Genomic DNA, 40697 nt, shown 5'->3' with positions numbered 1-40697 from the left:
ACACCTCGAAGCGTGAAGAACGGCCGCCCTGCTGTCCCGGGAACAAACCAAGATCAGCAGGTCAGGTGAACGGCGGAGGTTAAACGCCAAGCTAAAGACAAGCGGATGTTCTGCCAAGCGGAAGTTCTGGATGGACGGCTACCCGCTCGGTGAGATGCTCGTCGACCTCCTGGACCGGATGGCGGAGGCGGAGGCGGAGGCGGAGGCGGAGGCGGGCATTCTGCTGAAGAACGAGGTTGCGTAGCCGATGCGTACGCCCGCTCGGCACGCCCGATCGTGCCCGGAGCCGGTTGCCGTGGCCCATCCGCCGGCCGTCGGTGCCCACCCAGTGCCCACCCTGTCTCGCCATGACCGTCGCTGTCGTGGATCGGCTGTCCGGCCGTACGACCAGACGCCGCAGCACCGTGCCGGCTCCCGTCCTCAGCGGCTCACTACGGGACGCGCGGCGAGCAGGTCAGTTGTCGGCTTCGTCCTCCGGACCGGGCGCGTCGCCGATGGCGACGCGCAGGTCATGCATGCCTTGCAGGATGTCGATGAGGGCTTCTTCCGCTCCGCTCAGAGCACGTCGGGTGCCCTCCGCATCGCCTCCGTCGGCGTGCACCTGGGCGCTGAGCGCGTACACCGCCGTCATGACGGCGGCGAAGGCGGCCTCCCGGCCGGGTGGCAGTTCTTCCGCCTCGGGTTCGGAGACCTGCAGCGCTGTGCGTTGCAGCCGGTTCGTCAGGACGTTGACCGCGAGGCCGGGATCCTCTCCTACTTGTTCCCCCCAGCCGAGCAACGTCTCCAGGACATCTTCGATCTCCTCTTCCTCGGTGGTCAGACGGGTTGCGGCGGTGATCTCGAGCTCCACTTTCGCCAACAGACTGCCCAGCAGGTGCAGACGGTCCTCTTCCTGTGGCCCCTCGGGCCGCTTCTCCGGATCTGCCGCCGGCTCAGCCGCCAGTGCGGCCAGCGCTGCGTAGATCTGCTCAGCATTCACAGGGCGCTCACTACTGGTACTCACGCCTTCAGCTTCACCCAGCGAAGCCGTCCCACCCGCCCAGACACCCTCGAGTCCCAGCCGACTTCCACCACCCAGACCAGCGCGTGGTCGAGCAGCCCGGAGACGGCCGGACACTGTGGCCCTGATTCGGTTCGGCTCTCTGCTTCACCGCAGATGATGCCGGCGTGACCGCGGTGGTGCCGCTCCCACGCTCGGGCATCGTGCACGGCACCGCCTTCCAGGCCGCAAAGGCTCTGGCCGAAGCTTTCTGAAACCCCCGGTCATCGGCATGGGCCAGGGGGTGCGCGGAGCCGTTGCGGAGGCCGCTACCCAGCGGCCACAACCTGGCCGGCCGTGACCTGAGGTGGGTTGGGGAGCAGCGACGCGAGGTTGTCCCGTACGAAGTCGGCCGCCCTGGTCACCGACTCTTCGGCCCCGGCGCGGTCTTCGAAGACGCTGGTAGAAATCATCACTCCACCCCCGGCGTCAACCCAGTAGTAGGCCACGAATCCGGGGAGCTGTCGAAGGAGAGGGACGAATCCCTCGTTCACTCGGCGTCCTGCCTCGGCAGGGTCCGTCACCCCTTCGTACCGCCGAACCACTGCGTACACGGCTGATCTCCTCAGGCATCACAAGGTCACCCCATACGAAACGACATACCCCCCGCCGTGTCCCTCGCTCGCGGGACGCCAGAAAGGCACTCGGACAGGTGCATTGGTGTCTCAGGAAGCGCATGTGACGTGGCCGGGGCTGAGGAAGGCAGGCATTCGAGAAGGACGTCAATCTCCTCTTCGGCTGACGCCGGCCGGGTTGATCAACGCTCGTCCTTCGGCGCGTGACGGGGAAGAGCTCCTGATCGATGCTGCGTTCGGAGAGGCGTACGGCGACGACCTCTTCGAGCATGGCTGGTCGTGGTCCACGCGGCCGGGTGAGAGCTGGTACGGCTGGACCAGCAGGAGGAGGTCGACGTCGCCGCTTGATCGCCGACCTACTTGCGCACAGACTGTCCCCCCATGGGATCAGTAGGCATGGCCGTCGAGGCGCAGGTCGGGAAGCGGCGATGAGCGCCGGCCTGCCCTTCTTCCGCTATCACCCAGACCCTCTTGCGAGCGGGTCCATCCGTGCCGCCGCCGAGACGTGTGCCTGCTGCGCGCGCAGCACGGGCTGGATCTACACGGCGACGTTCTACACCGCCCACGAGGTCAACGGACGTTTCTGCCCATGGTGCATCGCGGACGGGAGCGCGGCTGAACGCTTCGCGGGTGAATTCACCGACTCCTACGGGCTTGACGGTGTCAGCGAGGAAGTCCTGCATGAGGTCACCCGCCGCACCCCTGGCTTCCACGCGTGGCAGGATCCGCACTGGCTCGTCCACTGCCAGGACGCGGCCGCCTTCGTGGGTGAAGTCGGGTACACCGGGCTGGCGGCGCATCCCGAAGCCCTCGACCAGCTGCGGGCCGACATGCGCATCGAAGGCTGGCACGACGAAAACCAGCTTGAGCGCTTCCTGACCCACCTGGGCGACGGGGCAACCGCCATGCTGTTCCGTTGCACCGTCTGCGGGGCGCACCTCGCCTATGCCGACGCATCCTGAGGGGCGCCTGTCCTGGCGAGTCACGGTGAGCAGATGCGAGTGCCGGCGATGCCGGTGAAGGCCATGAAGTGGCCGGCCTTGCGTTCGTAGCGCCGGCGCGGGCGCAGGAATCCCGCGATCCAGGCCGTGGTGCGTTCGATGGTCCAGGATGGCCCTGTGGTGTCGCCCAGGTGCTGGCTGGCCCTCGGCCGCTCCGCGGACCCGCTGGTGAGCCGTTGCTCCCGATGATCAGAACGATCCTTCATCCACTGCACCTTCTACCGCCCGGCAGAAGCAGTGGGCGCAGGCCTTCTGTTGCGGTCGGCAGGGCGGTCAGTGAGAGGGATCGCGCCCCTGCTCCTGACCGCCCTGGGGATGGGTGGGTCGACTTCTTCCATATGCGGTTGTGCGTTGACGGGCAGGAACTACCGTCGGCTGCCCGTCAGTTGCAGAAGTTGAGGATGGGGAGGAGACCGTTGCCGCACTGGTTTTCTTCCCCGCCACCGCCGCCGCCGTGGCCGTAGGCTGGCGCGGCCTTGGTGGCGACGTGCGTGGCGGGCGTCGCGGCCACGGCGGATGTGGCAGTTGCCACGCCCGCCGCACAAGCGATGCCCATGGCGGCACTCACCGCGAATACTCGCGGAATCCAGGAAACGGTCTTCTTGGGGTGAGGTGTAGTGTTCATGCACTCACCATGCACACCCCCGCAACCAGTTGCTCGCCGAGCGCATCCGAGCGGGTGAGCCACCCCTAAGGGCGGATCAGAAGTGGTTTCGGGGGATGTGCCGGCCTCGGCTGACCACATCCCGCCGAACAACGTAGGGAGCATTTTAGGCATCGAGGTGACGGCGAACGACGCCCACCCCGAACGCAGCCTGGCCATGCAGCCATTGCGTCAGTCCGTCCTGCCTACGTCGTACACTTCGATCCCGTCCCGGCACGAGGCGAGCTGGTCGAGATCAGGGGTCGACGGGCCACACCCCGTGCCGGCTGCCGGCGCTGACCGTGCCTGCCGCCGAGCCATGGCCGTGGCACTCGTCGTCGTCACCCCGTGGCGGCCGTCCGTCTCCCATCAAGGAGGGGCCTCAGACCACCGGACAGACACACGACGGCCTGTCGTCGCGTCGGTCACGGTTCTCGACCCGAGGACCTCGTGCAGGGTCCCTCGGGCCGGTCCGATGCGGGCGACAGCCGAGCAGACGACGTCCGGTCCCGTCCGGGTGTCGACCCGCACGGTGAGGAGGACAGCCTCGGGGGTCTCGGACATCCGTAGGCGAGGAGAGCTGTCGCACCCGCCCGACTCCGTCATGACGGTGAGGATGCGACCGTCACCACTCACTGTGACAGGCTGAGTGATCGCCTCGTTCCTCGTGACGGTCTTCGAACCCGCTGCTTCTGATGCCGAACAACCCGTCAGGACGACCAGGGTCGCGACGGCCACCGGCACAATACGACGATCAAGCGCGTGCGTCTTCACAGTAGAACGACGCCGGCAGGAGCGGATTCGTTCGCCAACAACGCGGCCGCGCGAGGACTTGTCCCGGGAGGCACCGACCGCCAAGTCCACGGCGCCGACATTGCGGTGATCGTGACCAATGGCCGAGTGGCGGCGCCGGCCGCGGCCTTCGCCGAGCAACAACGCCTCGACGTGGTCGACCGTCACACGCTCGGAGAGTGGGCGTCCGGCTCGCGCCCCTCAGGGGAACTGTTCCTGGGCCGTCCCTCCACCTCCGCGGTGCCGGTCCCCCTCCGGCTCTGACTGGCTGGTGCTGTGACCGGCGGGGTTTGCTGGGCCGGGTGGGTCAGTCCCGCACTGGGAAGCTTCGGTCGGCCCGCGTAGGGCGGGGCCTGGGTGGCTCGGCCGGCGTTGTCGTACCCGCGGTGTAGCGTCCGGGCCGGCGGCAGGTTCATGCTCTGCGGTTGACGGAGGAGCTGGGATGGCGGGTAGGACAGGCGAGGCCGTGGTGAGGGTGTCCCGGCGCATCGGTGCCCCGGCGGAGGACGTCTTCCGGATCCTGGCCGATCCCGGGCGGCACCCGCACCTCGACGGCTCGGGAATGCTGCGCGGTGTGGTCTCCGGCGGCGCGGTATCGGGCGTCGGGGACGTCTTCGTGATGCGGATGTACTACGAGCGCTACGGCGACTACGAGATGAACAACCACATTGTTGAGTACGAGCCGGACCGCCGCATCGGCTGGGAGCCGAGGCCCGGTCGCGGGCACCCGGACGTCACCGCGAACGGGGCCGCGTGGGGCCACCGCTGGATCTTCGACCTGACCCCGCAGGGAGCCGGGGCGACGGTCGTGACCGAGATCTTCGACGGTTCGCGCATGCCGGAGGACAAACGCGCGGAAGTGGACAGCGGGCGCGCCTGGTGGCAGACGCAGATGGTGAGCACTCTGGAACGCCTCACCGAACTGTGCGCGGCCGCGTGAACGCCGAACTCGACGTCCTCAAGCGCGCCCTGGACCGCCAGCGCGAGCACGTCGTCGGGGCCCTCGAAGGGCTCTCGCAGGAGGATCTGCGGCGGTCGGTACTGCCCAGCGGCTGGAGCTGCCTGGCATTGGTGCGCCACCTCACCCTGGATGTCGAACGCTTCTGGTTCCCGGGGGTGATCGCGGGGGAGCCGGATGTGGCCGGACAGCTCACCGCGGGCGCGAACGCGCACTGGTACGTACCCGCTGGGATGAGCGCCGAGGAGGTCTTCGCCGACTACCGTGCGGCCATCACGCGCGCGGACGCCGTGCTGGCCGCCGCCGCGCCCGCCACCTGGACGCGGTGCGTGAACTGATCGACGGCACCACCTGGCTCGGCGGCAACCCCTACGCCGGCTAGGCGGTGCCTCTTCGATTCCGTCACCCTGACGCGTGGCGCATGCGGCACCGGGCGCTCTGCGGGTCGCCTTGGCGCACGGATGCGTGCATACTGACGCCTCATCGGTGCAACAAAATGTTTAAGGAGGGGCAGTTGACAGCCTGTTTCAGGATAGTCACCGAGGTGGGAGAGGCCCATCTTGCCCAGGCGGAGGCCTTGGAGCGTGCCTTCCAGGAGGCGATCGCGCCAGCCACTGTCAACTACGACTTCGGTCATATTCGCGATGCCGCTGCGGTGCTTCCCGACAGCGACATCGTCAAGATGGTCCGTGGCTGGGGGCTCCAGGAGGAGGCGCCGATTCTGGTGATGGCGCTCTCCCTCAAGGAGGCGGTCCGCCAGGCGCTCCCGCCCGAGGCGGCTCAGGCGTCGTTCTGGGACACCGTTGAGCGCCACCTCGTGGAGGCCTTCACCGGTCTCGCGGCGCAGGAGGGTGCACCGGGACTGGTCTACTACGAGGAGGGACCGGACCGCACGAGCTATTACCGCGATCTGTTCTTCGCCCTCCAGGACGAGGAAGCCGGCGAGTACCTGTACGCAGTCGCCTTCTGCGCCGACGTCACCGTCGGCTTCGGCAAGTCCCGTGTGGGAGCACTGGGCCTCACCGACACCGCACCGTTCGCGGTTCGGCTCGACGCGATCGTCGTGCGCCAGAAGCTCACGAACGTGGTCTGATCCTCCGGGAATCGCCCGCCGCCTTTCCGGGGCCGCTCTGCGTATGTGATGCGGCCGGTCTCCCACAGGTCCCCACGACCAGTCACGGCCCGCCGTCCCGGGCCGGGGAATCACGCCCTGATATGCGGTGCATCGGCGGTGATGCTCGAGGCTCGAAGTCCGAGCCAGAATCGCCATGACATCACGCGCCGACTCAGCCACGGACCCTCCCCGTCGGCAAGGTGGCCAGGTCTGGTCCGCGTTCAGTGCGACGCGGGCGCGACATTCGGAGCGTAGGAGTGCGGGTTCGCCTGGGCCGTACGTGGCTCGGGTACGGCGCCGAAGCGGCGGGTCCGGCAGCCGTAGGCGGTGATCGCCTGCCACAGGTCCCGCCGGTCGACATCGGGCCACAGCTGGTTGGCTCGGAGTAAGCGGTGTGCCAGGGCCGGAAGTTGGAGACGCGTCGTTCACCGCCGGTGCGCCACGGCAGGGCGACGTCGGGGAGCGGGTGATGGGGCAGGAAGCGGGCGAAGTCCCGTTCGGTCGGGCGGGCGGGATCCAGCTCGCCGGCGAGCGCGGCGTGGGCGAGGGAGGCGCCCGCGCGGGCGAGTTCGCCGCGTCCGCCGTAGTTCAGGCAGCCGTTGACGGTCAGATCTCGACGGCGCCGTAGACGACCTCGAACAGTGCCTCGCCGCCGGCCGCGTGGCCCTCGCCGCGGTCGAGGCCGCGCCGGGTGGCCAGCGTCCGTTGCCGTCCATGATGACGGCCACGTGCCGGGGCAGGTCGACACACCAGCGGGTGGCGCAGCAAGCGCGGCAACGACTGGGCCGCGACCAGACACACTAGGACCAGCAGCGCATGGCGGAACGGCAGCCAGACGGGCCGACCGGGGTGCCGGAAACTCCGCAGCCGCAACTGCCGCACGGCGAGCACCTCGACGACACAGGCACACAGCGTCGCCGCGAGCACCTCCGCCCGAACGGACCGCCCCTCCCTGTGCCACATCCAGATCACCGCCACGCACCCCCGGACCGGTCAGACCGAGCTGGCTCACCGGCCCGAGCGCGGGCGCCATGACCGTGGTGAGCAGCACCGGCCCGGCCCATACGGTAACGGAAGGGCACGGCCGTACGGGACGTCGTACGTGGCCCGGTCGAGGGGAACGCGGCCCGTGGTCGATCGGCGTACGACACCGTCTACTTGATCTGCTGTGCCGCCCACTCGGCCCACTCCCGCCGCATGGCGTTGAAGCGCAGGCCGTACTCGAGGGCGATCCGCCCGTAGACCGACAGGTCGTCGTCCCCCCAGTCGATGGATTCGCAGAGCTGCCGCAGTCGCTCGTAGCCCTGCTCGGACATCTCCGTCAGCTCGGTCAGGTAGGCGCGTGCCTGCTCGGGGCGGAGCACGCCGAGGAAGAAGACGCGCAGCAGGATGTCGCTGCGGGTGTTGCCCTGGGGCCTGGTCTCGGTGAGCCAGTGGCGCAGCTCGGCCAGGCCCTCGTCGGTGAGGGCGTACTCCTTGCGGCCGCGCGGGCCCTCGGCGGCCACCGTGATCATCCCGGAGCCCGCCAGTTTGGTCAGCTCGGTGTAGATCTGGCTCTGGGTCGCGGGCCAGACGTTGGCCAGTGAGGTCTCGAACCGCTTCAGCAGGTCATAGCCGCTGGCGGGACGCTCCGACAGTAGGCCGAGCAAAGCGTGTTTCAGGCTCATGGCCCCCACCCTACCTTCCAATATTGACATGTCACGAGCTGACCTTCTAGTTTTGACATGTCGAAACAGGGGGCTGAGCGAGTTCGGCGACCGGCTCGGACCGTCGGACCCGGAAAACGGGGGAATCCCATGTCGTACCTGCGTACGTTCCTGCCCTGGATCGTCTTCGCCGTCATCCCTTCGGGAGCGTGGCAGTGGGCTGCTCTGACCGCTCTGGCGGTGTCCGTCGCGATCATCGCGCAGGAGAAGCGGTCCGGTGCCGGTTTCGACGCGCTGATCATCGAATCGGGCTCGGCGGCCTTCTTCGCCGTCCTCGCGGCCATCGCCTTCGCCGCCCCGCACTCCGGTGTGCACACCTACTCCGCTGCCCTGTCCTCCGGGACCCTCGCCGTCATCGCCGGCGTCTCGCTGGCCGTCGGACGCCCGTTCACGCTGGGCATCGCCAAGCGCACCACTCCGCGCGAGGTGTGGGGACTGAAGCCGTTCATCCGGGTCAACGTGGTCATCACGGCCGTCTGGACCGCCGCCTTCGCCGTGACCGCCGTAGTCCTCGCCCTGGTGGCGCACGCCGGACACGCCCACTCGGCCGCCGCCATGATCGTCCAGATCGCCGGATTCGTCGTCCCGCTGGTCTTCACCGTTCGCTACGTCGCCCACGTCCAGGCCAAGGTCCAGCAGGCGGGGCAGGCCGCCCGCTGAACGCCACCCGAAGCGCCTTTCGGGCAACTGGCAATGGGATGCAGTGTCCACTCCTGGACCGGCGCCGGCGACGTCAGGGCCTCCCGTACGGCGCACGCGTCGGGCGTGATGGTGAAGGTGGACGGTGTCTCAGGGGGCTCGTCCATCACCTGCGGGCGTCCAGGCCGTGCAGGCAGGCCGGGCGTTGGGGCGGAGACGGGGCCGGCGGAGTGCGGCTCAGTCGTCGATGTGCAGGACGATCTTTCCGCGCTGGTGTTCGCGCTCGAGGGCCTCGTACGCCGCCCGCCCCTCGATGAGGGGCAGCACGCGATCCACCGTCGGGGTGAGGCGGCCTTCCTGGATGAGCTGGGTGATCGACTCCAGCCCGGCCCCGTCGGGCTCCACGATGAAGAAGACACCGTGGGCGTTGTGCCGCTCGCGTCCACGGGGTCGACCTCGTCCTCGAAGCGCTGATGGACGTGGTCGATGGCCGTGTCGGCTCCCAGCGATCGTACGAATTCGAGGTCGTTGCGGCCCACGGTGGCTGTGACGTCGGCGCCGAGGGCGGTGGCGATCTGGACGACGAAGGACCCCACCCCGCCGGCGCCACCGTGCACGAGCACGCGCTGACCGGGGCGCACATGGGCGTGGTCGACGAGGGCTTGCCAGGCGGTCAGCGCTGCCAGCGGCACGGCCGCGGCCTGGTCGTGGTCAGGGGGGAGGCGGGTTCGGCTGCTGCCGCATCGGCCGGCAGGGCCACGTATTCGGCCGCGGCGCCGTCGCGGGTGAAGGGGACCAGTCCGTACACCTCGTCACCTTCCTGCCATCCGGTGGCTCCGTCGCCGAGGGCGGCCACCACGCCGGAGAACTCGTGCGAGGGGATGGCGGGGGTGCGGTCGTGGCCCGAGCCGTCAAAGCTGTCGGTCCAGGTGGCGTCCCAGTCGAGTTCTCCGGCGGTCACCGAGGCGGCCCGCACGGCAACCAGGATGTCGCCGGGGCCGGGCTGTGGGCGTGGGGCCTTTTCGTAGGTGAGTTGCTCCGGGCCGCCGCGGTGGTGTGCCCGGATTGCGTTCATCTCGCTCATGATCGTTCCCTTGCGTGCAGGGGATGATGCCCGAGCCGCACCGGCTCTCAGGGGCCGAGGACGGGCTTGGAACTCCTGACAGCATGGGCCACCCTCGGACCCGCGTGCGGGCGAGGCAAGGCGAGCGCGAAGGGAGATCACCACTCTGCACGAGTGCTCTCATGGGCGAGTCGGCTTCACCGGAGCGTGAGCTGTGGGATGCGTTCCCCGAGGGGCGTCGCGTGGACCGGCGCTCTGGTGTGCCTGCGCCGTCGCGCGGATCAATCGGGCCTTCTGGACCGAGGACTGCTGGGGTGCCGGGCATCGACCGTCGACTTCGACTTCACCCGCCACATGGCGCTGACCTGCTGGGCACGCCGTCCTTAGGTGCCTGGCGCAGCGCACGGCCTGGTACTGGTCGGACCACACCCCGTCACCTGGCGATGGTGTCGTGGGCCTGGGCCGCAGGCGGTGTTCGTCCCGCAGGCCCAGGGTTCACAGCCGTCGACCAGCAGGGACCGGGACGTGCGGCCGTGGCGCATGTCCACGACCACGCGGACAGGAGGACCGGGTCGTCGCGCCGGGCCGCACCTTCCGGCGGCCCCTGGGTCTGATCACCATCCCCGGGAGAAGGTGAACCTCGGCCTGGTCCGGCGCGACTGGTCGTTCGTCACCGCTTGTCGCGCGCGGCGATCCGTTTGGTGACCTCGGTCTTGACCGTCTCGTGCAACTCGTCCGAGGTGAAGCCGAGGTTGCGCAGGATCTGTGCGGCCGTGCTCTCCTTGACGCGGATCAGGCCCAGCAGCATGTGTTCCGTGCCGACCCAGTCGTGGCCGAGGTTGGCCGACGCGCGGAGTGCCTGCTGGATGGCCTCCTTGCTCTCCGACCGGAACGCGATGTGCCCCCGCAGCGCCTTCTTCCCGGCCGGCGGCATCGCTTCCTCGATCGCGTCGCGGATGCGTTGTTCCGACTCGGTTTTGGCCATCAGCACCTCGTACGCCAGGCCCCGCGCTTCGCCGAGCAGGCCGAGCAGGATGTGTTCGGTGCCGATCAAATCGTGCTTGTGCGTTCGCGCGGCCTCCTGCGCCAGCACGATGCTGTGCCGGTTGAGGTCGGTGAACCGCTCGAACGGGGCCGGTGCGTGGCGTTGCTGGGCGGCCTGTTTGGACACCCCGATGGCGTCGCCGATCTCGCTCCACGACGCGCCGGCCTGCCTGGCCTTGCCGACGTAGTGGTCGACGAGCTGGTCACCGAGGTCGGACAGGGTCAGGGCACGTAGTTGCGCCTCACTGATGCGGGCCAGGTCGTCGGCGTCGGGGCGTTCCTCGTCGAGACGGGCGATCAGGTCGGCGAGGTTGACGTTGAGTGGACTCATGCGTCAATCGTAGATTGACGATCCCTCAATCGTCAATCAGTAGTTGACGATTGAGGGTGTGCTCGGTACGGGCACGCAGGACCCGTTCGGGCGCGCGAGGGGAGCCGGCGCCTCGCGCGCCCGAATCCGCTCATGTCAGAGGCAGGAAACGCCTGTTGGCGTCACAGAGCGGCCGGGCACAACCGTTGGGCCGTGCCGCCCCCGACCACCGCGTCGGCGCAGCCTGCGGGCAGTCCGCCGTAGGTGCGGGTCGAGAAGTTGGCCGTGACGGTCAGGACGCCGTCGCCGAACGTCGTGCGCTGCACCAGGAGGTCGGGCGTCAGCCGGCGGAAGTCGGTCATGGGCTGGGTCGCCGCGGCCTTGTGCAGGGGCTCGAAGTACTTCTGCAGCCGGGCGATCTGCTTGCCGTGCGCGTCCAGTTCCGCCTTGTCGAGGACGAGGTTCAGCGGGACGTTGTACAGCATGGCCAGCAGCGCGCGGGTGCGGCTCTGGTCGGGCAGCTTCGACCAGGACAGCTCCCAGCGCTCGGTGCTGATCACCGAGTCGTGCAGCACGGTCTGGTACAGCGGCACCCGGTACCTGGGGTCGTACATCGCCCTGGCGAGGTCGGCCGGCAACCGGACGGGCTTGAAGAAGATGCCGGGCGCGCCGGCCGGTGCGTAGCCGCCCCACGTGGCGCGGTCCCGCTCCAGCTTCCACAGCTGGTCGGGGACCGGGGTCCCGGAGCCGTGGCTGAAGGCGAGCGCACCGTTCGCCCAGGAACCGGCGCTCTCCGAGCCGAGCACCAGTTTGCGGTCGCCGGACAGCCAGGCCATCCGCCGCAGCCGGTTCTGACGGTCCTGCGCCTGCGTCATCGGGTGCGCGGGGGAGTGGTCGGTGAACAGCTCGCCGGCGGCGTCCACGTCGAGGAAGTAGCTGTTCGCGCCGTTCGCGGTCATCTCACGGGTGCGGTCGGCCAGATGGTGCCGGGACGGCTCGGCGCGCCGCAGCGCCTCGGAGCTCACGTAGCAGCCGCGCCCGCCGAAACCGGTCACGACCTTGCCGTCGGCTCCCCGCACACAGGCGTCCTGCCACACGGGCGCGGGCCACCTGGACACCGAGGTGTCGGCCGAGGCGGGGTCCTGGGCGTTGGCCCAGGAGTCGTACGGTCCGACGAGGTAGCCGGACCGCTCGGCCAGGCTCACGGCCGGGCGGTCCATGGGGGAGCCGTCGGCGTCGTAGCCGAGCCACATCCTGTCGATGCCCAGCTCCCGAAGGCGTTTGATGCCCTGTGCGGTGCGGGCCTGGCCCCAGGTGTAGGCATGGAAGGCGCCCACCAGCCTGCCGACCGCGGGGTTGCGGGCGATCTTCTGGCGCAGGGTGGTGATGCCGCCGTGGGACTGCAGCCAGGCCCGGTAGTCGCGGGCGGCGGCCACCGGCGAGCCGTCGGTGAGCGCGAAGGTCAGCGTGTAGTCGAGCGTGTCCTCCGACGGCGAGAACGCGTGCTCGGTCTCGGTGTGCAGCCGGCCGTCGGCGGAGACGAATTTCAGCGTGGTGCCGATGTCGGACTCGGCGACGTAGCTCGCGCCGTGCCCGCCGCGCAGGCTGGTCCCCCAGAACGGCATGGTCAGACCGTCGGACAGGCCCGCCTCCGAGCCCGCGAGCCCGGCGCCCGCGGAGTTCCACCAGCGGTCGGTGACGGGCACCGAAAGGCCTTCGCCGCGCGGGATCTGCAGGTCGCTCGTGTCCTGGTCGGTGGCGGTCACGGGCCAGGTCAGCGTGCCCTTCCGGGCGGAGTGCACGGTCACCGCCAGCCGTCCGTCGCGTGCGGCCGCGGTGACCAGGAGCCCCTTCGCCGGGTAACCCCAGGTGGCCTGGTCCCCGTGCACCGAGACCTGCCCAGCCGGTCCGAGGACGTTGGCCGCCGGAGCGGACAGCTGCCAGGCGTGTCCGTCGTCCGCCTGGGCGCGCACGGCCAGGGAGGTGGTGTCCACCACGGCGCGCCCGCCGGCGACGGGTACGGTGACCCGGTTGCCGTGCGCCTCGACGTGCCGGCTGTCCCGGACGCCCGTGCCGAACGCGGTGGCCGTGCCGACCACTCCGATCACCGTGAGGGCGGCACTGAGCGCGACGAACTTCTTCTTGGTCTTGTTGATCTTCCTCGCCTTCATGGGGCGTCACTGTCACGGGGCGGTCTAAGAACTTTGTGAGAGCTCCCGGTGCGGGACGGCGTGGCGAGGCGGAGCCGGAACAGGGCGCCCCCGCCGGGGGCGCGTTCGGCGGTGAGGCCGGCGTGGTGGGCGTGGGCGATCTGGCGGGCCATGGCGAGGCCGAGTCCGGACCCGGGCAGTGCGCGGGCCGTGCGGGCACGGTAGAAGCGGTCGAAGACGTACGGCAGGTCCTCGTCGGCGATGCCGGGTCCGTGATCGCGGACGGTGACCTCCAGCCGGTCTCCGCAGCCGGTGAGTGTCGCCTCGACGGGTCGGCCGGGCGGGCTGAACTTCGCCGCGTTGTCGAGCAGGCACGCCAGCAGCCGGGAGAGCCGGGCCGGTACGCCGGCGACCGTGCCGCTTTCCGCTCCCGGGGCGACGGACAACTGGAAGGAAACGTCCGGCCAGTGGTCACGGGCCGCGTCCACGGCGTGGCCGACGACGCCCGCCAGTCGCACGTCCTCGACCAGGGGATCCGGCTCCTCCTCCCGGGCCAGCTCGATCAGGTCGTTGACGAGTACGGTGACCTCGCGCAGCTGACGGCCGAGCGCCCCGGCGGCCCGCTCGCGCTGGGCGTCGGTGAGGCGGGCGGACCGGGCGAGCAGTTCGGCGTTGGTGCGCAGCGCGGTCAGCGGAGTGCGCAGTTCGTGCGAGGCGTCGGCGACCAGCCGGCGCTGGGCGCTGACGGACTTCTCCAGCTCCTCCAGCATGGTGTTGAAGGCCACCGCGAGCCGGGTGAGCTCGTCCTCGCGGCCCGCGCGGCCGGGCGGCAGCTCGATGCGGTGGCGGGCGTCACGGGTGGTGGTGATGCGCTCGGCCGTCGCGGTCAGCCGGCCGACCGGGGCGAGGCCCGTCCGGGAGACCCAGAAGCCGAGGCCACCGGCCAGCAGGACGCCGCCCGCGCCCACGGCGAGGAGCAGTTCAGCCGCCTGCCGCACGCCCTGGTCGACGGTGTCGGCGCGCACGGCGACCTGCAGCGCCCGCCCGTCGTCGAGCCGCGTGGTGAACATGCGGGCGCGGTGCCCCGCGAGCCGCAGTTCGCTGTAGTAGGCGCCGTGGGTGCCGGCGGCGACCGCACGGGTGATGCCGGTGACGGGCAGCAGATAGGGCTTCGCGGGATCGTCGCCGGGCCGGGCGGGCGCCAGCTGGGCGCAGGCCGGGGCGGCGAGGTACCGGCACTCGCCCTGCACCACACCGGCCGGTTCGTGCCGGTACTGCTGGGCCGCCAGCCGCGCCGACTGGGTCAGGTGCAGGTCGAGCTGACGCAGCAACTGGTACCGGATCACCAGGAAGGCGGCCGCGCACACCCCGACCACGACGACCGCCACGGCGAGCGATGCGGCCAGGGTCAGCCGGGTCCGCAGGGGTCGTCGAGGCCACCCGGAGCGCAGGTCTGCGTCCCGCCACCGGACCGGCCGTGGGGCGATCACGCCAGGTCCAGCCGGTAGCCGACTCCGTGCACGGTGTGCACCAGCCGTGGCTCGCCGTCGGCCTCCAGCTTGCGCCGCAGGTAACCGACGTACACCGCAAGCGAGTTGGATTCCGGGCCGAAGGCGCGCCCCCACACCCGTTCCTGGATCGTCTCCCTGGTCAGGACCTGGCCCGGATTGCCCAGCAGCAGTTCCAGCAGCGCGAACTCCGTCCGGCTGAACTCGATGGCGCGCGCTCCGCGCCGCCCGGTCCGGGTGGCCGGGTCCACCACCAGATCGGCGAAGGCGAGCTCCGCCGCCTCCGCCGGCTCGGCGGGTGCGCTGCGGCGCAGCAACGCCCGGATGCGGGCCACCAGCTCGTCCAGGGCGAAGGGCTTGACCAGATAGTCGTCGGCGCCCGCGTCCAGACCGTCCACCCGCTCGCTCACCGAGCCCAGCGCCGTGAGCACCAGCACGGGTGTACGGTCGCCCATCGCCCGCAGCCGACGGCAGACCGCCAGCCCGTCGAGACCCGGCAGCATCACATCGAGCACCAGGGCGTCGGGCTCCCAGGACGCGACCTCCGCCAGCGCGGACTGCCCGTCCTCCGCCCCGCGCACGTCGTACCCCTCCACGTCGAGGCCGTCCTCCACGGCGTACCGCACCTCGGGCTCGTCATCGACCACCAGAATCCTCGGCGCACGCACGCCCCCACGAACACTGCTCATGGGGGCAAGCCTGCCAAATGGTGTCCGGGGCGCCTCGGAGTCCGCCTTGGGGAAGCGGACTGGGGGACTTTCACGAGAGGCGGCGTGGGCCCTCGGTGTCACCCGTGCGGACGGGTGCCGCCTTCCTGGTGGGGGCACGTCTGGTCCGCTCCGGGCAGTGTCGGCCTCAGCGGAGTCGCCACCTCTTCCTGCGCCTTCTGCAACTGCTCAGCGGTGTCGTCGGGGAGCTGGGGCGGGCCGGGGCGGGCGTCGCGGAAGCGGAAGGCGGTCGTGAGGTCGCCGAAGGCGGCACGCCGCCAGTCGCACATGTTCGGCTCCTTCCCCCGGTGACCGTTCCAGGAACTACAGGGCCGAGGTGTGGTCGAAGGCTTCCGATGAGACCCAACCACCCACTGACCAGGGCGAGATGATGATGGCCGGGACGCGGAAGCCGCCGCCGATCGGCAGGCCCTGAACGTATTCGTTCGCCGTGCCGGCGGGCGGCGTGGGCGGGGGTGGTGTGCCAGGAGACCACGACCTCACGGGAGCATCGGCCCTTGCGACGAACGCGCGTCCGCTGGGGCACTGAACGGACAACGGAGTCAGGGGAGTTCATGGGCGTCGACTCCCACGGGGTGCGGGAGGAGGGCACGGTGAGATCCGGGTGAACGAACCGTCAAGCCCGGCATGCCGGTGACGCCGCGGCAGGTCATCGGCGAGCCAAGAGTGGTCCAAATGAGGGACAGGTATTCCGAATTCCGGACGGGATGGGTGTGAACCGGCCAGCCGTGGAGGAACCGAGTGTGGACGGCGGTCCCGATGGCGCGCACGGTGTGTGAACGCCCCTCGCCGCCGACCAGGTCCGGCGTGCCGAGACGGCGGCGACCGGGATCGCCCGCCCCGGGCAGGCGCGGCCGGAAAGCCTCCTTGTTGTGGCGTACGTGCGAAGCCATACTCGACGGCGTTTGGCATGGCCACGTCGAACTATGGGTCGCCGTCCCCGTGCCTTCCGTCCCTCCGGCCCCGACTCGGTGAGCGAGCGGGGCAACCCCCACTGGAGGCCCCACATGTCGCAACGTCGCACAGCTCTCACCACCCGCGCGCTCACTGGAGCGAGCGCCGTGGTTCTCACCGCCGGCGCCGCCCTGCTCCCCGGCTCGGCCACGGCCGCGACCGCTCCGGCCGCCGCCACCCCGGCCGCGGCCCGTGCCGCGGTCGCCGCGAACCTGGTCGCCCGCCTGGGCGATCGTGCGGCCGGCACCTACTACGACGCCGCGGCGCGCCGGTTCGTCGTCGGCATCACCGATCCGGCCGCGGCCGGCCAGGTCCGCAACGCCGGTGCCGTGCCCAGAACCGTGCGCTACTCCACGGCCCAACTCCGCGGCGTGCTCGGCACCTTGAACCAGCGGGCCCGGATCGCGGGCACCGCCTGGGCGATCGACCCCCGGCAGGACAAGGTCGTCGTGACCGTCGACCCGACGGTCACGGGGGCGAAGCGCAACCGGCTGACCACCGTGGTCGACTCGCTCGGTGACAAGGTGGTCGTACGCAGGGCCGCCTCCGCGTTCAAGCCGTTCATCGCGGGCGGCGACGCCATATGGGGCAGCGGTGTCCGCTGCTCCCTCGGTTTCAACGTGTCGGTGAACGGCGCGCCGTACTTCCTGACCGCCGGGCACTGCGGCAACGCCTCCTCGACCTGGTCCGACTCGCAGGGCGGCGGCGAGGTCGGCCAGACCGTCGACTCCCAGTTCCCCGGCACCGACTACGCCCTGGTCCAGTACGACGACGCGAACAGCGACCACTCGAGCGCCGTCGACCTCTACGACGGCAGCAGCCAGCAGATCACCCACGCCGCCGACGCCTACGTGGGCGAATCGGTCCAGCGCAGCGGCAGCACCTCGGGTGTCCACGGCGGGACGGTCAACGCACTGGACGCGACCGTGAACTATGAGGAGGGCACGGTCTCCGGGCTCATCGACACCGATGTGTGCGCCGAACCCGGCGACAGCGGCGGCGCGCTCTTCGACGGTGACGCGGCCATCGGGCTGACCTCGGGCGGCAGCGGTGACTGCACCTCCGGCGGCGAGACCTTCTTCCAGCCGGTGCCGGCGGCGCTGAACGCGGAGGGCGCGACGCTTCCGTAGCCGGGCTACCGTACGCCTCCGGCCACTCCGGAGTGCCTCAACCGGGCCTGCTGTGGGCCCGGTTGAGGTTCGTCCCACAGTCTCGTCGATGGACCGACCAACGCCGGCCACCAGGCCATCATGGCCCTGTCGCATCAGGCCCGTCGGGCAGGCGCCGGCCGTCGGCTAGCTCGGAGAGACCGGGAAGAGCATGCAGCTGCTGGTGGCATGGGCGAGCAGGCGGTCCTCGGAATCGAGCAGTTCCGCCTGGGCCAGGGCGGTGCGGCGGCCGTGGCTGAGGACGGTGCCGATGGCGCGGACCTTGCCGGTGTCGACCGTGACCGGGCGCAGGAACTTCACACTCAGATCGAGCGAGGTGTAGCCCATGCCCGCCGGAAGAACAGACTGCACGGCGCAGCCTGCGGCTGAGTCGAGGAGCGTGGCGTAGACCCCGCCATGGACACTGCCGATGGGGTTGTAGTGCTCCTCGCCCGGTTCCAGGGCGAAGACCGCGCTGCCGAACTCAACCTGTTCCAGTGTGAATCCGAGGGTCGCGGCGATGGGCGGGGCGGGCAGGCGTCCGCACAGCACCCTGCGCAGAAAGTCGAGACCGCTCTCCTGGCCGACGGCGGCCGCGGAGGTGCTCGGATCCTGCCACTCGAACGTGCGCGACCTCGTCATCGGCCTCTTCCTCCCCTGCTGACTTCACAAAACAAAGTTAGCGAGCCGGACATCTGGCTGTCAACGTCGAAGCCAGCCTACGATGACCGCATGACCTGGCTGGAGACCAGTACGGAGAACTGCACAGTGCAGCGCACCCTCGACCTGATCGGCGAGAAGTGGTCGCTGCTGGTGCTGCGTGACGCCATGAACGGCGTGCACCGCTTCGATGACTTCCGTCGGCACGTGGGACTGTCGGAGGCGGTGCTGGCGGACCGGCTGCGCAAACTGGTGGCCGCGGGGATCCTGGAGACCGTCCCGTACCGCGAGCCGGGACACCGCACGCGCCACGAGTACCGGCTCACCCGGAAGGGCTGGGATCTGTGGCCCGTGATGATCGCCCTGAAGCAGTGGGGCGATCGCTACGCCGCGGATCCCGAGGGGCCACCGTTGGAGGTGCGCCACCGTGACTGCGGCGAGCAGGTGGAAGCCGTCGTCATCTGCTCGGGCGACCACGGGCCGCTCGTCCCACGACAGGCGTACACGCGCCCTGGCGCCTCCGCGCACGCGGTGACCTGAAGGGGCCGGCCGTTCCGGGAGGCGCCGGGGACGCGTCGCACACAGCACTTCCGGTGGCGCCCGGGGCCCTCGCCCGAGCGGGTGTCTTCCGGCGCGCCCGAGGCTGACCTGGCCCGGACGTCCGCGGGCGGCTTCTAGCCTCGGCGACATGCTGGGGCTTCCTGCTCATGTCCGTGCCTGCCTTTTCGACCTCGACGGGGTGCTCACGCAGACCGCGAAGGTGCACGCGGCGGCGTGGAAGGAGATGTTCGACGGCTGCCTCCGCGAGTGGGCGACGCGCCAGGGGACCGCGTTCGTGCCGTTCGATGCGGTCGGTGACTACGACGCGTACGTGGACGGGCGCCCCCGTGCGGACGGCGTGCGCACGTTCCTCGCCGCACGCGGGATCGAGCTGCCCGAGGGATCCCCGGAGGACCCGCCGGGGGCCGAGACCGTGAACGGGCTGGGCAACCGGAAGAACGAACTGGTGCTGCGGCGGATCCGCGAGGACGGTGTGGAGCCGTACGAGGGCTCGGTCCGGTTCGTGCGCGCCGTCCGGGAGGCCCGTCTGCGCTGCGCGGTGGTGTCGTCCAGCGCGAACTGCCGGGACGTCCTGGGGGCGGCAGGCATCGAGGACCTGTTCGACGAGCGGATCGACGGAGTGGTGGCGCGCGAGCTCCGGCTGCGGGGCAAGCCGGCCCCGGACACCTACCTGGAGGCGGCCCGGCGCCTGGCGACGGATCCGTACGACGCGGCCGTGTTCGAGGACGCCCTGGCCGGAGTCGAGGCGGGCCGAGCGGGCCGGTTCGGTGTCGTCGTGGGGGTCGACAGGGTGGGCCAGGCGGAGGAGCTGCGGGCACACGGCGCCGATGTGGTGGTCCGCGACCTGGACGAACTCCTGGAGGCGCCGTGATCACCCATCCGAGCTTCACGGTCGAGCCGTGGTGCCTGCGCGAGACCGAGCTGAACCTGGACGTGCTCGCCCAGAGCGAGTCGGTGTTCGCCCTGTCCAACGGGCACATCGGATGGCGCGGCAACCTCGACGAGGGAGAACCCCACGGACTGCCCGGCGCGTACCTCAACGGCGTCCACGAGCGGCATCCACTGCCGTACGCGGAAGCCGGCTACGGATATCCCGAGTCCGGCCAGACGATGATCAACGTCACCGACGGCAAGGTCATCCGCCTGCTGGTCGACGACCACCCGTGCGACCTGCGCTACGGCAGGCTGCGCGCGCACGAACGGGTGCTGGACTTCCGGTCCGGTGTGCTCAGCCGCAGCGCCCGGTGGACCTCGCCCGGCGGCCGTACGGTCCGGATCACCTCACGCCGGCTGGTGTCCTTCACCCAGCGCGCGGTGGCCGCGATCGTGTACGAGGTGGAGCCGGTCGACGGGCCCACCACGGTGGCCGTACAGTCCGAGCTCGTCGCCAACGAACAGCTGCCCCGGTTCGAGGGCGACCCACGTGTCGCCGCGGCGACCGAGTCACCGCTGGTGCCCGAGGAGCACTTCGCGCAGGAGACCCGGCTGCGGCTCGTCCACCGCACCGAGCACAGCGCACTGCGGGTGGGGGCGGCAGCCGACCACCTCGTCGACGGACCGGAGAGCACGAGCTGGACGGCGCAGAGCGAGCCCGATGTCAGCCGGCTGACGGTGACGGCGGACCTCGTGCCCGGACAGCCGCTGCGGCTGGTGAAGTTCGTGGCGTACGGCTGGTCGGGGGAGCGTTCGCTGCCGGCCGTGCACGATCAGGTGGACGGAGCGGTGGCGGCCGCGGTCAGCACCGGCTGGGAAGGGCTCGTCGCCGCGCAACGCGCGTACCTGGACCGCTTCTGGGCCGGCGCGGACGTCGAGGTGGAGGGCGATGCGCAGATCCAGCAGGCGGTGCGGTTCGCTCTCTTCCATGTGCTCCAGGCGGCGGCCCGCGGCGAGAACCGGGCGATTCCCGCGAAGGGCCTGACCGGCACCGGTTACGACGGGCACTCCTTCTGGGACACCGAGTCCTACGTCCTGCCCGTACTGTCGTACACCGCGCCGGCGGCCGTCGCATCGGCGCTGAGGTCGCGCCACCGGATGCTGCCGGCGGCACGTGAACGCGCCCGTCAGCTGGGGCTCGCCGGAGCGGCGTTTCCCTGGCGCACGATCGACGGCGCCGAGTGCTCCGCCTACTGGCCGGCCGGGACCGCCGCCTTCCACGTCAATGCCGACATCGCCCTGGCCGCCGTACGGTACGTCCTTGCGACCGGGGACGAGGATTTCGAGCGCGGCGAGGGACTCGACCTCCTGGTGGACACCGCCCGTCTGTGGCGGTCCCTCGGACACCACGACGCGGAAGGCGTCTTCCACATCGACGGGGTCACCGGCCCCGACGAGTACAGCGCCATCGCCCGCGACAACCTGTACACCAATCTGATGGCCCGGCAGAACCTGCTCGCCGCCGCGAACGTGGCCACGCGCCATCCGGAACGCGCCGAGGAACTCGGTGTCGACGAGGAGGAGGCCGCGGCGTGGCGGGACGCCGCGGCCCGCATGGCGATGCCGTACAACGAGTCCCTGGGCGTGCACGAGCAGTCGGCCGGCTTCACGACCTTCCAGCACTGGGACTTCGAGGCGACCCCGCCCGAGAACTACCCCCTGCTGCTGCACTACCCCTACTTCGACCTGTATCGCAGGCAGGTGCTGAAGCAGGCCGACCTCGTCATGGCGATGATGGAGTGCCCGCACCTCTTCTCCGACGAGCAGAAGGCGCGCAATTTCGCCTACTACGAACCGCTGACCGTCCGGGACTCCTCCCTGTCGGCGTGCTGCCAGGCGGTGCTCGCGGCCGAGACCGGACATCTGCGGCTGGCCTACGCCTACCTGAGTGAGGCCGCGCTCATGGACCTGGACGACCTGGAGCACAACACCCGTGACGGGCTGCACATCGCCTCCCTCGCGGGAACCTGGATCGCCCTGGTCGCGGGTTTCGGGGGGATGCGCCGGTACTTCGGCGACGAGGGGAAGCCGGGCGTGCTGTCGTTCGCCCCGCGCCTGCCCGAAGCGCTGTCCCGGGTGGCCTTCACGGTGCTGGTGCGCGGCCGCAGACTGAAGGTGGACATCGGCCCGTCCCATGCGCGCTACCGCTTGCTGGAAGGCGAACCGATGGAGTTGGCGCATCACGGCGAGCCGATGACCGTGACCGTCGACGCCCCGGTGGACTGCCCGCTGCCTCCCACGCCCACCCGCCCCGAGCCGCAACAGCCGCCGGGCCGGCGTCCGGAGGGCCTTCCCGCGGGGGACGAACACCGGGCAGAGACCCAGGAGTGACGTGGTGATTCCGACCCGTCACCGTCAGTCAGCGGACTGTCGCCGGGCTACGAGATGAGCAGCGGTAAAATAACCCAAATCGGTGCCCTGGCTTCCGTACCTGGGCTGCCGCTCGACCTGCACGACCTCGGGGAGCGGCACGGTGGCGAGGTCTTCTGAGGAACGCAGAGTCACGCGCAACGCTGGTGCGTGGGGCGGGTGGGGCAGGTTGCTGCCCCTGCTGCCTGCTCTGCTGCTGTTCATCGGCCTGATCGTCGGTCTCGCCACACCCCGCGATGTCAGGCCGGACGCCTTCCTCGCCACGGCCATGATTTCTGCCGCCGCGCTGCTGCCCCTGTGGGGGACCGTACTCATCGGAGTGGGAGCGTGCGCCGTCTTCGTCGGCTTGATGGTGGACTTCAACGGGCTGCGGGATGCGACCGCCTACTCCGAGCTGGCCACCCTCACGGCGATCGCGGCGTTCGCCGTCTTCTTCAACCGCCTGCTCGGCCGCCGCGCCCATCAGCTGCTTCAGGTCCGCTCAGTGGCCGAGACCGCCCAGCTGGCGGTGCTGCATCCGGTACCGCGCCACCTCGGGCACCTCACGCTCGAGAGCCTGTACCTGGCCGCCGCGGCGGAAGCCCGCATCGGTGGCGACCTGTACGAGGCGATACACACCCCGCACGGCGTACGGCTGCTCATCGGCGACGTACGCGGCAAGGGCCTGCTCGCGATCCAGGCAGCCGCGACGCTGCTCAGCGCCTTCCGTGAGGCCGCCCACGACGCGCCCGACCTGCCCCATCTCGCGTGCCGCCTGGAGACGAGCATGAGCCGCTACGCCGCCCTCTACCCGGGAGTCCCGGGATCGGAGATCGCCGAGCGCTTCGTCACCGCTCTCCTCGCCGAGGTCCCGGACGATGAACCGGTGGTCCGGACCGTCACCTGCGGCCACCCGCCCCCACTGCTGCTGCGCCACGGCGAGGTCCGGGAGCTGCAGCCCGCTGCTCCCTCGCCGCCGCTCAACCTGGGCATGCTGATGAACGACGGTTACCACGTCGACCTCGCCCCGTTCCACCCCGGGGACAAGCTGCTGCTGTACACCGACGGGGTCACCGAGACCCGCGACCGTTCAGGCACCTTCTACCCCCTTGCCGAACGCATCAGCTCATGGAGCAGCGAGTCACCCCACCAGCTCCTCCACCACCTCCACCACGACCTGATCGCCTACAGCGGCGGTGAACTCGACGACGACATCGCTGCCCTCCTCGCCCAGCGGCACCCGGGCCACTGAGCGGTACCTCCGGCACTCGCGCCCGCACTGTGCGACGGTGTGGCGCGGTCCGGTCGTAGGGCCCGTGTGCGCTGTTGGCCGGCGGTCACCAGGCCGACGCGCGGTAGACCGCGCCGCTGACGGACAGATCGCCTCCGAACTGGGCGATCTGTGCCAAGGCCGCGTTGGTGAAGGAGAGCGTGCGAGCGGGAGCGGCAGGGTGGGACAACCAGCTCGGTACGGCATCGGGGGTGATGGTGACGGTTCGGTCGGCCGGGAGCGGGGCGCCGCCCAAGCCCGTGACTGTGCCGGACAGCTTGCGCACATAGAGGGTCACCACACGGCTGCCGCCTCTGCGGTTGAGTGTGGTCGTGGTCCCGGGTCCGGTTCGCAGGCGCACAGCGGCGCGGCCACGGCCTGCGGTCAGGTCGAAATCGACGGCGCTCACGGATCTGGCCGTGAACTTCAGCACCCGCACGGACCCGGTCGCGGTGTGCACGGTGACCACACCCTCGAAGGCAGCGCCCCGGAGTACGAGTCTGTCGGTTCGCAGTGTCCAGGAGGGGTTCGCGGGACGGACGGGTGGCCGATCGAGCGGTGCCTCGGAGAGAGCCGGCGAAGCGCTCATGGTTGCTGGTGCGGTGCTCGCAGGGGCCCGCGCGGAGCTCGGCGGTGCCGGTGTGCCACTCGCCGCCGGCGTGTCACTCGCATGTGTCGGCCAGGCGTCCGTGGGTGTGGGCGAGTCGCGCGCACGCGTCGGTTCGGTGTCCGTGGGTGTCGGTGTGGAGCTCGACGGGGTCGCGGATCCGGTGGTGTCGGCGGGGGCGGGGAGTGTGGTCGTCGCCATCGGTGTCGTGAGGTGCAGGGCCAGGGGGACGGCTGCCGCGGCCAGTGTGCAGGCAATGGGGCGCTGCATGCGGCCGATCACGCGGCTGGTGCGAGGCTCAGGGCGGCACGGGTGGTGAGGCTCGGGAATCGGCGCGTCCGCCGCCTGCCCGGTGCCGTGGTCACTGGTCACGTGGGCTCTCCCGCCGCCGGATCGGCTGTGGAGGCGCTGTGTGTGGCCGTCGCGGTCGCAGTCGCTGCCGAAGCCGCCGACGGCTCGGAGGCGCTGGGCGGGATCCAGGCGCAGGCCAAGGAGCCGCCGATGAGCGCGGAGATCAGACCGAGCAGGAAGCCCCCGAAGTTCGCGACGGGGAAGGAGACCAGGGCGAGCAGCAGGGTGGCGATGCCGGCGAAGACGCGAAGGCGCTGCTGGAACCAGAGGCCGAGGGCCAGGGCCATCAGGAGAATGCCGATGACCAGGGATCCGGCGCCCGAAGTGGTCGACAAGGCCAGCGGAATTCCGCCGGGATCGAGGTGCGCATAGGGCAGATACAGGATGGGGAGTCCTGCCTGGAAGGTGAACACCCCGGCCCAGAAGGGGCGTTCACCGCGCCAGGTTCTGAACCTGCGCCGGGCATCGGCGGCCGTGACGCGCAGTTTCGCGTGGCTGCGGGGGAAGTCGATGAACACGTGTCCTGTCCTGGTCAGGGTGAGGCGAGCGTCAGAAGCATTCGTGGCGGCCCTGCTTGAGCTGTTCAAAGAGGCCGGGAATGCTGAAGGTGCCGGCCGACACCGCGACCGCCGTCACGCGCACGTTGGTCAGCCTGGCCGACGTGGCCTGCTGCCCGACGCCGTTGGGGTCGAAGAACCGGGAGTCCCTGTCGCCCGGATTGATCGGCCCTTTGGTGATCGCCCCCTGGGCGACACCGGTGTCGATCCCTTTGAAGTTCGCCTGTCCGATGAACTCGGATGTCGCGTTGATGAACAGGTTCGTCGCCTCGGCCGGACGTTCGTTGCCGCCGGTGAGTCGCAGGGTCTGGGGGCCCAGTACCGGGATGTCGACCACCACGGACTGACACAGTCCGCTGACCGTGGCGTGTCGCGCGCCGATGACCATGACCGGCACGGGGCTGCCCTTCTTGGGCACGTCCACCATGCCGTAGAGGCTGAAGCCGCGCATGGTCAGCGTGTCCACGGCCACCTGGAACCGCTGGCCGGAGATGAAGAAGGACGCGGCCAGGGCTCCCTGTGCCATGGCGACGGCCAGGGCCGCGGTGGCCGCGATGCCGGGGATCAGGACGGCGGCGAAGCGCCTCCAGCAGGTTCTGCCGGCGTGGTGCACCATCCCGTCTCCTCCGGTTGCGAGGTGAGCCCGCCCGATGCCGGGCAGCACGGACGACACCCCTTCCTCCCGTGCCGGATCCTAGGCTTCCGGAAGCGTCAACCTGCGGCACGCCAGGTCCGCCGTACGGGTGTTGTGACTCGTGTTCGTCCCTCCGGGTGACGCGCCCTGTCGGGTCCGTCCGCTGAACAGCACGCCGAGATCGCTGGAGTGATCGTCTGCAGGCCGCGCCATCGGGACGTCAGACGGCGGTGATCACCAGTGCGGCCTGGTCGTCGAGGGTGGCGTTGCCCGCGAACGCGGTGACCGCAGTGGTGATGGACTCGACGACGGCAGTGGCCGTGGGTGTCGTGGTCCGGACGGCGACGAGCGCGTCGGACAAGCGCTCCTCGCCGAAGAGCTCACCGTCGGCGGAACGGGCCTCGGTGATGCCGTCGGTGACCAGGACGAGGCTGTCGCCGGGGTGCAGGTCGATGTGGCACGGACTGAAGCCGGGATCAGGACCGATGCCCAGCAGCAGGCCCGGCTGCGCGTGTTCCACGACCGTGCCGTCGGCGCGGCGCACGAGCGGCGGTACGTGTCCTGCTCGGATCAGGTCGAGCGTGAGGCGGGACGCGGTGTGCCGCAACTCGCCGTAGACGAGCGAAACGAACTGGTCGTCCTCGGTGGTGTTCGCCGTCAACGCGTCGTTGATGGCGGTGACCACGGCCGCCGGTTCGTCGAGGAGACGGGCGGCGGCGCGTGCGGTGTGGCGGACCATTCCTGTGGTGGTGGCAGCCAGCGCGCCGCGTCCGGAGACATCGCCGATCATCAGGGCCCAGCGGTCGGCGGGCAGCGGGAAGACGTCGTAGAAGTCGCCGCCGACCTCGAGGCCCTCGCCGGCCGGATGGTACGAGGCCGCCAGGGTGGCGCCGGGAATCCTGGGCAACTCGGGAGGCAGCAGGCCTGCCTGAAGATCATGGGAAAGCCGGACACGGTCGGTGAACTGGTGGGCGTTGTCGGCGCTCGAAGCGGCCCGGCGGGCGAGTTCCTGGGCCAGGGCGACCGTGCGTTCGTCCAGGGGCACGTCGGTGGCCAGGAGGGTCAGCGCTCCGAAGGTACGGCCCCTGGTGGTCAGCGGCACGCACACGTACTCCCTGACGCCGAGCTGCGCGCGCGGGCCGCTCGGGTGGGCGGACTCGGTGGCGCCGGAGGCGAGCACCCGGGTGACAGCGGCGTCCACCTCGTCGCACAGGGCGGGGGAGGACAGGAGGTGCTCGTCCTCCGGGCTCGACGCGGCGACGGCGATGCGCTGGATCAGGCCGCGCTCGGACACGTGGACAGCACACAGCGGTGCCAGGGCCGGGACGGTCAGCCGGGCCATGCGCTGGAGGCTGTCCGCGTAGTGGGTCTCGCCGGTGATGGCCGTGCTGGCCTCCAACAGGAAGGCCAGATCCTCCCGGGCGGCCTTCTCTCGTTCCTGGGCGGCGCGGCTCGCCTGCACCGCCGCGTGCCGTTCGATGGCCAGCGCGGCTATGCGGGCGAAGGAGGCACTGAGCGCCAGGTCCTTGTCCGTGGGAGCCTTGGGCGTGCGGTGGTACATCGCGAAGGTGCCCAGCAGCCGGCCGTCCGCGTCCTTGATGGGTGTGGACCAGCACGCCGCGACCCCGGCCCTCAGCGCCAGATCGCGGTAGTCCTTCCACAGGGGATCGGTGGCGATGTCCGTGACGATCACCGGTTCGCGCCGGAAGGCGGTCGTGCCGCAGGAGCCGACACCCTCCGCGATGGGTGCCCCGTCGACCGCCTCGTTGTAGAAGTCGGGCAGACGCGGGCCGGTGCCGTGCCGCAGGCGCTGTCCGTCGGGATCGACGAGCAGGACCGAGACCAGCATGTCCGGGGAGAGCTCCTCGATCGCGGTGGCCATGCCATGGAGGATCTCGTCCAGCGGGGCGTCCCGTGCGATCTGCTCCAGCAGCACGCGCTGCTCGGCGGCCAGGAGATGCGCGTGGTGGTACGCGGTGGTCTCGACCGCGATCACCACGACCCCGTCGATCCTGCCGGCGGCGTCCCGGCGGGGCTCGTAGGTGAAGTCGAAGAACCCTTCGCGCTGCCTGCCCGGCCTGCCCAGCAGAAGACGCCCGTCCCGGGCCCTGTATGCCACGCCGGTCTGGTAGACCGCATCGAGCCGGTCGAGGACGCCCTGCGGAACCAGTTCCGGAATCATCTCTCCGACCGGCTCGCCGAGGCGCCCGCGGTCGCACCCGAGGCTTTCGAAGAATGCCGAGTTCGCCGCTTCCAGCAGGTGCTCCGGGCCACTGAGCGCAGCGAAGATCACCGGGGCCTGCCCGAACAGGTCCGCGTACTCCTCGCTCCGCCGGTCGGCGGAGATCGAGTGGGCCGTCGCCGCACTTGGGGGACGGAAATATAGGGACATGACAGGCCGCTCTCTCCTGTCCCGTCCGCGCTGACCGCGCCGTCCGGATGTCTCCACTCTGACACATGTCTCCGCCGGTACGGACGGGAGCCCGGCCGACCACGGTGACGCAGCAGACCGGGGGCGGCGGCCGTCGTACCCGGAGCCACATGTCGGGGAACCGGCGTGGCAGCCCCTGACCAGCCATGACGTCGGTGTGACGACATCGCCGCGGCCACTGAAAGCGTCACTGAAAGCCCATGAGCGGCTCGCGGCGTGCCCGGCCGGTTCAGCCCTGCCGGCTCGGGGACGGAGTGCAGGGCCCGGGGCTGGTTCCGCCGTGAGCGTGGAGGAAGGCCAGCAGATCGCAGACGGACCGGCCGAGTACCTGTTCGTGGCCCGCACCGGGGTAGGCGCGGTAGACCAACGAGGGGGAGCCCAGGCGCCGCAGATGGGCCACGACCTCGTCGGTCCAGGCAGGCGGCACATCCTCGTCGGCACCGCCCTGGATGACCAGTGTGGGGACGGTGATCGCGGAGCGGTCCGGATCGCCGTAGGCGCCCATCCGCTCGCCCATGCGCCGTAGCTGGTCCCCTTGCAGCGGCAGCATCCGCTCGGTGTCCACCCCCTGGAGCACGGGATCGCTGTGCGTCACGCAGTCGGCGATGACCCGGGAGGCCGTGGCGGCTGCCGAGGGTCCCAGCAGGGAGCGCAGATCCCCCGCAGGACCACCGGGCTCGGTGGCGGACAGGCCGACGAGAGAGTAGAAGGCGAAGGACAGCTCGCTGGGCACATGGGAGGCCTTCACCCCCGCGAGCATTGCCTCCAGGTGGCTGGCCGGCGCGACGGCCACCGCCGCGCCGAGGCGCTGGCCGCCCGTACGGCGCTCGGCGTGGGTGGCGAACAGCGCGGCCTGGCCCCCCTGTGAGTGCCCGACCGCGAACCACACCGGCGCCAGGCCGGGCACCAGCCGGCGTGCCGCGATGACGATGTCGGCCACGGCGTTCCCCTCGTCGGCACCGACCAGATAGGTGTGCGGGCCCGGGGTGCCCAGTCCGGGATAGTCCGAGGCGGTGACCGCGTACCCGGCGCGCAGAAGCGCGCGCAGTTCCTGAGCGAAGACCTCCGAGCCCAGGTTCGCCGACTGCGAGGGTGCGCAGGCGTCGGCCACGCCGGTCGTTCCATGCGCCCAGGACACCACCGGCCAGCCTCCCTGGGGAGCGCTGCCCGACGGCAGCAGTACGGTGCCGCTGACGGCGACGTTCGCGCCGCGTGCGTTGGTGGAGTGGTACAGCACCGTCCAGCGCCGTGCGCCCTCCAGCCGCGCATCGGGGCCGTGGTCCGTAGCCGCGATCAGGGTGCCCGGCTCCGCCGGCGGCAGCGGGTCGGGTATGTGATAGGAGTGGTCCACCCAGGTCACGACGGATGCCAGGTGCCGGTCCCCCGTCACGGGGGGACTCCCGGTACGGTCCGATGGGCGGGAAGCGGGACAGCCGGCCGTTGCCGCGGCGAGCGCGACCGTGACCGCCGCCGTACGCCATCGGGGGCGTCTCGGCCGGCGCTGTCCTGTGTCTGCGCCTGTCCCCAGGAAGCGAATCGGGTTCGGGATCCCCACGGGCGCATGCTCCCTTCCAACAGGCCTGTCGTGTCCCACTTTGACGTCTTCGTGAGTGCCAGGCATGCGGAAGTAGGCCGTCCGGTCCGCCCGCCCGGTCTTCGGATGAACACCGCGCCATTGCGTTCCGCGGAACGGCGCCTCGCCCCCCACAGCGCACTCACTCTGTGGCGTCGAGCGGTTCTGCTGATCAGCAACGGCGGCGCGCTCGGGAAGGGTTGACCTGGTGGCGCAATGCATGGTGGGGGCGAGTGAGCCGCTCGCCGATCACGAGGTCGGCCTGCTGCGCCGTGTGCTCTCGACATGGGGCGGGCCTGCGGAGTGCAGTGATCAACTCGCCGTTGGCGCAGCGACCTCGCCGGATCGGGCGTAGTCAGCCCCTACTACGCAAAAACGACCGACTGCGCGGCACAGCGGCGGCTCGCCAGCCCTCGGCTCCTACGGTCGGGGCTGCGCTGCGTCGAACGGCAGAGCGCGATGGAAGACGACCATGGCCTGGCCGGGGCCGTTGTAGTCGTCGACGGCCTTCGCCTCGAAGCCGAGGCTGCGATGGAATGCGATCGAGCCGGAGTTCCCGAGCGACGTGATCGCCTTCAACCGCTGCGCGCCGTGACGGTGCGCAGCGTCAGCGAACGCCGCGTACAGACGGCGCCCGATACCGCTGCCGCGGGCATCGTCGCGCGTAGCGATCAGGTGTACGTAGCCGGTGCCGGTCGGGGTGACGAATCCGATGACATACCCGTGGATCTGGTCCTCGGCTCGGGCGACCAGGCAGGTCTCGCCGAACTCTTGCACCAGTGCCAGAAGGTGCAGGGACCGAAGGTCTCGTTCTCCCCAGTACCGATGGTGATCAGCAAGAATCTGATGGATGTCGGTCATCTCCGCCGAGGTGATCTGTGCGTGCATGGCAGCGATCATGGCAGACACCGTGCCCTCTTGAGGAGGGTCGCGCCGGGCCCGCCCTTGAGGCAGCAAAAGCCTTACGAATGAGGCGAGTTGCGACGCATGTCTGGGCGAACGACGCGACGGAAACCGGCGGGGCGGCGGCCGAAGCGGGGCTCGAACAGCGCGCGCCAACTCGTGCTCGTCCGGCAGACCGCCTGCTGATCACACGCCGGCCGAACATCCCGTACGCGTCCTGGTCGACGGCCTGAACAAGGCGCGATGGCTCTTGACCTTGCCCGAGGGTGAAGGCCGACAGTGTCTGTGGGGACCAGCCTGGCCGGCTGAACCTGACCGAACCCGGATGAGAGGATCCCGGATGGATGACGGCGCTCTCCTGGCAGAGCAGATGGCCTACTACAGGGCCGGCGCGGACGCATACGACCGTCAGTACGCGGAGTACGAAACCCTGCAGGAGCTGCTGGCTGTCGTCGAGGACCTCCCTGTTGCCGGGGATGTGCTGGAGCTGGCCTGCGGAACGGGCCGGTGGACCCCGAGGCTTGCCGCGCGGGCTCGTTCGGTGACGGCTGTCGACGCGGCAGCCGAAGCGCTGGCCCTCGCTCGTGCGCGCACCGCATCCCCCACGGTCCAGTTCATTCAGGCCGACCTGTTCGAGTGGCAGCCGCCACGACGCTACGACACCGTGTTCTTCGCCTTCTGGCTCTCCCATGTCCCACCGGCGCGGTTGCCCGGCTTCTGGAACACCGTCGCCGCCGCGCTCGCGCCAGGGGGCAAAGCGATCTTCATCGACGACGGTCCCGCCGCAGCCACATACGAGGAAGTCCTCACGAACCAGCCGACTCCGGCGGCGCTGCGCCGACTCGATGACGGCAGCCAGTACCGCATCGTGAAGGTATTCCACGATGCCGAGACCCTCACGGACGACCTCGCGGATCTGGGGTGGTCGGTCCGCATCCGGACCAGGGCCGGGAACTTCATCGGCGTCGCAGAACCACCGACCATCCCTGGCTGAGAGGCCGCACCTGCGGGTGGCGTGGGGAGCCTCTGCCGCTCCGGCACCACCGAACCGGAGCAAGCCGAGGGGGTTGATTCAGACGACGACCTCGGCCACCACGTACGGCTCCGCCATGAAGAGCCGCTGGCGTTCCACCACTTCCCGTCCGACCACGGGATCCACCTGCGGACCACGAATCTGATCGAGCCCACGTTCTCCACGGTCAATCCCCGCACCGAGGTCACCCGGGGGGCCGGCAGCCCCGGCCGCCGCCCTCGCGATGGTGTTCAAGCTCGTCGAGTCCGCCCCAGCTCCCTTTCAGACCGTGATCGCAAGCTTGCCCTGCACGCCGCCGGCAGCCAGCACCTCGTGCGCCTCGGACAACCTCTCCAGCGGAAACACCTGCTGCAGGTACACCCGAAGCCTCCCCGCCTCCACCAGCTCGGTCAGCGCCTCCAGGCCGGCCGCGTCCGGCTCCACGCCCACCGCCGCGAAGCGTACTCCGGACTGCTCCGCCAGCTTGGGCAGGGTGGTGCTGAGCCGCTCAACCGCCGTCACCAGCACGCCGCCCTGCCGCAGCACGCCGAAGGAACGCTCGGCGTTCCCGCCGCCCAGGGTCTCCAACACCACGTCCACCGGTGCGTCCTTGAGTACCTCGGCGTAGTCCTGGGTCCGGTAGTCAACCAGATGGTCCGCACCCAACCCGCGCAGGAAGTCGTGCTTGGCCGCGCTCGCCGTCCCTATCACCTCTGCGCCGAGATGCTTGGCCAGCTGGACCGCAACGTGTCCGAGCCCTCCGCCCGCACCGTGGATCAGCACCCGTTGCCCCGGCCGCAGCTGAGCGATCTCCACCAGTGCATGCCAGGCGGTCAGGCCGACCAGCGGCAGCGCCGCGGCCTCCTCGTGGCTGATCCCTGCGGGTTTGCGAGCCAACTGCCGTGCCGGGGCGACGAGATACTCGGCGTTCGCGCCGGCCGCGGCCGGGAAGTACGGCATCCCGTAGACCTCGTCACCGACCTTGAACCGGTGCACACCCGGATCGACCTGCTCCACCACCCCGGAAACATCCCAGCCCAGGACGAAAGGCGGCTCGCCCAGCAACGGGAAGGCACCGGAACGAACGAACAGCTCCACAGGGTTGACGCTGGTCGCCCTGACCCGGACCAGCACCTGCGTCGGTCCAGGTACCGGCGTGGGCGCGTCGTCGACGAGCTCCAGCACCTCGGGGCCGCCGAAGGTCTTCTGGGTGATCGCGCGCATGGTCATGCACTCCTGTTCGGAAAGCCGTTGGGGATGTCCCCATCCTCGCCAGGGTGGTATCCGTTGAACAGAAGGCACTTCAAAGGTATATAGGTACCTCATGGGTACTACTGACAACCTGCGCTTCTACGGAGGCGCGGATGCCTATCTGGCGGCCTGCCCCTCCCGTCAGATCCTGGACGTACTCGCCAACAAGTGGACCATGCTGGTCATGGGCGCACTGTCCGGCGGCCCGATGCGCTTTGGCGAGCTGCGGCGCCGACTGGACGGCATCACTCAGAAGATGCTCACCCAGACCCTGCGCACCCTGGAACGGGACGGCCTCGTCACCCGCACGGTCTACCCGACCATTCCGCCAAAGGTCGAATACGCGGCCACCGAGCTGGGCGAGAGCGTCACCGCGCTGATGCACGCGATTCGCGCCTGGTCCGAGGAGAACATCAATGCCGTCCTGGACGCCCGCGACACCTACGACGCGCGGGCCGCCCAGGAGGTACAGCCCGTCACACCCTGAACGCTAGGGCGGTCAATCGGCGGGCGGTGAGGAGGTCGGCAACGATACCCGCCGGGTCGTGCAGCACCGGCCTCGTCCGCGGTGAGCAGGGCGACGTCGACGTCGGAGTCCGGTCGCACGGCGTTGCGGGCGCAAGATCCAACCAGGAGCAGGCCGACGATGTCCAACGCGGTCGGAAGATTCCCTGGCTGATCGTCTCGATGGACCTCGAATCTCCTCGCCGAACAGCCGGCACCGACATCGGACGGCCTCTCAGGCCGGTGCCGCGACGGCCACCACCCGCAACGGCAGGGGTCACGATGGGCCAGCCGCAAGCCGACGAACTCGCTGTACGACCTGCAATCCGTCGGCTCACGACTGGTGCGGCTTCAGGAAGTCCGGTGGACCACCATCGCTGATCCGCCGCCGCGCCGTTTCGGCTCGGCCACCGCGGTGACCTTCCCGTGGGCTCCGAACTCCAGCGCGGCGACCGCGCCGATCTCGGGTGAGGGAGTGAAGGCCGGCGGGGCCAGGACGAATTGCTCCCCGAGGGATTCGAGCGCACGGCGCTCGGGCGAGTCGAGGAAGGCCGGTTCGGCTTCGGTCGTGGTGCGGTTGCGCTGCGAGATGCGTGGTGCGGCGACCGCTTCGGGCAGGGTCATGCCGAGGTCGAGGCGGTTGACGAGGGTCTGCAGCACGGTGGTGATGATGGTGGCGCCGCCGGGGGAGCCCACGGCGATCAGCGGCTTGTCGTCGCGCATCACGATCGTCGGTGACATGCTGCTGCGGGGCCGCTTCCCCGGACCGGGCAGGTTCGGGTCGGGCACGCCGGCCTGCAGCGGCGTGAAGTCGAAGTCCGTGAGTTCGTTGTTGAGCAGGAACCCGCGGCCGGGAACGGTGATCGCCGAGCCGCCGGTCTGCTCGATGGTCAGGGTGTAGGAGACGACGTTGCCCCAGCGGTCGGAGGTCACCAGGTGGGTGGTCGACGGGCCCTCGTACGGTTCCTGACTGCCGCTGCCCGGCGTGGTGCAGCCCGCGGGGTTGCGGGGGTCGCCCGGGGCGATGGGGCTGGTCAGTGATGTCGTGGGCCGGATGAGGCAGGCGCGGTCCTTGGCGAACTCCTGGGACAGCAGCTCCTTCGTCGGTACGTCGGAGAACGCCGGGTCGCCCACCCAGCGGTTGCGGTCGGCGAACGCGATCCGGCTTGCCTCCAGGTAGTCGTGCAGTGCCTGCACCGTGTCGGCCGGCGACAGCTGGAGGTTCTCCAGGATGTTCAGGGCCTCACCGACCGTGGTGCCGCCGGAGGAGGACGGTGCCATGGAGTACACGTCCAGGCCGTGGTACGTCGTGTGGGTCGGCTGCCGCAGGAGCGCTCGGTAGCCGGCGAGGTCCGAGCGCTCCATGAGCCCAGGACGGACGTTGCGTGGGGAGCCTTGGGCCACCGGGGGGTTCTGAACGGTGCGCACCACGTCGGCTCCGATGTCACCGTGGTACATGGCGTCGACGCCGGCACGGGCCAGTTCCCGGTAGGTGCGGGCCAGGTCGGGGTTGCGGAAACGAGAACCGACCACGGGCAGTTGACCGTTCGGCAGGAACAGCTGGGCGGTCGGGGTGAAGTCCCGGAAGCGTGCCTCGTTCATCTGGGTCTGGGCGCGGAACTGGTCGTTGACCACGAAGCCGTCGTCCGCGATCCCGGTCGCCGGGCGCAGGGCCTGGGCCAGGGACACGGTGCCCCATGCGTCCAGGGCCTCCTGCCAGGTCGCCGGAGTGCCCGGAACGCCTACGGACAGACCGGAGTTGACGGCTTCGTCGAACGGGATCGCCTTGCCGGTGGCCGGGTCCACGAAGGAGTCGGACCGCATGCGGGCCGGTCCTGTCTCCCGGCCGTCAATGGTGTGGACGGTCCTGGTGCGGGCGTCGTAGTAGACGAAGTAGCCGCCCCCGCCGACGCCTGCCGAGTAGGGCTCGACGACACCGAGTGCGGCGGCGGTGGCGACGGCCGCGTCGACGGCGTTGCCGCCGTGGCGCAGCACGTCGATACCGACTTGCGTGGCATAGGGGTTGACGCTGGAGACAGCGCCTCCGCTGCCGACGGCGACCGCCTGTTTGGCGGGCGGCTGAAGCCCGGGAGACACCTTGCCGGGCGTGGTGGAGGACGAAGCTGCAGCGGTGCGGGGAAGCAGGGGGAGAGTGAGCAACGCAGTTGATGCGGCGGTCACCAGGGTACGGCGGCTGGGCACGGAACCTCCGAATTCGCCCCTCCCGTGAGAGGAGCACCGACTGGGAGGTGGGGGGTGCGCGAAACCCTGGCAAACAGCTGTGGGATGGGCAACCGTGTGGATCAAGGTTTGCGGAAGATCTGAGGTTTCCCGCGGTAAGGGTGGCAGAGGAGAACAGCGGTCCCGGCTTCGGGCCCTCGAGCGCGTCAAAAGGCGGGCCGTCGCCGGGATTCGGCCGCGCCACCCAGCCGTCAGCCGACGGGTTCCGCTGGTGCGTCGGATGCGTAGCCGACGCGTCACGAGGGAAGGGAGAAAGGTCCTGTACCGGGACGGCACGATCCACGACACCATGTCCCGCACGCAGAAATCCCGGGACGCGCTGACTCCGGCCGGTGCGACTCGAACTCTGGGGAGCTCTGCCTGGGCGCCGATGGAGTTCTTACGGCCGGTCTTCCCTCGCATTGCTCAGTGCGCGATCATGCCAGAACTCCGGACCCTGGTCGCCGGCATACGGTGCGACCGCGCAGCCGTACTCCTGGCCGCCGTCAGGGCCCGACCACAACGGCCGGAGTGCCGAGACGGCTGAATCAGGGGCGGAGCCGCAAGCGCTGTCGCCATGAGGTGCGGCCGGTGCCGGCATCGCCCGCGTCGGGGGCCCGGTGAGAAGGGACGGACTCCGTGAAGTAGGCGCTGTCCTTGGGGCGGTTTCGGTCCGTGGTCGGGCGGGGGCGCGGGGCCGGCTCCAGGTGGGGAATGTACTTGGAGCAGTGGACGTAGGCTTCCTCGACGGTGACGTGGACCCACAGGTGGGGTTGGCGACCGGGCGCGGTGTCGGTCGGCACGTGCGGGTACCACGCGCGTAGGTCGTGGTCGGTGTACAGCTGCACCGTGCCATTGACGTGCAGCCCGATGTGATCGCGAGTGAAGTCCATGAACAGCATGCCGAGGTGCGGATTCTCGGTCATGTTGCCCGCACTGGCCAGGACACCGTTGCCCCGGTATTCGGGGTAGGTCAGGGTGCGGTCGTCCAGGGAGACGCAGAATCCCGGCGGCCCGGAGCGGAAGCTGGCGTCGCAGGCTCCTCGGGAGTCGGCGGTCGAGAGGAACACCATGCTCTGCCGGGCTATGAACTCCCGCATGGTGGGCGTCAGGTAGGGGTGTACCTGGCGGTCGTAGAAGTCGGCCGCTCGGTCAGTGGTGCCGAGCTGCTGCTGCAGCAGTCGTTCACCGAAGGAGCCGGTCGTCTCGGGGCCGTTCACAGCTGGTCGGTCTCCTCTTCAGGCGCGGGCGGACCCAGAGGAGCCGTCAGCACAGGGACGTCCCAGGGGCCGTAGTGGGTGTGATGAGGTGGGACACCGTGGCGCGTCAGGGCCTGCACGGCTTCACCGAGCATCTTCGGTGGGCCGCACAGGTACCCTTCGTGCCGGTACCAGGGGCCGAATTCCGCCAGTACTTGGGGTAGCGTGCCCGCCAGTCCCACGATGCGTTCCTGGGAGACCGCGGCCCGGACGCGGAGCCAGTGGTAGCGCTGGGACATGCGCAGCATGTCATCGAGCCCGTACGGTTCGTCCGCCGTTCTGGCGCCGATGAACAGACTGACCTCCCGCGCGTCGCCGATGCCGTCCCGGGCCGCCCGCTCGATCAGGGCGCGTATCGGAGCCAGTCCGGTGCCGCCGGCGACGAAGAGCAGATCCCGTCCGGCGGTCGGACGCGGCACCATATCGCCTTCCGGCGGGCCCAGCCGGACGGGGTCTCCCGAACGGGCTTGGTGGACCAGCGCGCTGCTGACCGTTCCCCCGGGCACCGCACGGACGTGGAAGGTCAGCTGCGAGTTGGGCCGGGGCGGGTGCGCGGGGGAATAGCACCGCCACAGTCTCGGCGCCCAGGGCGTCTCGATGCTCACGTACTGGCCAGCCAGGAAGGGGTACGGCAGCTGTGGCCGGACGGTGATCTCAGCGATTCCGTATCCGAGGTGCACGTGCTCGACGATGTTCGCCTGCCACACGGTCGGCCGGTGACGCGCGTTCTTCTCGGCGGCGCGGACCATCACGTCCGCGGCAGCGGTGTAGGCACGCTGCCACGCCGCCGCCGGCTCCGGGCTCCAGGCCGGCCCCGCGTAATGGGAGCAGTACGCGATGAGGTTGCCGGGATCGTCGACGAGTTCCACGATGCGCAGCAGAGCGCGGTCCAGACGTTCCCGCTGGACGTCGAGTTCGGCCGGGAACAAGTCCCTGACCTGTGGATGGCGCGCGAAGAGGATGTCGTAGAAGTAAGCGGCCGGCTCGGAGACGTGAGGTGCGACAACCTCCACGCCGGCCCGCACCGGCGCGACGTCCTCAGCAGCGACAGGAGGTTGGGCGGCTGCTACCACGGACCGGGATCCGCCCCTCACGATTGATCCCGGGTGCGGTCCGCCGCCGAGGCGACACCGGCATGAAGGCAGAGCCTCTCCTCCAGCCCCGTGGTGCGCGCAAGGCGTGCCGGCTGGATCCGCATCGCCGCGAGACGGAAACGTCCACCCACGCCGCTCGCTCGTCTCCGCGCGGAGAGGGGCGACGACGCCCGGCCCGGACGAGTCACGGAACTCCCTGCGGACCGTCCCCGGCGCCGGGAGACGCCGCTCAGGCCGGGTACGGGTCGTGGACGTCTGCCGCCGGGGACGGTTCCCGGCACGGACTTCACCAAGGTGCGGCCTGGGTGCGACATGCGTGATGCCAGTGCGCCGGCGAGCGCTGTACATGGAACGCACGTACCTTTCTCTCACCACGTCGGCGCGCTCGGCAGGAGCAGGGCGACGTCGTCGTCGGGTGCTGGGCCGAAGGTGCCGAGAGCCCCGCACGTGTGTGCAGGTCCCCGGCCGACAGCCCGGCTGCCTGGGGACGGCAACCGTCGGACGCCCGTCACCCTAGCGTTCGAAGGTGACCGAGATGCCTTCGGGGAGCCCGTTGAACAGGCTCACGGGGTTACCGGGTGGTAGGCGGGGGCAGTCGGCGGTGAGTGTGAACAGCGCCGGCGAAGTGGGCAGCGCGGCGCGGGTCGTGGGGACCGTGGCGCAGAGGTTCCGGCCGTAGATCTGCGCCCGCTGTTCGTCGTGGAAGGACAGGATCCAGCCCGCCACCCTGCTGTCGACCCCATCCCTTAGCTCACATATACGCCTTCCCGGGCCGCCGTGACCGCGGCCGCGGCGGCCCGGTCGGCTGCGGCCTCGTCGAGGGAGTCACCGCTGACCAGGAAGCGGTAGTAGAGGGGGGCGGAAACGGCGCGGATGACTTCGTGGGCGTCCGTGCCCGCGGGGACTTCCCCGCGTTCTGCGGCTTGGTCGACGCATCCGGCCCACTCGTTGATGCGGGTGGCGTAGAAGCGGTGCAACGCCTGCGCGGTGCGCTCGTCGCATGCCGCAGCGGCGATCACCGCCTTGAACACGGCGCCCTGGCGCGGGTCGGTCAGGGTCTGGACCACGAGTCGGGCGTTGGCCTTGAGGTCCTCGTCCAGGGAACCGGTGTCCGTGCGGGGCGAGGACTGCTCGGCCATGTCGAGGAGGAGGTCGGCGATCAGGCCCGCCGTGGTGGACCAGCGCCGGTAGACGGTGGTCTTGCCCACGTCTGCGCGGCGGGCGATGTCGGCGAGGTCGAGCCGGTCGAAGCCGTACTCGGCCAGGGCGTCACCTGCTGCCCGCAGCACGGCTGCCCGTACCCGCGCGGTGCGCCCGCCGGGCCGCACCGTGCCTGGCTCTACACCTTCAGGACACATAACGGGACTCCAGTTCCATTACTCGGCCTTCCCTTGCTACAGTGAGCCCAGTCTAACGGAACTGTAGACCCGTTAAAGCCTTGCCTTCAGGAAGGGCTCCTCATGTCCGCATCCACCCAGACCTCGCATCCGACGGCCCCCACGCGGCCGAAGGTCCGTATGACCAGGCGGCAAAAGCTCATCCTCACACTCCTCCTCGGCTCCCAGTTCATGATCGCCGTGGACTTCTCGATCCTGAACGTCGCTCTGCCTGTCGTCGGCAGGGGACTCGGCTTCTCCCTCGGCCATCTGCAGTGGATCGCCACCTGCTTCGCGCTCGCCGCCGCCGGATTCACCCTCCTGCTCGGCCGCGTCGCCGACCGTGTCGGCCGCAAGCGGCTGTTCCTGGGCGGCATGGCGGTCCTCGGCGCTTCCTCGCTCCTCGGCGGCCTGGCCAGCTCACCTGAAGTCCTGCTCGCAGCAAGGGTGTTGCAGGGCCTGGCCACCGCCGCCGTCACCCCGGCCGGGCTCGCCCTGCTCACCACCGCCTTCAAGGAAGGCCCGCTGCGCGAACGGGCCCTCGGCCTCAATGGCGCGCTGATGTCGGCCGGATTCACCGCCGGTGCGATCCTCGGAGGCCTGCTGACCGACATGCTCTCCTGGCGCTGGGCGTTCTTCATCAACGTCCCCGTCGCCGCACTGGTCGTCGCCCTCGCGCCGTCCGTGATCGCCGACTCGCGACCCGTCGAGCGCCCCAGGCTCGACCTCCCCGGTGCGGTGACCGTCACCGGCGGACTGCTCGCCCTCGTGTACGGACTCACCGAAGCCGGCCAGAGCGGCTGGACCACCCCCGCCACCCTGGCCGCGCTCCTCGCCGGCGCCGCGCTGCTGATCGGATTCTGGTTCGTCGAGAAGCAGGCCGCCGCGCCCCTCGTCCCCGTACGGATCCTCAAGCGCCGCAGCATCATCTGGGGCAACGCCGCCGGCCTGATCGCCTTCGTCACCGAGACCTCGCTGGTCTTCCTGCTCACGCTCTACCTGCAGAAGGTCCTCGGCTACTCCCCGCTCGCCACGGGCCTGGCCTTCGGCGTCCTGGGCCTGGGCACCGTACTCGGCGGTACTCTCGGCGGCCGCACGGTCGGCCGGATCGGCAACCGGGCCACCATCCTGACCGGCGGCATCATCCAGGCCGTCGCGACGCTCACCCTCGTCGTGCTCGGCACATCCGGCAGTTGGATCTGGCTGCTGCTGTCCGCCACCTTCATCGGCGGCGTCGGCAACATGCTGATGATTGTCGGCTTCATGGTCACCGCCACCTCGGGCCTCCCCGATGAGGAACAGGGCCTGGCCACCGGCCTGGCGACCATGACCCAGCAGGTCGGCATCGCCATGGGCATCCCGATCATGAGCGCCGTCGCCACCGCCCGGATGACCGCACTCGGCAACACCGGCCCGACCGGCGTCCTGTCCGGTGTATCCCTTGCGATCCTCGTCAACGCAGCTCTCGTCCTGGCCGGTTCGCTGCTCGCCGCCGCATCGCTGCGTCCCCGCCGCAACCGGTGAGAGAACGCGGCCCCGGTCCCGGGCCGGGGCCGCCCTGTTCCTCTCAGCGAGGGAGCCGCTGTGACTGCCGACGCCTTTGACTCTCATCGATTCCGGCAGGCGGGTCAAAGTGCTTGGCCGGGCTGCCGGTACCCCGTACGTCACCGGTGAAGAGGGCTCTAAGAACTCATCTCATTTGGCTGTCTGGGTAGGCTGTCGGCCGTGGTGGGGATTGTTGAGCGGCTGGTGCCGGACGAGTTGTGGGAGCTGTTCCAGC

General features: G+C 70.1%; 42 protein-coding genes and 2 pseudogenes. 14 read left to right on the top strand and 30 right to left on the bottom strand.

Translation table 11 applies throughout. The annotated features are described in order from the left end of the window. Positions 1–454 precede the first annotated feature (454 nt). Together ACFYZB_RS43190 and ACFYZB_RS43185 are read right to left on the bottom strand one after the other, a co-directional pair. On the bottom strand, positions 455–979 hold the full coding sequence (locus ACFYZB_RS43190; protein ID WP_388767358.1) for a hypothetical protein: 525 nt from the start codon (positions 977–979) through the stop codon (positions 455–457). 329 nt (positions 980–1308) lie between these two features. Then, positions 1309–1452, bottom strand: a complete 144-nt coding sequence (locus ACFYZB_RS43185; RefSeq protein WP_388767356.1) for a hypothetical protein — start codon at positions 1450–1452, stop codon at positions 1309–1311. 590 nt (positions 1453–2042) lie between these two features. Here ACFYZB_RS43185 and ACFYZB_RS43180 point away from each other — a divergent pair. Next, complete coding sequence (locus ACFYZB_RS43180; RefSeq protein ID WP_388767355.1) at positions 2043–2576, top strand: CbrC family protein; 534 nt, start codon at positions 2043–2045, stop codon at positions 2574–2576. Positions 2577–2596: 20 nt separating this feature from the next. Here ACFYZB_RS43180 and ACFYZB_RS43175 read toward each other — a convergent pair whose 3' ends face one another. Both ACFYZB_RS43175 and ACFYZB_RS43170 read right to left on the bottom strand, forming a co-directional pair. After that, positions 2597–2821, bottom strand: coding sequence for a hypothetical protein (locus ACFYZB_RS43175; protein WP_388767354.1), 225 nt, complete (start codon positions 2819–2821; stop codon positions 2597–2599). A 176-nt stretch (positions 2822–2997) separates the two neighbouring features. Further along, positions 2998–3240 (bottom strand): hypothetical protein, encoded by a 243-nt coding sequence (locus tag ACFYZB_RS43170; RefSeq protein ID WP_351212637.1) that lies wholly within the window; start codon positions 3238–3240, stop codon positions 2998–3000. Between the two features lie 903 nt (positions 3241–4143). Between ACFYZB_RS43170 and ACFYZB_RS43165 the strand changes: the two genes are divergently transcribed. The 4 genes from ACFYZB_RS43165 (at position 4144) to ACFYZB_RS43150 (ending at position 6101) form a co-directional block, all read left to right on the top strand. Continuing rightward, positions 4144–4314 carry a hypothetical protein gene (locus ACFYZB_RS43165; protein WP_388767353.1) on the top strand — a complete coding sequence of 57 codons (171 nt, stop codon included), beginning with the start codon at positions 4144–4146 and terminating at the stop codon, positions 4312–4314. Positions 4315–4492: 178 nt separating this feature from the next. Then, the gene (locus ACFYZB_RS43160; protein ID WP_388767352.1) at positions 4493–4990 is read left to right on the top strand and encodes an SRPBCC family protein; all 498 of its coding nucleotides are present in this window, start codon (positions 4493–4495) and stop codon (positions 4988–4990) included. Next, the gene (locus ACFYZB_RS43155; protein WP_388767351.1) at positions 4987–5346 is read left to right on the top strand and encodes a DUF664 domain-containing protein; all 360 of its coding nucleotides are present in this window, start codon (positions 4987–4989) and stop codon (positions 5344–5346) included. The genes ACFYZB_RS43160 and ACFYZB_RS43155 overlap by 4 nt, the downstream gene beginning before the upstream one ends. A gap of 158 nt (positions 5347–5504) precedes the next feature. Further along, positions 5505–6101 carry a Type-2Aa cytolytic delta-endotoxin gene (locus ACFYZB_RS43150; protein ID WP_388767350.1) on the top strand — a complete coding sequence of 199 codons (597 nt, stop codon included), beginning with the start codon at positions 5505–5507 and terminating at the stop codon, positions 6099–6101. Positions 6102–6294: 193 nt separating this feature from the next. On the opposite strand, the gene ACFYZB_RS43145 is transcribed toward ACFYZB_RS43150, so the two are convergent. The 3 genes from ACFYZB_RS43145 to ACFYZB_RS43135 form a co-directional block, all read right to left on the bottom strand. Beyond that, positions 6295–6714, bottom strand: coding sequence for an undecaprenyl diphosphate synthase family protein (locus tag ACFYZB_RS43145; protein ID WP_388767361.1), 420 nt, complete (start codon positions 6712–6714; stop codon positions 6295–6297). A 14-nt stretch (positions 6715–6728) separates the two neighbouring features. Then, on the bottom strand, positions 6729–7085 hold the full coding sequence (locus tag ACFYZB_RS43140; RefSeq protein ID WP_388767362.1) for a hypothetical protein: 357 nt from the start codon (positions 7083–7085) through the stop codon (positions 6729–6731). Between the two features lie 191 nt (positions 7086–7276). Continuing rightward, on the bottom strand, positions 7277–7789 hold the full coding sequence (locus tag ACFYZB_RS43135; RefSeq protein ID WP_388767348.1) for a PadR family transcriptional regulator: 513 nt from the start codon (positions 7787–7789) through the stop codon (positions 7277–7279). Positions 7790–7918: 129 nt separating this feature from the next. Between ACFYZB_RS43135 and ACFYZB_RS43130 the strand changes: the two genes are divergently transcribed. Further along, complete coding sequence (locus tag ACFYZB_RS43130; protein WP_388767347.1) at positions 7919–8488, top strand: hypothetical protein; 570 nt, start codon at positions 7919–7921, stop codon at positions 8486–8488. A 216-nt stretch (positions 8489–8704) separates the two neighbouring features. Here ACFYZB_RS43130 and ACFYZB_RS43125 read toward each other — a convergent pair whose 3' ends face one another. The 8 genes and pseudogenes from ACFYZB_RS43125 to ACFYZB_RS43090 all read right to left on the bottom strand — a co-directional run. Next, on the bottom strand, positions 8705–8977 hold the full coding sequence (locus tag ACFYZB_RS43125) for a zinc-binding dehydrogenase (RefSeq protein WP_388767360.1): 273 nt from the start codon (positions 8975–8977) through the stop codon (positions 8705–8707). Further along, positions 8938–9063, bottom strand: a pseudogene (locus ACFYZB_RS43120) (zinc-binding dehydrogenase); the annotation flags it as partial. The gene ACFYZB_RS43125 and the pseudogene ACFYZB_RS43120, both read right to left, overlap by 40 nt. Before the next feature lie 77 nt (positions 9064–9140). Continuing rightward, positions 9141–9551, bottom strand: coding sequence for an alcohol dehydrogenase catalytic domain-containing protein (locus ACFYZB_RS43115; RefSeq protein WP_388767346.1), 411 nt, complete (start codon positions 9549–9551; stop codon positions 9141–9143). Positions 9552–10200: 649 nt separating this feature from the next. Continuing rightward, the gene (locus tag ACFYZB_RS43110; protein ID WP_388767345.1) at positions 10201–10905 is read right to left on the bottom strand and encodes a Clp protease N-terminal domain-containing protein; all 705 of its coding nucleotides are present in this window, start codon (positions 10903–10905) and stop codon (positions 10201–10203) included. Between the two features lie 161 nt (positions 10906–11066). Beyond that, positions 11067–13055, bottom strand: coding sequence for a glycoside hydrolase (locus ACFYZB_RS43105; RefSeq protein ID WP_388767344.1), 1989 nt, complete (start codon positions 13053–13055; stop codon positions 11067–11069). Beyond that, positions 13052–14521: a sensor histidine kinase gene (locus ACFYZB_RS43100; RefSeq protein WP_388767359.1), complete on the bottom strand. Its 1470-nt coding sequence runs from the start codon at positions 14519–14521 to the stop codon at positions 13052–13054. Before ACFYZB_RS43100 ends, ACFYZB_RS43105 begins: the two co-directional genes overlap by 4 nt. Beyond that, a complete protein-coding gene (locus tag ACFYZB_RS43095; RefSeq protein ID WP_388767342.1) occupies positions 14521–15231 on the bottom strand; it encodes a response regulator transcription factor in 711 nt (236 codons plus the stop codon). The genes ACFYZB_RS43100 and ACFYZB_RS43095 overlap by 1 nt, the downstream gene beginning before the upstream one ends. A gap of 98 nt (positions 15232–15329) precedes the next feature. Beyond that, positions 15330–15723: pseudogene (locus tag ACFYZB_RS43090) on the bottom strand (alkaline phosphatase family protein); the annotation flags it as partial. A 554-nt stretch (positions 15724–16277) separates the two neighbouring features. On the opposite strand from ACFYZB_RS43090, the gene ACFYZB_RS43085 reads away from it, so the two are divergent. Next, a complete protein-coding gene (locus tag ACFYZB_RS43085; protein ID WP_388767341.1) occupies positions 16278–17354 on the top strand; it encodes a S1 family peptidase in 1077 nt (358 codons plus the stop codon). A gap of 165 nt (positions 17355–17519) precedes the next feature. Here ACFYZB_RS43085 and ACFYZB_RS43080 read toward each other — a convergent pair whose 3' ends face one another. After that, positions 17520–18014, bottom strand: a complete 495-nt coding sequence (locus ACFYZB_RS43080) for a PaaI family thioesterase (RefSeq protein ID WP_351215541.1) — start codon at positions 18012–18014, stop codon at positions 17520–17522. A gap of 90 nt (positions 18015–18104) precedes the next feature. Here ACFYZB_RS43080 and ACFYZB_RS43075 point away from each other — a divergent pair, with 90 nt between their 5' ends. The 4 genes from ACFYZB_RS43075 to ACFYZB_RS43060 all read left to right on the top strand — a co-directional run bounded on the left by ACFYZB_RS43075 (position 18105) and on the right by ACFYZB_RS43060 (position 23127). Then, a complete protein-coding gene (locus tag ACFYZB_RS43075) occupies positions 18105–18572 on the top strand; it encodes a winged helix-turn-helix transcriptional regulator (protein ID WP_388767339.1) in 468 nt (155 codons plus the stop codon). A gap of 148 nt (positions 18573–18720) precedes the next feature. Further along, a complete protein-coding gene (locus tag ACFYZB_RS43070; protein ID WP_388767338.1) occupies positions 18721–19464 on the top strand; it encodes an HAD family hydrolase in 744 nt (247 codons plus the stop codon). Beyond that, a complete protein-coding gene (locus ACFYZB_RS43065; protein ID WP_388767337.1) occupies positions 19461–21857 on the top strand; it encodes a glycoside hydrolase family 65 protein in 2397 nt (798 codons plus the stop codon). Before ACFYZB_RS43070 ends, ACFYZB_RS43065 begins: the two co-directional genes overlap by 4 nt. A gap of 208 nt (positions 21858–22065) precedes the next feature. Continuing rightward, entirely contained in the window at positions 22066–23127 is a 1062-nt protein-coding gene (locus tag ACFYZB_RS43060) for a PP2C family protein-serine/threonine phosphatase (protein ID WP_388767336.1), read from the top strand. 85 nt (positions 23128–23212) lie between these two features. Here ACFYZB_RS43060 and ACFYZB_RS43055 read toward each other — a convergent pair whose 3' ends face one another. From ACFYZB_RS43055 to ACFYZB_RS43030, 6 genes are all read right to left on the bottom strand, one after another. Beyond that, positions 23213–23605, bottom strand: coding sequence for a hypothetical protein (locus ACFYZB_RS43055; protein WP_388767335.1), 393 nt, complete (start codon positions 23603–23605; stop codon positions 23213–23215). Positions 23606–24120: 515 nt separating this feature from the next. Further along, on the bottom strand, positions 24121–24621 hold the full coding sequence (locus ACFYZB_RS43050) for a DUF6114 domain-containing protein (protein ID WP_388767334.1): 501 nt from the start codon (positions 24619–24621) through the stop codon (positions 24121–24123). 31 nt (positions 24622–24652) lie between these two features. Then, entirely contained in the window at positions 24653–25276 is a 624-nt protein-coding gene (locus ACFYZB_RS43045) for a DUF6230 family protein (protein ID WP_388767333.1), read from the bottom strand. Positions 25277–25514: 238 nt separating this feature from the next. Next, on the bottom strand, positions 25515–27686 hold the full coding sequence (locus tag ACFYZB_RS43040; RefSeq protein WP_388767332.1) for a SpoIIE family protein phosphatase: 2172 nt from the start codon (positions 27684–27686) through the stop codon (positions 25515–25517). A 268-nt stretch (positions 27687–27954) separates the two neighbouring features. Then, on the bottom strand, positions 27955–29115 hold the full coding sequence (locus ACFYZB_RS43035; RefSeq protein ID WP_388767331.1) for an alpha/beta hydrolase family protein: 1161 nt from the start codon (positions 29113–29115) through the stop codon (positions 27955–27957). Between the two features lie 603 nt (positions 29116–29718). Then, positions 29719–30198 (bottom strand): GNAT family N-acetyltransferase, encoded by a 480-nt coding sequence (locus ACFYZB_RS43030; RefSeq protein ID WP_388767330.1) that lies wholly within the window; start codon positions 30196–30198, stop codon positions 29719–29721. Positions 30199–30541: 343 nt separating this feature from the next. Here ACFYZB_RS43030 and ACFYZB_RS43025 point away from each other — a divergent pair, with 343 nt between their 5' ends. After that, positions 30542–31195, top strand: coding sequence for a class I SAM-dependent methyltransferase (locus tag ACFYZB_RS43025; RefSeq protein ID WP_388767329.1), 654 nt, complete (start codon positions 30542–30544; stop codon positions 31193–31195). A 78-nt stretch (positions 31196–31273) separates the two neighbouring features. On the opposite strand, the gene ACFYZB_RS43020 is transcribed toward ACFYZB_RS43025, so the two are convergent. Together ACFYZB_RS43020 and ACFYZB_RS43015 are read right to left on the bottom strand one after the other, a co-directional pair. Then, positions 31274–31468: a hypothetical protein gene (locus ACFYZB_RS43020; protein ID WP_388767328.1), complete on the bottom strand. Its 195-nt coding sequence runs from the start codon at positions 31466–31468 to the stop codon at positions 31274–31276. A 27-nt stretch (positions 31469–31495) separates the two neighbouring features. After that, complete coding sequence (locus ACFYZB_RS43015; RefSeq protein WP_388767327.1) at positions 31496–32437, bottom strand: NADP-dependent oxidoreductase; 942 nt, start codon at positions 32435–32437, stop codon at positions 31496–31498. 100 nt (positions 32438–32537) lie between these two features. On the opposite strand from ACFYZB_RS43015, the gene ACFYZB_RS43010 reads away from it, so the two are divergent. Further along, positions 32538–32951: a winged helix-turn-helix transcriptional regulator gene (locus ACFYZB_RS43010; protein ID WP_388767326.1), complete on the top strand. Its 414-nt coding sequence runs from the start codon at positions 32538–32540 to the stop codon at positions 32949–32951. Here the strand turns inward: ACFYZB_RS43010 and ACFYZB_RS43005 are convergent. From ACFYZB_RS43005 to ACFYZB_RS42980, 6 genes are all read right to left on the bottom strand, one after another. Continuing rightward, entirely contained in the window at positions 32906–33118 is a 213-nt protein-coding gene (locus tag ACFYZB_RS43005; RefSeq protein WP_388767325.1) for a nucleotidyltransferase domain-containing protein, read from the bottom strand. The two genes, ACFYZB_RS43010 and ACFYZB_RS43005, sit on opposite strands and share 46 nt — an antisense overlap. 201 nt (positions 33119–33319) lie before the next feature. After that, on the bottom strand, positions 33320–35170 hold the full coding sequence (gene ggt, locus ACFYZB_RS43000) for a gamma-glutamyltransferase (protein WP_388767324.1): 1851 nt from the start codon (positions 35168–35170) through the stop codon (positions 33320–33322). 566 nt (positions 35171–35736) lie between these two features. Next, on the bottom strand, positions 35737–36408 hold the full coding sequence (locus ACFYZB_RS42995) for a pyridoxamine 5'-phosphate oxidase family protein (RefSeq protein WP_388767323.1): 672 nt from the start codon (positions 36406–36408) through the stop codon (positions 35737–35739). After that, positions 36405–37460 (bottom strand): FAD-binding oxidoreductase, encoded by a 1056-nt coding sequence (locus tag ACFYZB_RS42990; protein WP_388767322.1) that lies wholly within the window; start codon positions 37458–37460, stop codon positions 36405–36407. The genes ACFYZB_RS42995 and ACFYZB_RS42990 overlap by 4 nt, the downstream gene beginning before the upstream one ends. Before the next feature lie 594 nt (positions 37461–38054). Then, the gene (locus tag ACFYZB_RS42985; RefSeq protein ID WP_388767321.1) at positions 38055–38267 is read right to left on the bottom strand and encodes a hypothetical protein; all 213 of its coding nucleotides are present in this window, start codon (positions 38265–38267) and stop codon (positions 38055–38057) included. A gap of 20 nt (positions 38268–38287) precedes the next feature. Beyond that, complete coding sequence (locus tag ACFYZB_RS42980; RefSeq protein ID WP_388767319.1) at positions 38288–38899, bottom strand: TetR/AcrR family transcriptional regulator; 612 nt, start codon at positions 38897–38899, stop codon at positions 38288–38290. A 159-nt stretch (positions 38900–39058) separates the two neighbouring features. Between ACFYZB_RS42980 and ACFYZB_RS42975 the strand changes: the two genes are divergently transcribed. Next, positions 39059–40441 (top strand): MFS transporter, encoded by a 1383-nt coding sequence (locus ACFYZB_RS42975; protein WP_388767318.1) that lies wholly within the window; start codon positions 39059–39061, stop codon positions 40439–40441. Positions 40442–40697: the final 256 nt, after the last annotated feature.

It is taken from the genome of Streptomyces sp. NPDC001852 (assembly GCF_042891825.1).
Classification (GTDB): Bacteria; Actinomycetota; Actinomycetes; order Streptomycetales; family Streptomycetaceae; genus Streptomyces.
The sequence above is the reverse complement of the archived record's forward strand: the minus strand, read 5'-3'. Positions and strand labels throughout refer to the sequence as shown.

Bases quoted from the DNA above. Each gene is read 5' to 3' on its own strand.
- ACFYZB_RS43180 (WP_388767355.1), top strand. From the start codon at position 2,043: ATGAGCGCCGGCCTGCCCTTCTTCCGCTATCACCCAGACCCTCTTGCG.
- ACFYZB_RS43135 (WP_388767348.1), bottom strand. From the start codon at position 7,789: ATGAGCCTGAAACACGCTTTGCTCGGCCTACTGTCGGAGCGTCCCGCC.
- ACFYZB_RS43095 (WP_388767342.1), bottom strand. From the start codon at position 15,231: ATGAGCAGTGTTCGTGGGGGCGTGCGTGCGCCGAGGATTCTGGTGGTC.
- ACFYZB_RS43080 (WP_351215541.1), bottom strand. From the start codon at position 18,014: ATGACGAGGTCGCGCACGTTCGAGTGGCAGGATCCGAGCACCTCCGCG.
- ACFYZB_RS43025 (WP_388767329.1), top strand. From the start codon at position 30,542: ATGGATGACGGCGCTCTCCTGGCAGAGCAGATGGCCTACTACAGGGCC.
- ACFYZB_RS43115 (WP_388767346.1), bottom strand. From the start codon at position 9,551: ATGAGCGAGATGAACGCAATCCGGGCACACCACCGCGGCGGCCCGGAG.
- ACFYZB_RS42975 (WP_388767318.1), top strand. From the start codon at position 39,059: ATGACCAGGCGGCAAAAGCTCATCCTCACACTCCTCCTCGGCTCCCAG.
- ACFYZB_RS43045 (WP_388767333.1), bottom strand. From the start codon at position 25,276: ATGGTGCACCACGCCGGCAGAACCTGCTGGAGGCGCTTCGCCGCCGTC.
- ACFYZB_RS43085 (WP_388767341.1), top strand. From the start codon at position 16,278: ATGTCGCAACGTCGCACAGCTCTCACCACCCGCGCGCTCACTGGAGCG.
- ACFYZB_RS43015 (WP_388767327.1), bottom strand. From the start codon at position 32,437: ATGCGCGCGATCACCCAGAAGACCTTCGGCGGCCCCGAGGTGCTGGAG.
- ACFYZB_RS43140 (WP_388767362.1), bottom strand. From the start codon at position 7,085: ATGTGGCACAGGGAGGGGCGGTCCGTTCGGGCGGAGGTGCTCGCGGCG.
- ACFYZB_RS43160 (WP_388767352.1), top strand. From the start codon at position 4,493: ATGGCGGGTAGGACAGGCGAGGCCGTGGTGAGGGTGTCCCGGCGCATC.
- ACFYZB_RS43075 (WP_388767339.1), top strand. From the start codon at position 18,105: ATGACCTGGCTGGAGACCAGTACGGAGAACTGCACAGTGCAGCGCACC.
- ACFYZB_RS43150 (WP_388767350.1), top strand. From the start codon at position 5,505: ATGTTTAAGGAGGGGCAGTTGACAGCCTGTTTCAGGATAGTCACCGAG.
- ACFYZB_RS43110 (WP_388767345.1), bottom strand. From the start codon at position 10,905: ATGAGTCCACTCAACGTCAACCTCGCCGACCTGATCGCCCGTCTCGAC.
- ACFYZB_RS43170 (WP_351212637.1), bottom strand. From the start codon at position 3,240: ATGAACACTACACCTCACCCCAAGAAGACCGTTTCCTGGATTCCGCGA.
- ACFYZB_RS43130 (WP_388767347.1), top strand. From the start codon at position 7,919: ATGTCGTACCTGCGTACGTTCCTGCCCTGGATCGTCTTCGCCGTCATC.
- ACFYZB_RS43030 (WP_388767330.1), bottom strand. From the start codon at position 30,198: ATGATCGCTGCCATGCACGCACAGATCACCTCGGCGGAGATGACCGAC.
- ACFYZB_RS43070 (WP_388767338.1), top strand. From the start codon at position 18,721: ATGCTGGGGCTTCCTGCTCATGTCCGTGCCTGCCTTTTCGACCTCGAC.
- ACFYZB_RS43010 (WP_388767326.1), top strand. From the start codon at position 32,538: ATGGGTACTACTGACAACCTGCGCTTCTACGGAGGCGCGGATGCCTAT.
- ACFYZB_RS43040 (WP_388767332.1), bottom strand. From the start codon at position 27,686: ATGTCCCTATATTTCCGTCCCCCAAGTGCGGCGACGGCCCACTCGATC.
- ACFYZB_RS43105 (WP_388767344.1), bottom strand. From the start codon at position 13,055: ATGAAGGCGAGGAAGATCAACAAGACCAAGAAGAAGTTCGTCGCGCTC.
- ACFYZB_RS43185 (WP_388767356.1), bottom strand. From the start codon at position 1,452: ATGATTTCTACCAGCGTCTTCGAAGACCGCGCCGGGGCCGAAGAGTCG.
- ACFYZB_RS42980 (WP_388767319.1), bottom strand. From the start codon at position 38,899: ATGTGTCCTGAAGGTGTAGAGCCAGGCACGGTGCGGCCCGGCGGGCGC.
- ACFYZB_RS43175 (WP_388767354.1), bottom strand. From the start codon at position 2,821: ATGAAGGATCGTTCTGATCATCGGGAGCAACGGCTCACCAGCGGGTCC.